Consider the following 45,562-nt stretch of genomic DNA (forward strand, 5'->3'; position numbering starts at 1 on the left):
TCCGCTGCCCGATCGTTATGCTCAAGTTCCGCTCAGATGTAATGACGCTGGTCGCGGCCCATGCCTATGGTCCTTCCCAACCGAGGAGGACGGAGCAATAAGCCGATGAGCGGAGTGTCAGTGACCAAGGGCACCGAGGACGCCGTGCCGGCGGCGGGCGACCTGGTCGTACTGAGCAACGTCAACAAGCACTTCGGCGCGCTGCATGTGCTCCAGGACATCGATCTGACCATCGCCCGTGGCGAGGTCGTGGTCGTCATCGGTCCCTCCGGGTCCGGTAAGTCCACACTGTGCCGCACCATCAACCGCCTGGAGACGATCGATTCAGGTTCGATCACGGTCGACGGCAAGCCGCTGCCGGCCGAAGGCAGGGAGCTCGCCCGGCTGCGGGCCGATGTCGGCATGGTCTTCCAGTCGTTCAACCTTTTCGCGCACAAGACCGTGCTGGAGAACGTCACGCTGGGCCAGACGAAGGTCCGCAAGCTCGGCAAGCGGGAGGCGGAGGAGAAGGCGCACACCCTCCTCGACCGGGTCGGCGTGGGCTCGCAGGCCGACAAGTACCCGGCTCAGCTCTCCGGCGGACAGCAGCAACGGGTGGCCATCGCACGGGCGTTGGCGATGGACCCCAAGGTCATGCTCTTCGACGAACCGACCTCCGCACTCGACCCCGAGATGATCAACGAGGTCCTTGAGGTCATGCAGCAACTGGCGCGCGAGGGAATGACGATGGTCGTCGTCACCCACGAGATGGGCTTCGCGCGCTCGGCGGCGAACAGGGTCGTCTTCATGGCGGACGGAAAGATCGTCGAGGAGACCACCCCGGACGAGTTCTTCAACAACCCGCGCAGTGACCGTGCCAAGGACTTCCTTTCGAAGATCCTGCACCACTGACCTGCCTGTTCCACGAGCTGTCTGTTCTACGAGCTGTCTGCTCCACCCTGTCTCTTCCACGTCTCACCCGAGGGAAGTTCAACGATGAAGCTCCACAAGGCAAGCGCGGCAGCGGCTGCCGTACTCGTCCTCTCGCTGACGGCCACCGCGTGCGGCGGCGACAGCGACGACAGCGGCAGCGGCAGCGGCAGCGACGGCGGCGGCAAGATCGCCATCGGGATCAAGTACGACCAGCCGGGTCTCGGTCTGAAGACGCCGGACGGCACCTTCGCGGGATTCGACGTCGACGTCGCCACGTACGTCGCCAAGGAACTGGGCTACGACGCCAAGGACATCGAGTGGAAGGAGTCGCCGAGCGCCGAGCGCGAGAACCTCATCGCCAACGGCGACGTGAAGCTCGTCGTCGCCAGCTACTCGATCACCGACGAGCGCAAGCAGCGCGTGGACTTCGCGGGCCCGTACCTGCTGGCCCACCAGGACCTGCTGGTGCGCGCGGACGACAGCTCGATCACCAAGGCCGCTGACCTCAACTCCAAGAAGCTCTGCTCCGTGACCGGTTCGACGTCGGCGCAGAACATCCAGAAGGAACTCGCTCCCAAGGCCGACCTCCAGCAGCTCGGCGGCTACTCCGAGTGCCTGAGCGGCCTGGAGAACAAGGCCGTTGACGCGCTGACCACGGACGACTCCATCCTCGCCGGCTACGCCGCGCAGAAGGAGCACCAGGGCAAGTTCAAGCTCGCCGGGCTCAAGCTCAGCGACGAGAACTACGGCATCGGCCTCAAGAAGGGCGACACGGACCTGCTGAACAAGGTCAACGCCGCCCTCAAGAAGATGGAGTCGGACGGTTCCTGGGAGAAGGCCGTGAAGAAGAACTTCGGCCCCGCCAACTACAAGAACGAGCCCGCCCCGCAGATCGCCGCCGGCTGACACACGCCGGCCGAAGAGAAGCGGTGACGCGCCGCCGGCCCGGCCGGCGGCGCGTACCGACCAGCCAACCAGGGGAGAGCGCGGGGCATCGTGTTCGACTTTCTTGATTCCGGGCAGTACGACCTGCTCGGCGCCTTCTGGGTGACGGTGCAGCTCACCCTCTTCTCGGCAGTCGGTTCCCTCATCTGGGGAACGCTGCTGGCCGGGATGCGCGTCAGTCCCGTACCGCTGATGCGAATATTCGGTACCGCCTACATCAACATCGTCCGCAACACGCCGCTGACCGTGGTCATCGTCGCGTGTTCCCTCGGGCTCAACCAGACGCTCCTGATCAAGCTCGGCGGCGAGAACTTCAAGGAGATCGGCTTCCGGCTGGCCATCCTCGGACTGACCGCCTACACCTCCACCTTCGTCTGTGAGGCCCTGCGCTCCGGCATCAACACGGTGCCCGTCGGGCAGGCGGAAGCGGCCCGCGCGCTGGGGCTGAGCTTCTTCCAGGTGCTGCGGCTGATCGTGCTCCCCCAGGCGTTCCGGTCGGTCGTCGCCCCGCTCGCCAACGTACTGATCGCCCTCACCAAGAACACCACGGTGGCGGCGGCGATCAGCGTCGCCGAGGCGGCGGCGCTGATGAAGACCATGGTCGAGAACGAAAGCGACTCGCTCTTCGCCGTCTTCGCGGTCTTCGCGTTCGGCTTCATCGTTCTCACCCTCCCGGTCGGCCTGCTGCTGGGCTGGGTGGCCAAGCGAGTGGCGGTGAAGCGATGAGCAACCAGTCCGTGCTGTACGACGCGCCCGGTATCCGTGCCAAGCGGCGCAACATTCTCTACACGATCGTGTTCCTGATCCTCTTCGCGCTGGCCATCTGGTGGGTCATATCCGCCCTGCTCGACCAGGATCAGCTCACCTCGGCCAAGTGGAGTCCGTTCGTCACGGACCCGAAGGTCTGGACGACCTATCTGCTGCCGGGGCTCGGCGAAACCCTGAAAGCGGCGGCACTGTCCATCGTGATCGCCCTGCCGGTGGGCGCCCTGCTCGGCATCGGCCGGCTGTCGGACCACCGCTGGGTCAGGATCCCGGCCGGCATCGTGGTCGAGTTCTTCCGCTCGATCCCGGTACTGCTGATGATGATCTTCGCCCTTCAGTTGTACGTGCAGTTCGCCGACCTCTCGTCCGACATCCGCCCGCTGTACGCGGTCGTGACCGGCCTGGTGCTCTACAACTCCTCGGTCATGGCGGAGATCGTGCGGGCCGGCATCCTCTCGCTGCCCAGCGGCCAGACCGACGCCGCCAAGGCGATCGGGATGCGCAAGGGCCGGGTCATGTCGTCCGTGCTGCTGCCGCAGGCGGTGACGGCCATGCTGCCCGCCCTGGTCAGCCAGCTCGTCGTGATCGTGAAGGACACCGCGCTCGGCGGCGCCCTACTCGGCCTGCCCGAGCTGCTCTCGCAGAACCGCACGATCACGGCGAACTACGGTGCCAATGTCATCGCGGCCTTCACCGTCATCGCCCTGATCTACATCGTGCTGAACTTCGCGCTCACCACCTTCGCCGGCTGGCTGGAGCGCAAGCTCCGCAAGGCGCGCAAGAGCACGGGCGCGGTCCTCGGGGCCGGCGACGCCGAGGAAGTGGTCGTCATCGGGGGTGGAAACACCCGCTGAGGCGCATGTGGCACACGGTGTACGCGCCGCCGCGGGCGTCACTTGACGGGGGCACCCCCAATAGGTTGCATACGTTCTGTGATCACGCATCGGGCTCCCAGGGCCTGTCCGACAGGCTCAAGCGCCACTGACAGCACGACCGTACGGGCCGGAGAGGGCGCGCCGTGGACCCGGTGATCGTGGTCGGCGCCGGCCCTGTCGGGCTGGCGCTGTCCCTCGCCCTCGCCGCGCAGGACGTCCCTGTCGTCCTGCTGGACGAAGGCAGCGGCACGGACGACCCCCGCCCGGCCCGCACGGTCGTGCTGCGCCCCGACACCGCCGCGCTGGTGGCCCGGATCGGCTGCACCACCCTCGCCGACGAGGCCGTCCACTGGCAGGGCTGGCGCTCGATGCGGCGCAAGCAGCTCATGCGGCAGGTGCCGCTCGGCGAGGACGGCGGGCCCGCCCCGCTGCACATCCCGCAGCACGCCCTGGCGCGCGGGCTGCGCGAGGCCATCGCCGGGCAGAAGCTGATCCAGGTGGCGACCGGCAGCCGGCTGGACTCGCTGGAGCAGGACGCGCACGGCGTCACCGTGCACACCCGCGGGCCCGAGGCGACCTGGTGGCGCGCCAGCTACCTGGTGGGCTGCGACGGCGCCAGGTCGACCGTACGCAAACTGCTCGGCGTGCGGTTCCCCGGCCGTACGGCGGTGGAGCGGCACGCCGTGGCCGCGCTGCGCGCCGAACTGCCCTGGCCCGGCGAGGCGGTGCTGCACCGTCAGCCGCCGTGGCGCGGCGGCGGCGACGAGATCTCGGCGAGGCCGCTGCCGGACGACGTGTGGCGGCTGGACTGGCTGCTGCCCGCCCGGGGCGAACTGGTCACGCCCGACGCACTGGTGGCGCGGCTGCGGGACACGCTGGCCGGCTGGTGCGGCGAGACACCCCCGTACGAACTGCTCGACACCGGCGTCTACACGCTGCACCACCGGCTGGCCAGGCGGTGGCGGGTGGGCCGCGCCTTCCTCGCGGGGGACGCCGCCCATCTGCTCGGCGCCGTGGGCACCCAGGGGCTCGACGAGGGGCTGCGGGACGCCGACAACCTCGCCTGGAAGCTGGCGCAGACCTGGCACCACGGCGCGTCGCCCGCGCTGCTGGACAGCTACCAGGCGGAGCGGCGCACCGCGGTCGCCGGCCGGCTGCGCGCCGCCGACCAGTCCCTGCCGATACTGCGCGGCGGCGGCGGGCTGCGGACGTACCTGCCGGGCGCCGCGAGCGGTCACGACACGCTGCTCGCCGACGGGCATCTGGGGTACGGGCCGCTGGGCGCGCCCCCCTCGTACCCGCACTCCCCTCTCGCGCCTCCGCACGCCGAGGGGCGTACGACGGTCGGCACCGCCCCCGGCGGTCCGGTCGCCGATGTACGGGTGACGGCGCCGGACGGCACGTCGGCGCGGCTCAGGGACCGGCTCGGCCGCGGCCGGCTGCTGGTGGTGCTGGTCGCTCCGGGGACCGGGGTGTGGGACCGGCGGCACTGGCTGACCGCCGGGGTGATGCCGCGGCTCGCCGCAGCCGTGACCGCCCTGCCGGTGCGGGCCGAGCTGCTGGTCACCGAGGCGTATCCGGGGGCTTCGGCGCACAACGTACTGCTCGTACGGCCCGACGGGCATCTCGTCGACGCCTTCGGCGGGGTGCGTCCCGCCGATCTCTACGCGGCGGCGGACGCGGCGCGCGGCGGCTCCCCCTCGGCGGCCGAAGCGGATGCGGAACGGGGCGACCGCATTGTGAACATCAATTGACCGCACTCGACCCCTCATGGTGTAGTACAGAGCGTGACTGACACCGATGTGCGCCTGTGGCGGAGGGTTCATGTGGACCTGCTCCGTTACGCGGGCTGCGTGTGTCGCCCGTCCTGCTGATTCGCCTTTTTTCCGCGCGCGTGCCGCGTGAACACCGCGGCAGCGCATTTTCGCGAACTTCTTCAGGACGGTCATGATGTCTACTCCCGTATCGCTCCCTGCCTCCGCCGCTGTCGCCGCCACGCCTGCCGCTCCGGTGCCGTCGCCGGCCGCCGGGGCGGGCCCCACCGCGACCGAGCTGCTCGACTTCGTCCGCAGGACAGCGGCCGACAAGGCCCTGATCGACTCGCTCCCCCTGGACCCCGAGGGCCGCACGTGGATCCGGCTCGAAGGCCCGGCCGGCAGTGAGGCCTGGCTGATCGGCTGGCCGCCCGGCACGGGCACCGGCTGGCACGACCACGGCGGCTCGCACGGCGCCTTCGCGACGGCGGCCGGTGTGCTCCAGGAGGACTCCCTCGCGGCCCGGCTGCCCACCGAGGGGTGGAAGACCCTGGAGCTGGCCGAAGGCGTCGACCGGCACCGGGAGTTGGCGGCGGGTGACGGCAAGGCGTTCGGTGAGCACCATGTCCACGAGGTGCGCAACGAGTCGGCGGGCGAGCACGCGGTCTCCGTGCACGCGTACTACCCCCCGCTGCCGCTGATGCGGCGCTACAGCCGCACCGGCTTCGTCCTCCGCCTCGAACAGGTCGAGGTTCCCGAGGAGTGGCAGTGACCGACCCGGTCGGCATCGACGAACTGCTGGAGCGGGTCCGCGAGGATCTGGACCGGGTCAGCGCCAAGGAGGCCTTCGCCGAGGCCGCGCACGGAGCACTGCTGGTCGACATCCGCTACCAGGAGCTGCGCGAGCGCGACGGGCTGATCCCGGGTGCCCTGGTCGTGGAGCGCAACGAGCTGGAGTGGCGGCTCGACCCGCAGGGCAGCCACCGCGCCGCCGAGGCCACCAGCCATGACCTGCGGGTGGTGGTGGTCTGCAACGAGGGGTACGCGTCGAGTCTCGCCGCCGTGTCCCTGCGCCAGCTCGGACTGCACCGCGCGACGGACCTGATCGGCGGCTTCCAGGCGTGGCAGGCCGAAGGACTCCCGGTCGCGCGCTGACCGCCGTCGTACGTCCCTGCGGTCCGGTGACCGCCGTCGTACGTCCTCGCGGTGCGGCGACCGCTGCCGTACGCCCTGCGGCGCCGCTCACTGGCGGATCGAGCCGCCCCCGCGACAGCGGGGCACGTCAGTCGAAGTGCAGCCCCTCGTCGAGCCCTTCGGTGTCCTCGCCCTCTTCCTCCAGCGCCTGTTTGACCACGCGCAGGGCCATGCCCTGGGAGTAGCCCTTGCGCGCCAGCATGCCGACGAGCCTGCGCAGCCGTTTGTCGCGCTCCATACCGCGCGTGGTGCGGAGCTTGCGGGCGACCAGGTCGCGGGCGGTCGCCTCCTCCTGCTCCGGGTCGAGCCGGCCGACCGCCTCGTCGACCAGGGTCGAGTCCACGCCCTTGGTGCGCAGTTCGCGGGCGAGGGCGCGGCGGGCCAGGCCCCGGCCGTGGTGCCGGGACTCCACCCAGGCGCCGGCGAACGCCGCGTCGTCGATCAGCCCCACGTCCACGAAACGGGACAGCACCTCCTCGGCGACATCCTCGGGGATGTCGCGTTTGGCCAGGGCTTCCGCCAGTTGTCTACGGGTGCGCGGCATGCCGGTGAGCAGGCGCAGGCAGATCGCCCGCGCCCGCTCGGCCGGGTCCTGGGGCGGCAGTTCCCGCTCGGCCCTCGACGAGCCCGAACTGCCGCCCTGCTCTTCCGCGCGCCGCCTCTTCGCATAAGGCACGGGCGCTGACTAGCTCTTGGCCGCTGCCGCCTTGGCCGACTTGGCCTTGGCTGCAGGGGCCGGCACCGACTTCGCCGCTTCGTCGGCCGGGGAACCGGCCGGGGCCGGGCCGCCCGCCGCGTCGGCGCCGGGCTCGGCCGGCGTCTCGGGCCGTACCCCGATGCCCAGCTTCTCCAGGATCTTCTTCTCGATCTCGTTGGCGAGATCGGGGTTGTCCTTGAGGAAGTTGCGGGCGTTCTCCTTGCCCTGGCCGAGCTGGTCGCCCTCGTACGTGTACCAGGCGCCGGCCTTCCGCACGAAGCCCTCGTCCACGCCCATGTCGATCAGACCGCCCTCGCGGCTGATGCCATGGCCGTAGAGGATGTCGAACTCGGCCTGCTTGAAGGGCGGTGCGACCTTGTTCTTGACGACCTTGACGCGGGTGCGGTTGCCGACGGCGTCGGTCCCGTCCTTCAGGGTCTCGATCCGGCGGATGTCGAGCCGGACCGAGGCGTAGAACTTGAGCGCACGGCCACCGGTGGTGGTCTCCGGCGAGCCGAACATCACACCGATCTTCTCGCGGAGCTGGTTGATGAAGATGGCGGTGGTCTTGGACTGGTTGAGCGCGCTGGTGATCTTCCGGAGTGCCTGGCTCATCAGCCTCGCCTGCAGGCCGACGTGCGAGTCGCCCATCTCGCCCTCGATCTCCGCGCGCGGCACCAGGGCGGCGACGGAGTCGATGACGATCAGGTCGAGCGCGCCCGAGCGGACCAGCATGTCCACGATTTCGAGCGCCTGCTCGCCGTTGTCCGGCTGGGAGAGCAGCAGGTTGTCGATGTCGACGCCGAGCTTCTGCGCGTACTCGGGGTCGAGTGCGTGCTCCGCGTCGACGAAGGCCACCGTGCCGCCGAGCCGCTGCGCGTTCGCCACCGCGTGCAGGGTCAGGGTCGTCTTACCGGAGGATTCCGGCCCGTACACCTCCACCACACGGCCGCGCGGCAGGCCGCCGACGCCGAGCGCGACGTCGAGCGCGGTCGACCCGGTGGGGATGACCTCGATGGGCTCGTTCGGCCGCTCGCCGAGGCGCATCACCGCGCCCTTGCCGAATTGCCGTTCAATTTGGGCGAGAGCGGCGTCCAACGCCTTCTCGCGGTCGGTTCCTGCCATGGGTTCCACCCGATTTGCTTGAGTCGATCGCTTCACGTCACTGACGCTATCCCCTGCCACTGACAATGCGTCCTGACGTCCCGCCCGGCGCCCTCCGGCGGCGCCCGGCGACCGGCCCTCAATCAGAATGGATGTTCGATTTTCCTGTCAAGCGCACCACGCCGACCAGGGACTTCCCCGGCCGGCCGCGGGCGTCAGCGGCTGCGCGCCGCGAGGAACTCGTCCCAGGTGACCCGGCCGTCGCTGTCGGTGTCGGCGCCGTCGAGGAGCGACTTCGCCTGCTCCTCGGAGATGGCTCCCGCGCCCAGCTCCGCCAGCACGCCGCGCAGTTCGGCCGCGGTGATCGCGCCGTCCTTGTCCGTGTCGAACTGGTCGAATGCCGCCCTGAGTGCCGCTGTGTCCGCCATGAGGGTCCCTCCCGGGTGTGTGACCGATGACGGCGGACCACTCTGTCAGAAGACGCGGATCGCGATCTCGGCCGGGTCGGCGAGCAGTTCGGCGATCTCGTCGTCCAGCCTGACCAGCGTGACGGAGGCGCCGGCCATGTCGAGCGAGGTGCAGTACTCCCCCACGTAACTGCGGCTGATCTCGATCCCGCGCTCGGTGACCTGCCGGTGCGCCAGCCCGTACGCCAGATACAGCTCGCCGATCGGCGTACCGCCGAGGCCGTTGAGCATCAGCGCCACCTTGTCGCCGGAGGCGAACGGCAGATCGTCCACGACGGTGGTGACGAGTTCCGCCACCATCTCGTTGGCCGGGCGCAGCTTCTCCCGCCGCCGGCCGGGCTCGCCGTGGATGCCCACGCCCATCTCGATCTCGTCGTCGGGCAGGTCGAAGAGGGGGGAGCCCTTGGCAGGCGGGGTGCAGGCGGTGAGCGCCATGCCCATCGTGCGGGTGACGGAGTTGACCTTCTCGCCGATCCGGTACAGCTCGTCGAGGTCGGCGCCCCGCTCGGCCGCCGCGCCGACGGCCTTCATCACGAAGAAGTTGCCGGCCACACCGCGCCTGCCGACGGTGTACGTCGAGTCCTGTACGGAGACGTCGTCGTCGATGAACAGCGTGCGGACGGTGACGCCGTCGGCGGCCGACAGCTCCTCCGCCATCTCGAAGGCCATCCGGTCACCGGTGTAGTTGTTGACCAGCAGCAGGACGCCCTTGGGCGACGCGACGAGTTTGACCGTCTCGTACACGTAGTCGGTGGGCGGCGCGGAGAAGATGTCGCCAGGACAGGCGGCGTCGAGCATCCCCTTGCCGACGGCCATGACATGGGACGGCTCGTGGCCCGACCCCGACCCCTGGACGATGGAGACCTTGTCGGCCCGCGGGGCGTCGGCGCGCATGATCAGGTTGTACTCGGGGACGTACCGGAGGGTGTCGGGGTTGGCCAGGGCCAGCCCTTCCAGCATCTCCGGAACGAAATTCTTCGGATCGTTCACGAACTTCTTCATGTGCGCTCGCTCCTAGCTCTCGTCCGTGCGGGAGTTCCATTCGGCCGCGACCCGCTCCGCCATGACGGCCACCGCGACGGCGCCCGGGTCGGGCGAGCCGATGCTGCGCTCCCCCGTGTAGCTCTGGCGGCCCCGCATGGCCTGCATCGGGGTGGTCGCGTCGGCGGCCTTGCGGGCGGTCGACGCCGCGATCCCGGCCAGTGCGGCCGGTCCGCCTGCACCGCCGGACCGCAGTGCCTCGTCCAGCGCGTCGGTCATCGGCACCAGCGCGTCCAGCAGCGTCTTGTCCCCGACGTCGGACCTGCCGCGCGCCTTGATGCCCTCGGTCGCCGCCCGCAGCATCGCGACCGCGTCGTCCCCGCTCACCTCGGTGCGTTCGCCCAGGGCCGCGGCCGCGCGGAGGAACGCGGTGCCCCACAGCGGGCCCGAAGTCCCGCCCACCCGCTTGGAGATCACCATGGCCACCTTCTTCAGGAAGGTGGCGGGCGACGCGCGGTCGAAGGTGTCCCAGTCGGCGAGGACGATCTCGAAGCCGCGGGCGAGCGAGTAGCCGAAGTCGCCGTCGCCCGCCACGGCGTCCAGGTCCGAGAACGCCCGCTCGTTGTCGACGGCGGTACGCGCGACCGTCCTGACGACGAACTCCAGATCATCGGCTGTTGTCGTTGGCATGGCTCTCCTGACTGGCTGCGAGCAGGAACTGGAGGTCAGCGAGCCGCACACAGGGCTCCGGGTGCACGCCGTGCGGGTCGGCCAGCACCCGTGTGGCGGTCCCGTCCGGCGGCGGGTCGCCGAGGGACGTCACCACGAGCGCGGCTCCGGTGAAGTCCTCCTGGCCGGTGTAGGCGCTGGTGGTGACGGCGCAGACGAGCCCCGCGCCGAGCGCGGCGCGCAGTCCGTTGTGGCTGTCCTCGATCACCACGACCCGCGCCGGGTCGAGCCCGAGCCCGGCCACGGCGTACTCGTAGATGTCGGGAGCGGGCTTCTTGTGCGGCACGATGTCCCCGGCGAAGACACCGAAGCGGGCGGCCAGTTCGGGGCCGACGGCGAGTTCGAGCACACTGCGCACGGACGGTTCGGCCGAGGTGGAGGCGACCGCCAGGGTCCAGCCCGCCGCTGCCGCCTCCTCGGCGATCCGCCGCACGCCGGGCCGGGGCGGCACGGCTCCGCTCGCGATGATCCCCTGGTAGATCTCGGTCTTGCGCCGGTGCCAGCGCGCGACCTGCTCGTCGAGCGCGTCGGGGTCGCTGGGCAGCCCCGTCTCGGCGAGGAACTCGGGAGTGAGGAGCGTCTTCATCCGCTCCTTGCCGCCGCCGACCGTGACCTTCCGCGCGTACTCGGCGTCGCTCCAGCGCGCGGGGAGGCCGAACTCCTCGAAGGTCTGGTTGAAGGCGGGCAGATGCCCGTGGCGCTCGGTGTCGGCGAGTACGCCGTCGCAGTCGAAGACGAGCGCGTCGGAGGTCGAAGGGGTCGAAGGGACGGCCGGCACGGCGGTCACCTCGCCCGGCCCGCGCTGCCGAACAGCGTCATCAGCGAGCCGGTCATCTCCATCACGTCGCCCCGTACGGAGCGGAACAGCGACGGCGGGTCCCACTTCTGCCGCTCGGCCGCCGTTTCGAGGAAGGTGAGGCTCGACTTCATGAACTTCTCCTTGAGCGCGGTCGAGATGTTGACCTTCGCGCACCCCCGGGAGATCAGGTCGTGGAACTGCTCGTCGGAGAGCCCGCTGCCGCCGTGCAGCGCGATCGGCAGCGGGTGGGCCGCGACGATGTCGCTGACCCGCTGGGCGTCCAGCACCGGGGCCTGTTTGTACGATCCGTGGGCGTTGCCGATCGCCGGTGCGAACACGTCGACCTGGGTCGTGCGCAGGAAGCGCAGCGCGACGTCCAGGTCCTGTCGCTCGGCCTCGGTGTCGCTGCCGACCCCGTCCTCGACGCCGGTGATCGACTCGATCTCGCCCTCGACCTGCGCGCCGAAGCTCCGGGCCTCGGCGACGACCTCGACGGTCTGGCGCATGTTCTCCTCGACCGGCAGCCGCGACGCGTCGAAGAGCACGGAGTTCCAGCCCTGCCGCAGGCATTCGCTGATCACGTCGCGCTCGGGGCAGTGGTCCAGATGGAGCGTGACGGGCACCTCGATGCCCGCCGTCATCGCCGTCCACATCTGGTACAGCACGTCGCTGCCGATCGACTTCACCGTCTTCACCGACGTCTGCACGATCAGCGGGGACGCGTGCTCCACGGCGGCGGCCAGCACGGCTTCCAGCGTCAGATCGTTGAAGATGTTGATGGCCGGCACGCCGTACCGCTCTTGGAACGCGTCGGAGAGGATCTCGGTCAGCGGCACGACAGGCACGTTGCCTCCAGAGTTCGGACTCCCGCCCCATCCATTCGACGCCAGCCGCTCCGGCTCCGCCACTCGACAGGGATCCGCCCGCTCTCCGCCCGCTCTCCGGGGGCTACCGCTGCGGCGGTAGCCCGTCCACGCGCCTGCGCAGCACGCCGCGTATCCGGCTCGGGAGCGGCGGTCCGTCGCCGGACCTGCGGCCGTGCACGCGCGGGTCGTCCATCACCGCGTAGCGCTTCACGTACGCGCCGAGGAAGGCCTGGAGCGTCGCGATGGCCGGGATGGCGATCAGCGCGCCGACGGCGCCGAGCAGCGCCGTACCGGCGATGACGGAGCCGAAGGCCATGGCGGGGTGGATGTCGACGGTCTTCGACGTGAGCTTGGGCTGCAGGACGTAGTTCTCGAACTGCTGGTAGACCACGACGAACCCGAGCACCCACACCGCGTACCAGGGGGCCACGGTGAAGGCGATCAGCATGGGCAGCGCGCCCGCCAGATACGTGCCGATGGTGGGGATGAACTGGGAGACGAGCCCCACCCAGACGCCGAGCACCGGGGCGTACGGCACGCCGAGGATCTCCAGCAGGATGTAGTGCGCGAAGCCGGAGATCAGCGCCATCAGGCCGCGCGAGTATATGTAGCCACCGGTCTTGTCGACCGCGATCTCCCATGCGCGCAGCACCTCGGCCTGCTTGGCCGGGGGCAGCACCGAGCACAGCGCGCGCCGCAGCCGGGGGCCGTCGGCGGCGAAGTAGAACGAGAACAGGAAGATCGTCAGCAGCCGGAAGAGACCGCCGAGCACCGTCGTGGACACGTCCAGCACACCGCTCGCGCTGTTCTGGACGTACTTCTGCAACCAGTCGGAGTGCAGCAGGCTGTCCTGGACGTCGAACCGGGAGACCTTCGTGTGGAAGGTGGTGTTGATCCAGTTGATCAGGGAGTCCAGGTACTTCGGGAAGTCCTCGACGAGATGGACGATCTGCCCGGCCAGCATGGAACCCAGCAGCACGACGAATCCGGCGGCCGCGATCAGCACGGCGAAGAAGACCAGGAAAGTGGCGAGTCCTCGCCGCATCCCCCGGGCGGCCATCCGGCTCACGGCCGGTTCGACGGCGAGCGCCAGGAAGAACGCGATCAGTACGTTCGTGAGCAGCCCGATGAGCTGATGGAACGCCCAATTGCCCAGTTGGAAGGCTCCGAAGAGCAGCAGGGCCAGCACGAGGGCGCGCGGCAGCCAGCGGGGCATGCGGGCCCGGCCGTCGCCCTCGGCCGCCTCGGGAGGCGGTGTGACCGGGGGTGCGGTCGCTGCTGGTGCGTCCGGAGCTGTGCCGGTCACGGTCTCGTCAGTCGGTGCCACAGGGTCAGTCTCGCCTACCGGTACGACATCTCGTCCCGCGGCTGCCGTGAGCGCCCCGCTGGGTACGGTCCGTCACCGTTTGTCGGCCGGGACGTCCATGACCGCGCACACCGCGCGCCAGACGTCCCTGGCCTCCCAGCCCGCGTCCAGCGCCTCGTTGACCGTACGGCCGCCCAGTTCGGTCATCACGTGGTCGCGGGCGAACGAGTCGGCGTACCCGGCGCCGAAGTGGTCGTTCATCCGCTCCCAGAAAATCGTCAACCGCATGACATCAGTATCCCGCTCCTGAGAGTGCAGCGGCGCCGGTCCACCCCCGCCCGCGCGGGCCGCGCCCTACGGTCGGTGCATGGCCGGAACCGGAGCATCCACCGCGTCACCTCTCGCCCGCGCCGAGCACTTCGTGTGGCTGACGGCCCGCGTGCTCGAACAGCGGCGGTTCGCCTACCACTTCCTGCGGGGCGCCGAAGCGGACGCCGGTTCCGAGAGCCGTTCCGACGGCCGTTCCGACAGCCGTTCTGGTAGCCGTTCCGACAGCCGGGGTGCGGCCGTCGAGACCGCGCTCGCCGCCTACCGCAACGAGGACGGCGGCTACGGCCATGCCCTGGAGCCCGATCTGCGCGGTCCGGTCAGCCAGCCGCTGCACACGGCGCACGCGCTGCGGGTCCTGGACGCCGTCCGCCGCTGCCAGGGACCGGGGATCGAGCGGGTCTGCCGCTATCTGACGTCGGTCTCGACGCCGGAGGGCGCGCTGCCCGCGCTCCATCCCTCGCTGCGCGGCTACCCGTACGCGCCGTTCCTGCCGGTCGTGGACGATCCGGCGGGCGAGCTGCTGGCGACAGGGCCGGTGGCCGGGCTGCTGCACCGCAACGGCGTCTGGCACGCGTGGCTGTTCCGGGCGACGGACTTCTGCTGGGCCGCCGTCGAGGCGCTGGGCGAGACCAGGCAGTCGCATCCTTACGAGGTCGTCGCCGCCGTCGCCTTCCTGGACGGCGTTCCCGACCGGGCGAGAGCCGATGCAGCCGCCGACCGGCTCGGCCGGCTGGTGCGCGACAACCGCATGGCGGTGCTGGACCCGCCGCGCCGCGCCGAGTACCCGGTCCCGGCCGGCTACGCACCGGACGAGCACCACTTCCCGCACGACTACGCGCGCGTGCCCGATTCGCTGGCCCGCCGCTGGTTCACCGACGCGGAGATGGCGCGGTCCCTCGACTTCCTCGCCGCCGAACAGGACGAGGACGGCGGCTGGCCGATCAGTTGGCGCGCGTGGGCGCCCGGTACGGCGCTGGAGTGGCGGCCGATCGTCACCATCGAGGCGCTGCGGACACTGCGGGCGCACGGCCGCGCCATCGACTGACGGCCCTCTGTCCCGCCGTCTCCGGTCGCCCTCCCCGGTCGCCCTCCCAGGTCAGCCGCCGAGTGCCCGTACGCCCGCCGTGACGACGACGGCAGCCGCCACGACCACCAGGAAGGGGGAGCGCAGGATCAGCGCGACCGCCGCGGCGGCGACCCCTGCGGCGCGGGCGTCCACGACGAGGGAACCACCGGTGCTGAAGGTCTGCTGCGCGGTCAGCGCGGCGAGCAGGGCGACCGGCAGCAGCGCCGACAGCCGCTGCACGAGAGGGCGCTCCAGCACCCCGGCCGGTACGAGCAGTCCCAGCAGTTTGACGAGGTAGCAGCCGACGGCGGTGGCGCCGATCGCGATCCAGATGTTCAACGGTCCGTTCCTTTCCGGCGCTCGGCCGCCCTGCGGCCCTGGAGGAAGAGCACCGCAGGCGCCGCGAGCCCGGCGACCAGGACCGGAACGCCTGCCGGCAGCACCGGCAGGAGGCCGAGCCCGAGAACGACGGCGACGCCCGCCACGGCGCGCTCGGTCGTCGTACGGAGCATGGGCGCGAGCAGCGCGAGGAAGACGGCGGGCCCTGCGGCGTCGAGACCCCAGCGGTCGGTGTCGCCGAGGGCCTCGGCGCCGAGTGCCCCGCCGAGGGTGGTGAGGTTCCACAGCACGTAGAGGGTGAGCCCGGTGACCGTGAAGCCGAGCCTGGCGCCGCGCTGGTCGCGCTGGGCCAGGGCGACCGCGGTGGTCTCGTCGATGACCCAGTGGGCCGCGAAGGGCCGTACCGGCCCTGGCACGCGCAGCAGTTGGGACAGCCGCAGTCCGTAGAAGCTGTTGCGTACGCCGAGGAAGAACGCGCCGGCCGCCGCGGTGAGCGGGTTGCCGCCCCCGGCCAGCGCGCCGACCAGGGCGAACTGCGAGGCACCGGTGAAGACCAGCAGGCTGAGCGTGCAGGTCTGCAGGACGGTGAGTCCGGCGCCGGACGAGGTGACGCCGAACGCGAAGCCGGACAGGCCGACCGCGATGCCGACGCCCAGCGCGTCGCGTACGACGGCGGAGTCGGGCCGTGCGGGGTCCGGCGGTATGTCCTTGCCGGGGATGTCCTTGCCGGGGATGTCCTTGCCGGGGCCGGCTGGTGCTGTCTCTGTCACGTCGGGGACGTTACGCGGCGGCGCGCGGCGATGTCGCGTCCGTTTCGCGCTGCCGCGCCGGGCCGGGGCTTCCCGTGGGCGGGCGCCCGTTTCCCCAGGTCCGGGCGTTTGTCAGTGGTCGGGTGCACGATGGGATGCATGGCACGGACTGCGCTCGACTCGTTCTCTCCCGCGACCCGCGGCTGGTTCACGGGAGCCTTCTCCGCGCCCACGGCCGCGCAGGAGGGGGCCTGGCGGGCCATCGAGCAGGGGTCGGACGTGCTGGTCGTGGCGCCGACCGGCTCGGGCAAGACGCTCGCGGCCTTCCTCGCGGCGCTGGACCAGCTCGCCTCGACGCCGCCCCCTGCCGACGCGAAGAAGCGCTGCCGGGTGCTGTACGTGTCGCCGCTGAAGGCCCTCGCGGTCGATGTGGAGCGCAATCTGCGCAGCCCGCTCACCGGCATCAGGCAGGAGTCGGTCCGGCTCGGCCGGCCCGAGCCCGAGGTGCGGGTCGGTATCCGCTCCGGTGACACCCCGGCGGCCGAGCGCCGCTCGCTGGCGACGAAACCGCCGGACATCCTGATCACCACCCCCGAGTCGCTGTTCCTGATGCTGACGTCCGCCACGCGCGACGCGCTCGCGGGGATCGAGACGGTGATCCTGGACGAGGTGCATGCCGTCGCGGGGACGAAGCGCGGCGCGCATCTCGCCGTCTCGCTGGAGCGCCTTGACGAGCTGCTGCCGCGCCCCGCCCGCCGCATCGGCCTTTCGGCGACGGTCCGCCCGGTGGAGGAAGTGGCGCGCTACCTGTCGCCGCAGCGCCGCGTGGAGATCGTCCAGCCGCCGTCGGGGAAGGAGTTCGATCTCTCCGTCGTCGTCCCGGTCGAGGATCTCGGCGAGCTGGGCGGCTCGCCCGCCTCGGAGACCGACAGCGGCGAGAAGCCGTCGATCTGGCCGCATGTGGAGGAGCGCATCGCCGATCTCGTCCAGGCGCACCGCTCCACGATCGTCTTCGCCAACTCCCGCAGACTCGCGGAGCGGCTGTGCAACCGGCTCAACGAGATCGCGTACGAGCGCGCGACGGGCGAGCCGATGCCGGAGGAGCACTCACCCGCCGAGGTGATGGCCCAGTCCGGCGCCGCCGCGGGGGCGCCGCCGCTGCTCGCCCGCGCCCACCACGGCTCGGTCTCCAAGGAGCAGCGCGCGCAGGTCGAGGAGGATCTGAAGGCCGGCCGGCTGCCGGCCGTCGTGGCGACGTCGAGTCTGGAGCTGGGCATCGACATGGGGGCGGTGGATCTGGTCATCCAGGTCGAGTCGCCGCCGTCGGTGGCTTCCGGGCTTCAGCGGGTCGGCCGCGCCGGACACCAGGTCGGCGCGGTCTCCACGGGGGTCGTCTTCCCGAAGTACCGCGGCGATCTGGTGCAGGCGGCCGTCGTCACCGAGCGGATGCGCACCGGCTCCATCGAGGCGCTGCGCGTCCCCGCCAATCCGCTGGACGTGCTGGCCCAGCAGTTGGTCGCGATGGTCGCCCTGGACAGCAGGCAGGCCGACGATCTGCTCGCGCTGGCCCGCCGCGCGGCGCCGTTCGCCTCCCTGCCCGACTCGGCCTTCAACGGCGTGCTGGACATGCTCGCCGGGCGGTATCCGTCGGACGCGTTCGCCGAGTTGCGCCCCCGGGTGGTGTGGGACCGCGTCGCCGGCACGGTCACCGGCCGGCCCGGCGCGCAGCGGCTGGCCGTCACGTCCGGCGGGACCATCCCCGACCGCGGCCTGTTCGGGGTGTTCCTGGCGGGATCCGACCCCAAGAAGGGCGGCGGCCGGGTCGGTGAGCTGGACGAGGAGATGGTCTACGAGTCCCGGGTCGGCGATGTCTTCACCCTCGGTACGACGTCCTGGCGGATCGAGGACATCACCCGTGACCAGGTCCTGGTCACTCCGGCCCCCGGCACTCCGGGGCGGCTGCCGTTCTGGAAGGGCGACCAGCTCGGCCGCCCGTTGGAGCTGGGCCGCGCGGTGGGGGCGTTCCTGCGCGAGGTGGGCGCCCTCTCGCCCGAGGACGCCCGGCTGCGGCTGCTGGCCGCCGGCCTCGACGCGTGGGCCGCGGAGAACGTGATCTCGTACCTGGACGAGCAGCGCAAGGCCTGCGGCCATGTCCCCGACGACCGCACGATCCTGGTCGAGCGCTTCCGCGACGAGCTGGGCGACTGGCGCGTCGTGATCCACTCCCCGTTCGGGGCCCAGGTGCACGCCCCGTGGGCGCTGGCCCTCGGCGCGCGGCTCGCCGAGCGGTACGGGATGGACGCCCAGGTCATGCACGCGGACGACGGCATCGTGCTGCGGCTGCCCGACGCCGATCTGATGGGGCTCGATCTCCTCGACGAGGAGTCGACCCGCCTCGACACCTCGCTCGACACGACCTTCGACAGCGAGCAGGCGCCCGTCGGGGCGGGTGATGTCGCCTTCGACCGGGGCGAGATCGCCGGGATCGTCACGGACCAGGTGGGCGGCTCGGCGCTGTTCGCCGCCCGGTTCCGCGAGTGCGCGGCGCGCGCCCTGCTGCTGCCGCGCCGCAGCCCCGGCAAGCGCACCCCGCTCTGGCAGCAGCGCCAGCGCGCCGCCCAACTGCTCCAGGTGGCCAGCGAGTTCGGTTCGTTCCCGATCGTGCTGGAAGCGGTCAGGGAATGCCTCCAGGACGTGTTCGACGTGCCGGGCCTGACGGATCTGATGGGTGACATCGAGTCCCGGCGCGTGCGGCTGGTGGAGGTCACCACGACCGAACCCTCCCCGTTCGCCCGCTCCCTGCTGTTCGGGTACGTCGCGCAGTTCCTCTACGAGGGCGACTCACCGCTGGCGGAGCGGCGCGCTGCGGCCCTCTCGCTGGACTCGCGGCTGCTCGCCGAACTGCTCGGCCAGGCCGAGCTGCGCGAGCTGCTCGACCCCGAGGTCCTCACCGAACTGGAGCAGGAGCTCCAGTGGCTCGTGGAGGACCGGCGGATCAAGGACGTCGAAGGCGTCGCCGACCTGCTGCGCGTCCTCGGACCGCTCACCGACGCGGAGCTGGCGGAGCGCGGCGCGCAACCGCCCTGGGCCGAGGAGCTGGCCGCCGCCCGGCGCGCCATCAAGGTGCGCGTCGGTGGCACCGACCACTGGGCGGCGATCGAGGACGCGGGCCGGCTGCGGGACGCGCTGGGCACGGCGCTGCCGGTCGGCATCCCCGAGGCGTTCATGGAGCCCGTCAAGGACCCGCTGGGCGACCTCCTCGCCCGCTACGCCCGTACGCACGGCCCGTTCACCTCGTCGGCCGCCGCCGAGCGGTTCGGACTGGGCGCAGCCGTTACGGACGGCGCGCTGCAACGGCTCGCCACGACGGGCCGCGTCGTCCAGGGCGAGTTCCATCCGTCCGGCATCGGCCAGGAGTGGTGCGACGCCACGGTGCTGCGCAGACTGCGCCGCCGCTCGCTCGCCGCGCTGCGCCAGGAACTGGAGCCCGTCGCCCCGGCCGCGCTCGCCGCGTTCCTCCCCCAGTGGCAGCATCTGGGCGCCAGCAGTCTGCGCGGCATCGACGGACTCGCCCGCGCGATCGAGCAGTTGCAGGGCGCTTCGGTGCCGGCGTCGGCGCTGGAGCGGCTGGTCCTGCCGTCCCGGGTCTCCGGCTACACGCCCGCCATGCTGGACGAGCTGACCACCACGGGCGAGGTGGTGTGGGCCGGGGCAGGGGCGCTGCCCGGCAAGGACGGCTGGGTGTCGCTCTATCTCGCCGACAACGCGCCGCTGCTGCTGCCCGAGCCGCATCCGCTGGAGCTGACGGCGGTGCACGAGTCGGTGCTGACCGCGCTCGCCGGCGGTTACGGCCTGTTCTTCCGGCAGATCGCCGACCAGGTCCGGGCCACCACCCACCCCGATGCGACCGACTCCCACCTGGCCGACGCGGTCTGGGACCTGGCCTGGTCGGGCCGGCTCACCAACGACACCCTCGCACCGCTGCGCTCGCTGCTCGGCTCGGGCAGAACCGCCGGGTCCACGGCGCACCGCGCCCGCCGTCCGGTGCCGCGCGGCCGGTACGGCACGCTCACGGCGGCGGCGAGGCCCGCGTCCCGTACGGGGCCGCCGACGGTCAGTGGCCGCTGGTCGCTGGTCCCCGGCCGCGAGCAGGACGCCACGCACCGCGCGCACGCCCTGGCCCGTACCCTCCTGGACCGGCACGGCGTCGTGACCAGGGGCGCGGTCGGGGCCGAGGGGGTGAGCGGCGGCTTCTCCGCCGTCTATCGCGTGCTCTCCGCCTTCGAGGATAGCGGCCAGGCGCGGCGCGGCTATGTCGTGGAGGGCCTGGGCGCCGCCCAGTTCGCCATGGACGGCGCGGTCGACCGGCTGCGCGCCGCCTCCACCGCCCGGGACCGCGCCGAGGCCCATCCGTCGCCGCGCGCCGTGGTCCTGGCGGCGGCCGACCCGGCCAACGCGTACGGGGCAGCGCTGTCCTGGCCGGAGCCCCCGGCGGGCGCGGGACACAAGCCCGGCCGCAAGGCGGGCTCGCTGGTCGTCCTCGTCGACGGCGAGCTGACGCTCTACCTGGAGCGCGGCGGCAAGACGCTGCTGGCCTGGCCGACCGACCCGCAGGACCCGGCGCTCCAGGCGGCGGCCGAGGCGCTGGCGAACGCGGCGCGGGCCGGTGCGCTCGGCAGCCTCACGGTGGAGCGGGCCAACGGCAGCCCGGCCCTGACGTCGCCGCTGGGCGGCGCGCTGGAGAAGGCGGGCTTCAACGCCACCCCGAGGGGCCTGCGGCTGCGCCCCTGACCGCCGAGGCGCCGCCCGCGCGCGTGGGTACTCCCCGCGTTCGCGTCCCACCTCACGCATGATGGATGACATGCCCGAAGGAGACACCGTCTGGCAGACCGCCCGACGTCTGCACACCGCCCTCGCCGGGCACCTGCTCACCCACTCCGACCTGCGCGTGCCCCGCTTCGCCACGGCCGATCTCACCGGCCGCGCCGTCCTCGACGTCACACCGCGCGGAAAGCACCTGCTCACCCGGGTCGAGGGCGGGCTGACCCTGCACTCGCATCTGCGGATGGAGGGCGCCTGGAAGCTGTACCGGCCGGGCGAACGCTGGCGCGGCGGCCCGGGACACCAGATCAGGGCGGTCCTCGGCACGGCCGAGCGCACGGCGGTCGGCTACCGCCTCCAGGTCCTGGAGCTGCTGCGTACCGCCGACGAGGAGCGGGTGGTGGGCCATCTCGGTCCCGATCTCCTCGGACCGGACTGGGACCCGGACACCGCGCTGCGCAACCTGCTGACCGATCCGGCGCGCCCCGTCGGCGAGGCCCTGCTGGACCAGCGCAATCTCGCGGGTGTCGGCAACATCTTCAAGTCCGAGACCTGTTTCCTCGCCCGGGTCACGCCCTGGCTCCCCGTCGGCCAGGTCCCCTCGCCCGAGCGCCTGGTGACTGCGGCGAAGAAGCTCCTGGAGGCGAACAGGGAACGCCCCGGCAGCGACCGCCGGATCTACCTCTACGGCAGAGTGGGCCGCCCCTGCGCGCGCTGCGGCACAACCATCCGCAAGGCCGACCAGGCCGACCGCCCGACGTACTGGTGCCCGAACTGCCAGAAGGGCCCGACGGCGTGATCGCGCGGACCTGACCCCCGGCCTGACTCTCCCCCTGAGAACTACGAATGTTCCACGCCGCCGGATATTCGGGCCGCCTTCTCGGCCGCCTCCGCCTGCATCGCGGCCCGCGAAGCCACATGCACCGGCAGCAAACTCAACCCCCACCCGCCGACCACCACGGCCCCCTCGAAGGCCCCGGCCTGCCCGGGTATCAGCGCCAGCCGCAACGCGGCCCACCACCACAGGCCGCCAAGAGCGAGCGCGGGAAGCAGCACTATTCGCTTCGCCATGGCCACCTCCTAGGACCGACGTAGCACACCGTCCTCCGCAGTCTCCCCCGCCCAGCCCCACCCCGCATCCAGAGCACGGGGGCTCACCCCCGCACCCGCCCGCGGATCGCCGCTGCTCAGGCACTACTGCGTCCACTCGTACGCGTGATCGGAGACGAATTCGGCAAAGGCGCGCGGCGGACGGCCGGTCAGTTCGAGCACCGCGGTGCTGACCTGGTTCTCGCGTCCCTCCTTGATTCCGCGCTCGACGGCGGCAAGGGGGTCAGCGAACTCCGTCGCCATTCCGGAGGCACGGTAGGCGGCAGCCTGCTCCTTCTCCGCAATACGCTCCACCCGAACCTGTCTGCCGGTCTGCGCGGTGATGATCTGCGCGGCCTGTGGATAGCTCATCCCGTGCGGCCCGGTGATCAGGTAGTCGCTTCGAGCGTCCACCCCCAGGTCGGCCAAGAGCGCGGCAGCACTGGCCGCGATGTCCCGCGCATCGACCCGCCCCAGACGGCCGTCACCGGCCGCGGTGCGGATCTCACCGAGTCGATGGATGTGCTCGGCCAGCGGGTGCGGGCGCAGGAAGTTCTGCATGAAGCCGGACGCGCGGAGCACGACACCTCCGGGCTGAGCCTGGACCTGAGCGGCCATCTCCACAGCGCTGGGCGCGTTCGGCAGCACAATGGCGGAGCCGAGCATAACGAGGCGCCGGATACCGGCCCGCCGCGCTTGGCGCAGGAAGGGCTCGACCAGCGGCAGCGGGTCCACACTCTCCACCGGTGCAAGCAGGAAGACCCGGTCCATCCCGTCGAGCGCGGGCCCATAGGTGGTCGGGTCATTCCAGTCGAAGCGGATCGCATCAGGATCGACTGCGCCCGGGTTCCGGCCGGCGACCCGAGCCCGCACACCAGCAGCGCGGAGCACGCGCACCAGCATCTTGCCGGTCTTGCCGGTCCCTCCGGTCACGAGCACTCCGGACATCAGGCGTCCTTCCTTTCGAGCGAGTCGATCAGCCCGGCGAGCCCCCCGGCAGCGGCGGCTGCCGACAGCGGGCTCCAGTAATCCCGAAACAGAGCGATCTGCCCGTCGCGGACCGTGAGAACCACGATGTAGTCCAGGCGGTAGGGCTGGGAGGTGGCCACGGTGCGGCCGGTGGCCGTCCACTCCACCACGACGGTGTCCATTTGATCCGTGGGCCGCACGGTAAGCGCGGCCACCTCCCGCATATCCATCAGCTCCGGATAGTGAGCGAGGTAGGCGCGTACCTCCTCACGTCCGCGGAGAACGCGAGCGGAGTTCCCGGCCGCGAAAGGGAATTCTGAAATCCCGTCAGGCGCCCACAGATCTGCCACGGCATTCATGTCTTTGGCCAGCATCAGGTCGATCAGGCGGCGAAATATTTCCTCAGGCGTGCTGGACATCGTTTCTCCTCGTGGTCAACAAACCGACCGGAACACCATGCACAGCAGATTTGTGGGTGCGGAACGGACAGCTAAGCCCCGGACCGACAGTGCGAGGCTCAGCGGTCCCTCCTGTGACAGCGTGGAAGGGTGAGCAGCCAGCAGCTCGCAGACTTTCTCCGCCGCCGCCGCGAAGACCTGCGACCAAAAGACGTGCCGGCCGAAGCGACGCTTCCACCAGGCCGGCGCGCCCGTCGCACACCCGGACTGCGCCGCGAAGAGGTGGCCGCCCTGGCACAGGTGTCGGTGAGCTACTACGAACGACTGGAACAGGCACGGGCCCCCCGGCCCTCGCCGCAGGTGCTGTCCGCGCTGGCGACGGCTCTCCGGCTCACCGAAGCGGAGCGCGACCATCTGGCCCGCTTGGCCGGACAAGCGCTGCCGGCAGACAACGACGGCACGCCGGAGCACGTACCCGAGGATGCCCAGCAGCTACTCGGCAGACTTGACGGCATCCCCGCCTACATCGTCAACGACCGGCAGGACATCGTCGCCTGGAACGCGGCGGCCGCAGCTCTGATTACAGACTTCTCCCGTCTCACCCCTGACGAACGCAATCTCACGCGCATCTCGACGAGATTCCGCGACACCCTCTGCACCGGCGCGCCGGGTTCGGAGCCGGATTTCTCACGGCAGGCAGCCGCCCAATTGCGCGCAGCCAGCGTTCGGTATCCCACGGATAACGTGCTGGCAGAACTCATCAACGAGTTCGCGTCTCACGATCCAGATTTTGCGAGTAGCTGGCGCAATCACGCTGTGCGCCCCATTCCCAGCGTGCGGAAAATCCTGCGTCACCCCACACTGGGCGAGCTGGAAATCGACCGGCACTCCCTCAGCCTGCCCGGCTCAGGTTTCTCCTTGGTGATGTACACGACAGAACCCGGCAGCCCCAGCGCCACTGCGATGAAGAGCCTCTGACCGCCGCCACTACGGAAGCCACCGCGTCCGCCAAGGTCGGGCCGCAGGGAGGTGTACGGAGCGGAAGCGAGGGCTCGGCGAGCGCCGTAGGACTGTGAGGGCTCCGGACTGCTGCTACATCTCGGCCCGATAGAAGATCTTTCCATCGCGGCGCTCGGCACCGAGCATCGCGTAGAACGCCAGGGCCGGCGGGTTGTCGGCGTCGGCGGTCCACTCGATCCGGGTGCAGCCTGCCTCGGCTGCGGCTGCCTTGAGCGCCGTCATGAACGTCCGCGCGACACCGCGGCGACGCGCACCCTCGCGGACATAAAGCTCCTTGAGATACAGCGAGGTGTCGGCGCCGGCGGCTGGCCAGAGACGCGAGTAGGAGGCGAGGCCCAGGACCTCGTCGCCGTCGCGAGCCAAGAGCACAGTGGCCACGGGCCGGGCGGAGAAGAGTGCGGCACGGATCTGCGTCATGTCCCCGGGGGTCGGCCGGCCGCCGTAGTACTCCTCGATCTCGCCGAGGATTTCTGAGATGACTTCAGCGTCTGCCTCGGTCGCCGGGCGGATCTCCACCACTGCTGTCCCTCTCGCCGGGGGGCAGCGCGAGAATCTCGCGCAGCACCCGCACCTCTGACACCGCACGTGCCTCCGGCACCGTAGCCGCCACTTCGTGAGCGCGGTAGACGATCAGTGAGGATCGGTGCCAGGGCGGCAGGGCGACGATGGCTGCCGTGGCGTGCTGAGCGGCGGCCGCCGGGTCGCCAACAAGAGCAAGGCACATGGCCTGGTCGAGGGCGATGAGCGTGCGGTCGGTGCGATCAGTCGCCGGGTACAACTCCAGGGCTCGGGCGTGCTGGTCGCGCGCCCCCGGGACGTCTTCGAGATGTGTGAACGCGTTCCCACTGTGGAACCGGAACTGGGACTCTGAGTAGCCGAACGCTGACTCCGTCCGGCTTTCCAGGGGCAGGCGCCCGAGTGCTACCTCGGCTTCGGCGAGTGCCCTGCGTGTGTCGTCAGCTTGGCCGATACGGGCGTGGGCTCGCGCTTCCAGAGGTGCCGCCAGGGCGGGCCCGACGCAGGGCAGTCCGCCGGCGAGATGCTGGGCTCGTACAGCCAGCTCGACCGCGCCCCGCAAGTCGCCCTCGTAGTAGAGCTGGTACGCCTCCTGCGCGTATACCCAGCTCTGCGTCGCCCGGTCGTCCGCCGCTGCTGCGGCCGCTCGGCCGGTGCGCCACCATCCTCGCGCCCTGTCGTCTCCGAGCTTCAGCAAAGTAAGTGCCGTGAGTCCCGCCATCTGGGCTGTGGCCATCAGCAACTGTTTCCGGACCGACGCCGAGTGCCGGTGTGTCAGGAGGAGGCGGAGGTCGATGAAGTCGCCGAGCAGTTCCGGCAAGGAAGTCGGCCTCCGCTCGGTACCGCGTGGCCCGACCGTGCCTCGCGACGGTGTACTCCCACTCCTCAAGGCCGGCTTCGGACATGGGGCCTGCGACAAAAGCCTCGTGGAGGCCGCGCTGGAGGGCGTCCGCTTGCTCAAGCGGTGACTGCCCAGGGGGGACGTCCGCGAGGGCGATCAGCTCGCCGTCGGCGTCCAGGGCGTGGTCAATGGCGGCCGCGATCTGCGAGGTGGGCTTTCGCCGACTGTTCTCAAGGTCAGAAACGTAGCTCTTGCTGACGCTCGCGAGCTGCGCGACGTCCCGGACCGATCGATGTCCGCGGTGACGGCGAAGTGCCTGGGCGAAGGTCTCGTGCATGGATGCATTCCCCTGCTGTCCGCAGTGTCCGCAACGGTGCGGACACCTGCGGACACTCAGCTCCTGTGCATGACGGTCTGTGTCCGAAACGCTACTCGTGTGTGCCGGAGGCAGTCAGCTACAGGGAGAAGCCCGTGTCCACGAAAGCGCGAGTGACCGAGACAGCCGTCTTCCGCTGGCTGGCCTCGTCCCTCAGTGATCCCTCATCCGCCCTCCAGGATGCGTAGGACGCTGCTCTTCGTAGCCCGCCGACGATGGCCTCGTCGGCACCGACGCCGTTGAGCATGAGGATCGGCCGACGCAACACCCCACTGATTCTCGTCTCGGCCGCCCCACCCTGGACGGTCGACGGCCGAGACGGGGCCAGCCCTCACCTGAGGGAACGTCCACCAGAGAGGAATCGCATGACCACCGCGTTAGAGCATCCCGTGGGCACCACCGACCCGTCCACCCTCGTCAGCCCCTCGGTGATGGAACGGCTCGCTGCCCACATCACCAAGGACCACCCCGAAACGGACGCCCCGACCGCTCGCCGGATCATCGGCCAGACCGCGGCGTTCCTCGCCGCGGGAGCCCAGCTTCCCGGCTCGGCACTGGTACCGAGCAAGGCCGTCGACGTCGGCTGGCACACCTGGATCCTCCACACCGTCGACTACGCCGCATTCTGCGAGCGCATCGCCGGCCGGTTCATCCACCACGTGCCGACGCCGGACGGCGAAACCGTGACCGGCGGACATGAGGCTGCGCGAGGGCGCACACTCGCCGCCATCGCGGCCGCTGGGTACACGATCGACCTGGAGCTGTGGCCCGAGGCCGCAGTCGGCGGCAGTTGTTCGCAGTGCCATGCCGGGTGCACAGACAGCCCCAACGGCTGCAAGAAGAAGGGGTGACAGAACCGCCCCACCTGTACGACACTCCAGCCGTCCGGCTTCACCGCTGGGCGGCTGGCCCGATCGAGCGGAAAGAAACACGTGGCAGACACGGCCTGGGACACCTACGCACGGCAGAAGCCCGACCGGCGCCCTCTGAACGCGGCGGGCGCCGCGACTTGGTTCAACTGGACGCAGTACCCGGATCACGGGCCCGGCGCGGAAGCTCTCGGAATCGGCGCGGGCGACAGCGTGCTGGATCTCGGGTGTGGCAAGGGCGGAAATCTCGCTCACGTTGTCGAGGTCGGCGCCCGCGCGGTTGGCGTCGACGTGTCTCTCGCCCAACTGAAGGCGGCGGAGGCCCGGTGGGCCGACACCGGCATGACGCTTCACCGCGGTAATGCGGCCGAGTTTCTCGCTGACGGCGACGAGTCCTTCGACGCGATCTACTCGGTGTTCGGCGCCGTCTGGTTCAGCGACCCGGCTGTGCTGCTGCCGGCGATCCGGAAACGCCTTCACCCGGGCGGCGTGCTCGCCTTCTCCCAGCGTCCTCCGGTTGAGGGCTGCTACGGCTGCCAGGCGTCCTACATCACCCGGTCCGAGGACGAAGACCCACTCGTCGTGAAGCGCTGGGACTACGAGCCGGAGCAGTGGCTGGAGATTTTGCGGGAGCATGGATTCGCCGCGGCGGCGGCCCGGGTCCTGCCCGCACCGCCGGGGCCGAGGAAGATCGGCACGCTGATCGTCACAGCCCGTCGGTAGGAGCCGTACTGACCGGGCCGTCTTCGCGCTTGCGCACGAAGAAGAGGTTCCCGCCCTGGTCAGAGGCCCCGCAAGGCCCCGACCTGCTCAGGCGCTCTCCGCCTGGAACATCCACGCGTGCTTCTCCAGGTCCGCCGTCACCTGGATCAGGATGTCCTGCGTCACCGGGTCCGGTTCGTCCGTCGACTGGACCCTCTCGCGCATGCGGGTGATCACCGCGCCGAGGCCGTCCACCAAGGTGCGTACCGCGTCCTCGTCCTTGATCCAGCCGTCCGCTACCGGGGCGATGGCGCTCTGGGACGCTACCGTCGCGGCCCTGCCGTCCGGGGTTACGCCTATTGCCGCCGCTCGTTCGGCGACCGTGTCGGAGTGGCCGCGGGCCGTTGTCACCACCTCGTCGAGCTGGAGGTGTACGGAGCGGAAGCGGGGGCCCACGATGTTCCAGTGGACCTGTTTGGCGATCAGGGAGAGGTCGATCAGGTCCACAAGGGCACCCTGGAGCGCCTCCCCGACCAGCTTGAGGTCTTCCTCGGGCAGCGCGCTCTTCACCACAGACATGTGGTCCTCCTGGTCACGTGGATTACGGCGGCGATCGGATCGCACGCCTTCTCCACCATGACACAATGCCCTAAATCGGGCATTCAGGGACGAAGAAAGCCCCGGCCGGTACCTCGTACCGACCAGGGCCTCTCCCAAACCTCTCGGGACGGCTCGCCGCCATCAGGCCGCGGCGACGCCCACCGCCTCTTTCGGCGTCTTGATCGTCACCCGCTCCGTCGGCACCCCGGCCACCGACGTCACAGGGACAGAATTGAGCATTGGGCGTACTGGCGCAGGCACCGGCTCGTTCGCCGCTGCCGACGCTGCCAGCTCGGCCAACGACAGTTCGTCGCTCACTTCTCGCATGAGCTCGGACATCCGTACGTCAAGCGCGTCGCAGATCGCGGAGAGCAGTTCGGAGGATGCCTCCTTCTGCCCCCGCTCCACCTCGGAGAGATAGCCGAGTGAGACCCGGGCGGACGAGGAGACTTCGCGCAGAGTACGGCCCTGGCGCTGGCGCTGCCGACGCAGCACGTCACCCAGCAGGCGACGGAGCAGAATCATCGGTGGCTCCCTCCTCGGACCGCGTAGCCGCATCCTTCACGCCCCACCGTACCGCCTCGCGCCGCGGCCGTGCGGGGAGCGATGTCGTGTTCACTCAGGGCTGCAAACATCAATTCCCCCCGTTCTGTTCCGTATCCTGTGCCCGCCCGTTCCCCATGGGTTCGTCGGCGAGCAGTGCGAGAACGCTCCGTACACTCTCCTTACGGATTTCCGTCCGGCTGCCGTTCAACCGCAATGCGGCCACTTTCCCGTCGCCCTCCGGGCCCACGACCGCCACGTAAACGGTCCCCACGGGCTGACCGTCCTGCGGATCCGGTCCCGCGACCCCGGTGGTCGCCGCTCCCCAGTCCGCCCGCAGTGCGCCGCGTACCCCGGCCGCCATCTGCCGGGCCACCTCGGGGTCCACAGCTCCGCGCTCGTCCAGAAGGGTCCCGTCCACGCCCAGGACGTCCCGCTTCAGATCCGTCGCATAGGCCGTCACGGACCCGCGGAAGGTCCGGGAGGCTCCGGGGACCGATGTCAGCTCCGCGGCCAGCAGACCGCCCGTGAGGGACTCGGCGACCGCCAGCGTGCCGCCGCGCCCGTCCAGCAGCGCCAGCACCCGCGCCGCCCCGGTCAGCTCCCCGGCGGTGCTCATTGCTTCGTTTCCGGCGTCCTGGTGGGCTCCACGGTGCCGGCCGAGGCCGCCGCACGCTCCCTCGCCAGCCCCTGGCGCCGCAGCACCACCGCCTGGCGCACATAGTCCAGCCCGGTCACCACGGTCAGCACGACAGCGATCACCATCACCCAGAACCGCAGCGTCGCCAGCGGCCCGGTCAGCGCCAGTACGTACATCCCGACGGCCGTCCCCTGGGCCAGCGTCTTCATCTTGCCGCCCCGGCTCGCCGGGATCACCGCGTGTCTGATCACCCAGAACCGCATCAGCGTGATACCCAGCTCGCGGAAGAGGATGACACCCGTCACCCACCACGGCAGATCACCCAGCGACGACAGGCACACCAGCGCCGCGCCCATGATCGCCTTGTCCGCGATCGGGTCGGCGATCTTGCCGAAGTCCGTGACGAGGTTGTACGTACGGGCCAGATGACCGTCGAAGATGTCGGTGATCATGGCGACGGCGAACGCCGCCCACGCCCAGGCCCGCCAGACCGGGTCGTACCCGCCGTCCTGGAGCATCAGCACCACGAAGCCCGGCACGAGCAGCAGCCGCACCATGGTCAGGATGTTCGCGATGTTCCACAGGCTTGCCTGGACGAGCGCCGGAGCACCCCGCTTGGCGTCGGGCGCCGGCTTCGCGCCGGTACCGCCCGCCGCGGACGCCGGGACTCCGGTCATCTGGCCGCCTCCTCACCCGGGGTCCGGAGGACTTCCTCCGGAAGGTCGTCGTAGTCGGCCACGTACTCCGCCACCAGGTCGACGCCCTCGGTGCCGACCACCTTCGCCTCGACCATACGGCCGGGACGCAGACCTTCGCGTGACGTGAACAGCACCTGGCCGTCCGTCTCCGGGGCCTGGTGCGCCGCCCTGCCGACCGCCACAGCCTCCTCGCCGTCCTCGGAGTACGCCGACGAGTACGCCGACGAGCCCTCCGAGGAGTCGTCAGCGCCCGTGGACTCGACGAGCACCACCAGGGCCTCGCCCAGCCGCTCCTCGGCCCGCTGCGAGGTCAGCTCCTCCGCCAGCCGCGACAGGTGCGACAGCCGCTCGGCGACGAGGTCGGGGTCGAGCTTGTTCTCGTACGTCGCCGCTTCCGTACCGTCCTCGTCCGAGTAGCCGAAGACGCCGATCGCGTCGAGCCGCGCGTGGGTGAGGAAGCGTTCCAGCTCGGCGAAGTCGGCCTCGCTCTCGCCCGGGAAGCCGACGATGAAGTTGGAGCGCACCCCGGCCTGCGGCGCCTTGCCCCTGATGGTCGCCAGCAGGTCCAGGAAGCGGTCGGTGTCGCCGAAGCGCCGCATGGAGCGCAGCACCGAAGCCGACGAGTGCTGGAACGACAGGTCGAAGTACGGCGCCACCTTCGGCGTCGACGTGAGGACGTCGATCAGCCCCGGGCGCATCTCGGCGGGCTGCAGATAGCTGACCCGGATCCGCTCGATGCCGTCGACGGCCGCCAGCTCGGGCAGCAGCGTCTCCAGCAGCCGGATGTCGCCGAGGTCCTTGCCGTACGAGGTGTTGTTCTCGGAGACGAGCATGACCTCCTTGACGCCCTGCTCGGCGAGCCAGCGGGTCTCGGTCAGCACGTCGCTGGGCCGGCGGGAGATGAAGGACCCGCGGAACGAGGGGATGGCGCAGAAGGTGCAGCGGCGGTCGCAGCCCGAGGCGAGCTTCACCGAGGCGACGGGGCTGCGGTCCAGCCGGCGGCGCAGCGGCGCACGCGGTCCTGAGGCGGGGGCGACGCCGTCCGGCAGATCGGCGGGGGCGACGGTCTCCAACCGGTCGGCCAGGAGGTCGCCGTGGCCCGGGAGGGCGACGCCGCCCGCGTCCTGCCGCTGCGCCGGGCTGAGCGGCAGCAGCTTGCGGCGGTCGCGGGGGGTGTGCGAGGCGTGGATGCCGCCGTTCAGGATGGTCTGCAGCCGGTCGGAGATGTCGGCGTAGTCGTCGAAGCCGAGCACGCCGTCCGCCTCGGGCAGCGATTCGGCGAGTTCCTTGCCGTACCGCTCGGCCATGCAGCCGACGGCGACGACGGCCTGGGTTCTGCCGTGATCCTTGAGATCGTTGGCTTCCAGCAGGGCGTCGACGGAGTCCTTCTTGGCGGCCTCGACGAATCCACAGGTGTTGACGACGGCGACGTCCGCGTCGGAGGCGTCCTGGACGAGCTCCCAGCCGTCCGCTGCCAAGCGGCCTGCAAGCTCCTCCGAGTCCACCTCGTTACGGGCGCAGCCAAGAGTGACAAGGGCGACGGTACGGCGTTCGGGCATGGGCGCAAGACTACTTTGTCCTGGCCCTGCCCTTGCCGTGCAGGGTTGCCCGGGTGGCCGGGCGGTGGCCGGGGCCGCCGCGCGGCCCGGTCTCCGTCAGCCCGCCTCGGGGTCGCCCTGCGTGTACGAGAGCCGCTCGACCTGGCCGGACTCGAACTCGTCCGAGACCTTCTTGCCGTTGACGAACAGCTCTATGGCGCCGGCGTTCCCGAGGATGAGATTGACCTTCTCGTCGTCCTGGAAGGTCTTGGACTCACCCTTGGGGAGGATGCCGTCGAACAGCAGCTTGCCGTTGTGCGCCTTGGCCGAGATCCAGCTCTTGGCGTCGACGGCGGTCAGTTTCACCGTGACCTTGTCGCGCGGGGCTGCCGCGATGGCGCTGTCCGAAGGGGCGGGCTTGGGGTCGGCCGTCTTCGTCGGGCTGGCCTTGACCGACGACTTGTCGGGCTTGGGTCCCTCGGCCGCTGACTTCGAAGCGTCGCTGTCGTCGGAGCCGTTGAACGCGGTGAATCCGACGAAGCCGACCACGGCGACGATCGCCGCGACCATGGCCGCCGTCCAGTTCGGCCGGCGCCGCTCGGGGCGGATGCGCTCCGCCTCGAACATCGGCGCCGCCGGTGTGGGCGCGGGACGACCGCCGTGTTCGGCGTCGAACCGCTCGATGAGCGGATCGGGGTCGATCCCCGCCTGCTGGGCGAGCATCCGGATGTGGCCGCGCGCGTAGACGTCGCCGCCGCTGCGCGAGAAGTCGTCCTGCTCGATCGCGTGCACGATGGGGATGCGCACCCGGGTGGAGGCACTGACCTCGTCGACCGTCAGATTCGCTGCGACGCGCGCCTGCTGGAGGGTCTGGCCGATGGAGGGCCGGTTGTCTTCGGTCGAAGGCGGTTCTTCTGTCGAAGGCGTTTCTTCTTCTGGGGATTTGCCGTCGGGTGATTTGCCGATGGACACGGGGGCGCCTTTCGAGCGTGTAGCCACCTGCTGGACGTTCAGTCTATGGGTGGTACGAAAGGGTGGGGCAAGCGGAGCATCAGGTTTGTACGCCATCAGAATGGCCGGACGGCTCGGCGGAGGGTCAGGACATGATCCCTCTGTCCAACTTGACGCCCGACCAAGGGAAACGGTTGCCCGCGGAGGGTAGTCCGGTCCCCTCTTATTCAGCCTTCCCCCGGATCACGTCGAGCACCCCGTCCAATTCATCCGCCTTCACCAGGACATCGCGGGCTTTGGATCCCTCGCTCGGCCCGACGATGTTCCGCGACTCCATCAGGTCCATCAGCCGGCCGGCCTTCGCGAAGCCGACGCGCAGCTTGCGCTGGAGCATCGAGGTGGAGCCGAACTGGGTGGAGACGACCAGTTCGGCCGCCTGGCAGAGCAGGTCGAGGTCGTCGCCGATGTCCTCGTCGATCTCCTTCTTCTTGGCCGTGCCGACCACCACGTCCTCGCGGAAGACGGGCGCCATCTGGTCCTTGCAGTGCTGGACGACGGCCGCGACCTCGGCCTCGGTGACGAAGGCGCCCTGCATCCGGACGGGTTTGTTGGCGCCCATCGGCAGGAACAGTCCGTCACCCTTTCCGATGAGCTTTTCGGCGCCCGGCTGGTCGAGGATGACCCGGCTGTCGGCGAGCGAGGAGGTGGCGAAGGCGAGCCGTGAGGGCACGTTCGCCTTGATCAGTCCGGTCACGACGTCGACCGAGGGGCGCTGGGTGGCGAGCACCAGATGGATACCGGCGGCGCGGGCCAACTGGGTGATACGGACGATGGAGTCCTCGACGTCGCGCGGCGCGACCATCATCAGGTCGGCCAGCTCGTCCACGATCACCAGCAGGTACGGGTACGGCGACAGCTCGCGCTCGCTGCCCTCGGGCAGCTTGATCTTGCCCTGCCGGACGGCCTGGTTGAAGTCGTCGATGTGGCGGTAGCCGTACGCGGCGAGGTCGTCGTAGCGCAGGTCCATCTCGCGTACGACCCATTGCAGCGCCTCGGCCGCCCGCTTGGGGTTGGTGATGATCGGTGTGATCAGGTGCGGGATGCCCTCGTACGCGGTCAGCTCCACGCGCTTGGGGTCGACCAGCACCATCCGGACGTCCTCCGGGGTCGCCCTTATCATCACGGACGTGATCAGGCAGTTGATGCAGGACGACTTGCCGGAGCCGGTCGCGCCGGCCACCAGGACGTGCGGCATCTTGGCGAGGTTGGCCATCTCGTAGCCGCCTTCGACGTTCTTGCCGAGGGCGACGAGCATCGGGTGGTCGTCCTCGGCCGCCGCCGCGAGCCGCAGCACGTCGCCCAGGTTGACCATCTCGCGGTCGGAGTTGGGGATCTCGATGCCGACGGCCGACTTGCCGGGGATCGGCGAGATGATCCGCACGTCGGGGCTGGCCACGGCGTACGCGATGTTCTTGGCGAGCGCGGTGATGCGCTCGACCTTCACGGCGGGGCCGAGCTGGACCTCGTAGCGGGTGACCGTCGGGCCGCGGGTGAAGCCGGTGACCTTCGCGTCGACCTTGAACTCGCGGAAGACGTTGGTCAGCGAGTCGACGACCGCGTCGTTGGCGGCGCTGCGGGTCTTGCCGGGGCCGCCGCGCTCCAGGAGGTCGAGCGACGGCAGGGAGTAGGTGATGTCTCCCGCGAGCTGCAACTGCTCGGCCCTGGGCGGCAGCGGCCGGTCCTCCTCGGGGGGCGTGGGCTTCGTCAGATCGGCCACGGCCCCCGCGGGGGTGCCCCGCCGCTCAGACTCGCGCCCCGAGTCCCGCCCCGACTCCCGCCCCGACTCGCGCGCGGAGGGCACCGGTACGGAGTGCTCGCGCGACGTCTCGTCGCCGCTCTCATCGGAGGCCGGGTCCGCCTGGTCGTCGGGCTGCTTGCGCATCCGGTCGACGCCCTGGGTGAGTCCGGCGACGACAGGCGAGGGCGGCAGCCCGTTGAGTACGGCGCCGTCCAGCGCAGCGGCGGCGGCGGCCGCCACGTCCACGGCGTCCATGGGCCGGCCGAAGCCGGCCTGCGCCGCGGGTCTGCGCGGCGGCCTGCGCCGGTGGGAGAGCGCCTCGGCCTCGGCCTGTTCGCGCTCGTCCTCGGGGTCGAACCGCTCGGCGCGTGGTGCCCGGCGGCGGCCCGCAGGGCGCCGCTCGTCGTCGGGCAGCGCCTCGCGCCACTGGTCCTCGTACCGTTCGTCGTCGCTGTCGTGGTCCGCCAGGTCGGCGGGGGGCTCGATGAGCCGCAGCTTGGACGCGAGGAGCCGCAGCCGCTGCGGGATGGCGTTGACGGGGGTGGCGGTGACGACGAGCAGTCCGAAGGCGGTGACGAGCAGCAGCAGCGGTACGGCGAGGACGTCGCCCACGGTGAAGATCAGCGGCTTGGAGACGCCCCAGCCGATGAGGCCGCCCGCGTCCTGCATGGCCTCGGTCCCCTGCCCGCGCCCTGGGGCGCCGCAGGCGATGTGGACGAGCCCGAGCACTCCGAGGACCAGCGCCGAGAGGCCGATGACGATGCGTCCGTTGGCCTCGGGCTTCTCGGGATACAGGATCAGCCGTACGGCGACGGCGCCCAGCAGTATCGGTACGAGCAGGTCGAGCCGGCCGAAGGCGCCGGTGATGAGCATCTCGACCAGGTCGCCGACGGGGCCCTGCAGATTCGACCAGGTGCCGGCCGCGACGACCAGCGCGATTCCCAGCAGCAACAGGGCGACGCCGTCCTTGCGGTGGGCCGGGTCGAGGCCCTTCGCGCCGCGCCCTATGCCCCGGAACATCGCGCCCACGCCGTGCGCGGCACCGAGCCATACGGCGCGGACGAGCCGGTACACGCCGTTCGTCGGCGACGGGGCGGGCCTGGGCGCCGGTTTGGCCGCTGCCTTCTTCGCCGGCGCCTTGCCCGCGGAGGCTTTGCCCGCCGGCGCCTTCTTCGCGGGCGCGGATTTGCCCGGCGCCGCCTTCTTGCCGGGAGCCGCCTTCTGCGGGGCGCCAGTTGTACGCCCGGCGCGCGGCTTCGCGGTGCCCTGGGAACCCTTGCCGGACGTACGTGAGGCCATGATGCTGAGGTTACCGGTGTGGGCGGTCGCGGACACGTGTGCGCCCCGCTTCACCCGTTCGTGTCGCCCCCGTCCGGCCGGGATCTGACGGTCCGGCCGGGAACTGACGGTCAGTTCTGGGAGGGAAGCGACGCCGGGCCGCCACCGCTGCCGGGTTCCAGGGCGTCAAGCGCCCGGCGCAGCCCGGTGAGTTTGCGCTCCAGATGGGCGGCGGTCGCCACCGCCGACGCGTCCGCAGAATCGTCGTCGAGCTGCTTGGACAGGGCCTCGGCCTGCTCCTCAACTGCCGCGAGCCGCGCGGACAGTTCGGCCAGCAGCCCGGCGGGCTCCTTCGCCTCGCCCGCTCCGGCCAGTTGCAGCCTGAGCAGTTCGGCCTGCTCCTTGAGCTGGCAGTTCTTCATGTACAGCTCGACGAAGACCGAGACCTTGGCGCGCAGTACCCACGGGTCGAACGGCTTCGAGATGTAGTCCACCGCACCCGCCGCGTATCCCCGGAAGGTGTGGTGCGGGCCGTGGTTGATGGCCGTGAGAAAGATGATGGGGATGTCGCGCGTACGCTCCCGGCGCTTGATGTGCGCCGCCGTCTCGAAGCCGTCCATTCCCGGCATCTGGACATCCAGCAGAATGACCGCGAAGTCGTCCGTCAGAAGCGCTTTGAGCGCCTCTTCCCCTGACGATGCCCGCACCAGCGTCTGATCGAGCGCAGAGAGGATCGCCTCCAGCGCCAGCAGATTCTCCGGCCGGTCATCGACCAGGAGGATCTTGGCCTTCTGCACCATGGCCACCCGCCCTCCTCGCCCCGGCATGGGGCGTCCCCTGTCGGCAGTACCCCTGCTGTTGCCGGGCGTCGCCCCTGGAGACGGCTCCCTTACGCCGTCCGTCCTTGTGCCGGTCATGGTAGCCGCACCCCGCCTGTCGCCACACCCTGTCACCGTGATGTCACTGTGCACGAAGCAAAAACGTAGCGGGGGACCAGAACGTTCCCCGCACACGCCGCCTCACACCCGGCCGACCGCAGCCAACCGGCCCGTCACGATGAATCGTGCACCCTGCGGCTACTTCCCCCGCATCCACCCCTCCATCACCGACAGCAGATAGTCGGGATCGACCGGCTTCGTCACGTAATCGGAGGCTCCCGCCTCCAGTGCTTTCTCCCGGTCGCCCTTCATCGCCTTCGCGGTGAGCGCGATGATCGGCAGCTCGGCGAACTGCGGCATCCTGCGGATCGCCGACGTCGTCGCGTACCCGTCCATTTCCGGCATCATGATGTCCATCAGTACGACCGTCACATCGTCGTGCTGCTCCAGGACTTCGATGCCCTCGCGGCCGTTCTCCGCGTACAGCACGGAGAGGCCGTGCTGCTCCAGCACGCTCGTCAGCGCGAAGACGTTCCGCACGTCGTCGTCGACGATCAGCACCTTCTCCGCCGAGAACGAGTACGTACGACGCTCCTGCGGCGCCTCCTGGGAGCCCTGATCACCTTCCCCGTTGACCCAGCTCGCCGGTGCGCCCCCGGAGCCGTCAGCGACCACCGAGGACGGCTGGGCGGCCTGCTCCGGCGCGGGACCCTGCTCGACCGCGGCCGAACTCTTACGCCGGCGCCGGAACAGCGCGGCGGGACCCGGCGGCAGCTCGGCCGGCGTCGACGCCTGGAGCTGCGCGTGCCCGCCCATCTCCGCGTCGGAGGCGCGCACCTGCGGATCGACCAGACCGCCCGGCGAGAGCTGCGGATAGCCCTGCGGCGGCAGCTCGCTGGGGTGCAGCGGCAGGTACAGCGTGAACGTCGAGCCGCGGCCCGGCTCGCTCGCCGCGTGGATCTCCCCGCCGAGCAGCCGCGCGATCTCGCGGCTGATCGACAGGCCGAGCCCCGTACCGCCGTACTTGCGGCTCGTCGTGCCGTCCGCCTGCTTGAACGCCTCGAAGATCACCCGCATCTTGCTCGCCGCGATACCGATCCCGGTGTCCGTGACCGAGAAGGCGATCAGATCGCCGTCCGCCTCGCGCAGCGACCGCGCTTCGAGCATCTGCTCCCTGATCGCGTTCGGCACGTCGGCGCCCGCCGGCCTGATCACCAGCTCCACCGCGCCGCCGTCGGTGAACTTCACCGCGTTCGACAGGAGGTTGCGCAGCACCTGGAGCAGCCGCTGCTCGTCGGTGTGCAGCGTGGCGGGCAGCTCCGGCGACACCCGTACGGAGAAGTCGAGCCCCTTCTCCGCGGTCAGCGGCCGGAAGGTCGCCTCCACGTAGTCGACGAGCTGGACCAGCGCGATACGGGTCGGACTGACGTCCATCTTGCCCGCCTCGACCTTCGACAGGTCCAGGATGTCGTTGATGAGCTGGAGCAGATCGGAGCCCGCGCCGTGGATCGTCTCGGCGAACTCCACCTGCTTCGGGGAGAGATTCGACTCGGCGTTGTCAGCGAGCAGCTTCGCCAGGATCAGCAGCGAGTTGAGCGGCGTCCGCAGCTCGTGCGACATGTTCGCCAGGAACTCCGACTTGTACCGCATCGAGACGGCCAACTGCTCGGCGCGCTCCTCCAGGACCTGCCTGGCCTCCTCGATCTCGGTGTTCTTCACCTCGATGTCGCGGTTCTGCCTGGCCAGCAGCTCGGCCTTCTCCTCCAGTTCGGCGTTGGACGCCTGGAGGGCCTTCTGCCGGTTCTCCAACTCGGCCGACCGCTCGCGGAGTTGCTCCGTCAGCTCCTGCGACTGCTTCAGCAGCACCTCCGTCTTGGAGTTGACGCTGATGGTGTTGACGCTCGTCGCGATCATCTCGGCGATCTGGCTCAGGAAGTCCCGCTGGATCTGCGTGAACGGCTGGAAAGAGGCCAGCTCGATCACACCGAGGACCTTGCCCTCGAACAGCACCGGCAGCACGATCACATGCGCCGGCGACGCCTCGCCGAGCCCGGACGAGATCTTCAGATAGCCCGGCGGCACATTGAGCTGGATCGTCCGCTTCTCCTCGGCCGCCGTCCCGATCAGGGTCTCGCCCGGCCGGAAGGACGTCGGCATCGAACCGGCCGAGTAGCCGTAACTCCCGCGCATGCACAGCTCGTACGAACCGTCCCTGCTGACCTCCCTGCCCAGCTCGGGCAGGGTGCCCGTCTGCATGGCGAGGAAGAAGGCGCCGTGCTGCGCCGAGACGACCGGGGTCAGCTCGCTCATGATGAGCGACGCCACGTCGTCGAGGTCGCGGCGGCCCTGCATCAGCCCGGAGATACGGGCGAGGTTGCCCTTGAGCCAGTCCTGCTCCTCGTTGGCGAGGGTGGTGTCGCGGAGGTTGGCGATCATCGTGTTGATGTTGTCCTGGAGGACCTGGATCTCGCCCGCCGCGTCCACGTCGATCTTGAGATTCAGATCGCCGCGGGTCACCGCCGTGGCGACGGCCGCGATGGCGCGGACCTGCCGGGTCAGGTTCCCGGCCATCTCGTTCACCGACTCGGTGAGGTCACGCCACGTGCCGTCGACGTCCCGCACCCGGGCCTGGCCGCCCAGCATTCCGTCGGTGCCCACCTCGCGGGCCACCCGGGTCACCTGGTCGGCGAACGACGAGAGCTGGTCGACCATGGTGTTGATGGTGTTCTTCAGTTCCAGGATCTCGCCGCGGGCGTCGATGTCGATCTTCTTGGTGAGATCGCCCTTGGCGATGGCGGTGGTGACCGTGGCGATCTGCCGCACCTGCCCGGTCAGGTTGGACGCCATCGAGTTCACCGACTCGGTCAGGTCCTTCCACGTACCGGAGACGCCCGGCACCCGGGCCTGACCGCCCAGTTCGCCCTCGGTGCCCACCTCGCGGGCCACCCGGGTCACCTCGTCGGCGAACGACGACAGCGTCGTCACCATGATGTTGACCGTGTCGGCGAGTTCGGCGACCTCACCGCGCGCCTCGACCGTCACCTTCTTCGTCAGATCACCGTTGGCGACCGCCGAGGAGACCCGCGAGATGTTCCGCACCTGACTGGTCAGGTTGTTGGCCATCGTGTTGACGTTGTCGCTGAGGTCCTTCCAGATACCGGTGACCCCGCGCACCCGCGCCTGACCGCCGAGGATGCCTTCCGTACCCACCTCGCGGGCGACGCGCGTCACCTCGTCGGCGAAGTTGGACAGTTGGTCCACCATCGTGTTGACGGTGGTCACCAGGTCGAGGATCTCGCCCTTGGCATCGACGGTGATCTTCTTCGACAGATCGCCCTTGGCGACGGCCGTCGTGACCTCCGCGATATTGCGGACCTGCGACGTCAGGTTGTTCGCCATGAAGTTGACGGACTGGGTGAGGTCCTTCCACGTACCGGACACGCCCTGCACCTCGGCCTGGCCGCCCAGCATCCCCTCGGTGCCCACCTCCCGGGCCACCCGGGTCACCTGCTCGGCGAAGTTGGACAGTTGGTCCACCATCGTGTTGAGCGTGTTCTTCAGCTCCAGGATCTCGCCCCGGGCGTCCACGTCGATCTTCTGCGACAGATCACCCCGCGCGACCGCCGTCGCGACCTGCGCGATGTTGCGGACCTGCGAGGTCAGATTCCCCGCCATCCCGTTCACCGAGTCGGTCAGATCGCGCCAGACACCGGCGACACCCGGCACCTGCGCCTGACCGCCCAGCCGGCCGTCCGTACCGACCTCGCGGGCCACCCGTGTGACCTGGTCGGCGAAGGCGGAGAGCTGGTCGACCATCGTGTTGATGGTGTTCTTCAGCTCCAGGATCTCGCCCCGGGCGTCCACATCGATCTTCTGCGACAGATCACCCCGCGCGACCGCCGTCGTCACCTGCGCGATCTGCCGCACCTGGTCCGTGAGGTTCCCCGCCATGAAGTTGACGGAGTCGGTCAGCTCCTTCCAGGTGCCGGAGACGCCGTCCACCCGCGCCTGACCGCCCAGCATGCCCTCGGTGCCCACCTCGCGGGCCATCCGGGTCACCTGCTCGGCGAACGACGAGAGCTGCGCCACCATCGTGTTGACGGTGTTCTTCAGCTCCAGCATCTCGCCGGCCACATTGACCGTGACCTTCTGCGACAGATCGCCGTTCGCGACCGCCGTCGTCACCTGCGCGATGTCCCGCACCTGGCCGGTGAGGTTACGGAACGCCGTGTTCACCGAGTCGGTGAGGTCCTTCCACGTACCCGCGGCGCCCGGCACCTCGGCCTGGCCGCCGAGCTGCCCCTCGACGCCGACCTCCCGCGCCACGCGCGTGACCTCGGAACCGAACGAGTTGAGCTGGCCCACCATCGTGTTGACGGTGTTCTTCAGCTCCAGCATCTCGCCCGCGACATCGACGGTGACCTTCTGCGACAGGTCGCCGTTGGCGACCGCCGTCGTCACCTGCGCGATGTCCCGCACCTGATTGGTCAGATTGCCGAAGACCGTGTTGACCGAGTCCGTCAGGTCCTTCCACGTCCCCGCAGCGCCCGGCACCTGCGCCTGGCCGCCCAGCACACCCTCGGCCCCGACCTCGTTCGCCACGCGCGTCACCTCGTCGGCGAACGTACGGAGCGTCTCGGTCATCTGGTTGATCGTCTCGGCGAGCTGCGCCACCTCACCGCGCGCGCTCACCGTCACCTTCTGCGACAGATCGCCGTTCGCGACCGCCGTCGTGACCTCGGCGATGCCGCGCACCTGGTTGGTCAGGTTGCCGGCCATCGTGTTCACCGAGTCGGTGAGGTCCTTCCAGACCCCGGCCACCCCCGGCACGGTCGCCTGGCCGCCCAGCTCCCCCTCGGTGCCCACCTCGCGGGCGACCCGGGTCACCTCCGACGAGAACGACGAGAGCTGGTCCACCATCGTGTTGACGGTGTTCTTGAGCTGCAGCATCTCGCCGGCCACATGGACCGTGACCTTGCGCGACAGATCACCCTTGGCGACGGCCGTCGTGACGAGAGCAATGTCACGCACCTGGGCCGTCAGCCGGTACGCCATCGTGTTGACCGAATCCGTGAGGTCCTTCCACGAACCGGACATACCACGCACCTTGGCCTGGCCGCCGAGTTTGCCCTCGGTACCGACCTCCAGCGCCACCCGGGTGACCTCGTCGGTGAACGCCGACAACTGGTCGACCAGGTTGTTGACGGTACGGGCCACCTTCAGGAACTCGCCCCGCAGCGGCCGCTCCGCACCCTCGGCCGAATGCGAACGCAGCTCCATCCGCTGCTCCAGATCGCCCTCGGCGACCGCGGAGAGCACCCGGCCCACCTCGGACACGGGCCGCGCCAGATCGTCCACCAACGCGTTCGACGCGTCGATGGCGGTGGCCCAGGACCCCTCGCAGGCCCCCGTCTCCAGCCGCTCGGTGAGCTTTCCCTCCCGGCCCACCATGCGACGCACCCGGGCCAGCTCGCCGGTGAGATGAAGATTACGATCGGCTACCTCGTTGAAGACGGCGGCGATCTCCGCCATCACGTCGTCGCCCGACACGGTCAGCCGCTTGCGGAAATTGCCGTCCCGCATCGCCACCAGGGCCGTCAGCAGTCTGTTCAGGGCAGCGGCATCCACCTCGGCCGTCCCATTGTTCCGGGACCGTCCGCCTTTCGTACGCGTGTGACCGCCACGCGTCTCCACGCCAGACTCCACCGTGTCCCTCCCGCAGGGGTTGACCGTACTGCCCGGACTCTCTCCGGAAGCCTGCCCAGTGTTTCACCCTGGCCGAACCAGGCGATAACAGTTCGGCAGCTTCGCATAGCGTCCCCACCCCAATAGGGCGGAAACAGTGCTGACCGGCATCCGCCAGGACAGCGAAGGTAAGTAACCTGGCATCCGGCTGTCCAAACCGTCCCGGTCCGCCCGGCGGGGACGGAGCGGCAAAGGTACTACCGACGGGCATGTGAAGGGGCGGGGCCGATTCATGGCAGAGCCGGGTGTCGAAACGCGTACGAGGAGTTCTGTGATCACCGCGCGGGCCGCCGCCACGTTCGACCCCGAAGGGCGCTCCGTCGCGACTGCCCGCGCCTTCGTCCGGGACACCCTCCAGGGCTGGGGCTACTCCGACGTCGTCGACGACGCCGTGGTCCTGACCAGCGAACTCGTCACCAATGCCGTCATCCATGCCGGAACCTCCGCCGACGTGCTCTGCCTGCGTACCGAGGACGGCGTCCGCGTCGAGGTCGCCGACCGCTACCCCGAGCGCGAGATCCCCATCCAGGGGACCGGCCGCCAGTTCGGCAATCCCGACAGCGAGAACGGCCGCGGACTGCTGCTCTGCGCCGCCCTCGCCTCACGCTGGGGCGTGGAGTACACCCCCACCAAGAAGCAGGTGTGGTTCCAGCTCGACATGCCCGACCGCCCGGTCGGCACGCGCTCGGCGGGACCCGCCCTCCCCACCAGTCTGCTCCCCGTCGCCGACGAACGGGTCCGCGTCGCCGTCGTCCAGGTCGACCCGGCGGGCGCCGTGGCGAACTGGAACGACGACGCCGCACACCTCTTCGGGTACGCGACCGACCAGGTCACCGGCAAACCCTTCACCGACTTCGCGGCCTGGCCGCACACCCCCGGCATCGGCATGGGCATCGCCGAAGCCCTCCAGCTCTCCCGCTGGGAAGGCAGCTACGGCATCCGCTGCGCCGACGGCCGCGTCATCCCCGTCTACGCCGCCCACCTGCGCGTACGCGACACCGAAGGCGAGCCGTCCACGGTGTGCCTGCTGGTACGCGACTACGAGCGCGCCGTCATCCAGACCCCGCCGCGCGCCCCCTCCACCGACGGCGCGGAGCACCGGGCCGCCGACCCCTTCGAGGTCTTCATCGGCTCCCCCGCCCCCGAAGACCTCGACGGCCTCCTCCAGCGGACCGTGGAACGCGCCCGCGACATGCTCGACGGCGACTCCGCCTTCCTGCTGCTCGCCACGGACGACGAGACCGAACTCGAAGTGCGCGCCACGACAGGACTGCCCTCCGCCCGTCAGCGCTTCGCACGCGTCCCCGTGGAGGCCAGTACGGGACGCTACGGCTCGGCGCGCATGCCGGCCGTCCACGACGACCTCACGGCCGTCCCCGGCGCCGTACCGCTCCTGAGTGAGACCGGCATGCGCTCCGTCGTCACCGTCCCGCTCAAGGTCGAAGGCCGGCTCACCGGCTCCCTCGGGGTCGCGGCCGAAGGCTCGGCACGCTTCTCCAACGAAGCCGCACTGCGCCTGCAGTTCGCCGCCGACCGCATCGCCCTGGCCGTCGAATCGGCCCGCCTCGGCGAACTGGAACGCCTGCGCCGAGGCTCCCTGTCCTTCCTCGTCGAAGCATCCGACCTGCTCGCCGGCACCCTGGACCGCAACCAGACCCTGGCCCTGATGGCACAGATGACGGTCCCGACCCTGGCCACCTGGTGCGCGGTCTACACGATCGCCGACCAGTCGTCGGACCCCACCCTCTCCTTCGTGCTGCACGAGGACGAGGAGCGCATCGACGGCCTCAAGGCCCTGCTGTCGAAGATCAGCCCACCCGAACCCGTCCCCACCCCCGGCGCCCGCATCTGGACGGCGCCCTCCGACGCCGCACACCAGTCGGCGCTGCGGACCTCCATGCGGGAGCTGGGCGGCGACGCGGCCCTCACCGGCTCGGGCATCGGCCCGTCGCTGGCCACGGCCGCGGCGGTGGGCGGCGAGACCGTGGTACTGCCCCTGGTCGCCCGCAACCGCGTCATCGGCCTGCTCACCCTGGGCAAGCCCTCCGACGACCACTTCCGCCAGGAGATCCTGGAACTCGCCGAAGACCTCTCCCGCCGTGCGGCGCTCGCCCTCGACAACGCCCGCCTCTACTCGGAGCGCACGGCCATCAGCCAGTCCTTGCAGCGCAGCCTGCTGCCGCCGGGGCTCCCGCAGATCCCGGGCGTCGAGGTCGAGGTCATCTACCGCGCGGCCGGCGAAGGCAACGAGGTCGGCGGCGACTTCTACGACCTGTTCCCGATCAGGGACGGCGCCTACGGCTTCGCCATCGGCGACGTCTGCGGTACGGGCCCGGAGGCGGCGGCCGTCACCGGCCTCGCCCGGCACGCCCTGCGCCTGCTGGCGAGGGAGGGCTTCAGCGGCCCCGCTGTACTGGAGCGCCTGAACGCGGCGATCCTCGACGAAGGCGACCGCAGCCGCTTCCTCACCCTGCTCTACGGCGAGTTGTGGCCGCAGGAGGACGGCAGCGCCAACCTGAAGGTGGTCTGCGCCGGCCACCCGCTCCCCCTGCGGCTCCGTCAGGACGGCACGGTCGAAGCGGCAGCCGAACCGCAGCCGCTGCTCGGCGTGATGGAAGACCTGGAGCTGTACGAGCAGATGATCACGCTCGACCCAGGAGACGTCCTGCTGTGCGTCACTGACGGCGTGACAGAACGCAGGGAAGGCACGCGCATGCTCGGCGACGACGGCCTGGCGGACGTCCTGACGACCTGTACGGGACTGACGGCGGGCGCGGTCGCCTCCCGCATCCTGCGCGCGGTGGAACGGTTCGCCGCGGAACCGGCGTCGGACGACATGGCCATCCTGACGATGCGTATCCCGGAGCCGCAGCCCAACTAGCAGGCCCAACCAGCAGAAAGGCCCCCGCCGATGGCGGGGGCCTTTCTGCTGAGCTGAGCCCCAATGCGGAATCGAACCGCAGACCTTCTCCTTACCATGGAGACGCTCTACCGACTGAGCTATTGGGGCGCGACAACAGGCAGAAGCATACCTGATGTTGGGCGGGCTCAGAAACCCCACGGGCCTGCCTTGAACGGCCGGTGAACGCAGAAAAGCCCCCGCACCGTGAGGTGCAGGGGCTTCCCTGTTCTTACCAAAGATTGTTCGGCGGCGTCCTACTCTCCCACAGGGTCCCCCCTGCAGTACCATCGGCGCAATGAGGCTTAGCTTCCGGGTTCGGAATGTAACCGGGCGTTTCCCTCACGCAATGACCACCGAAACACTATGAAGTTGAACCCAAACCGGATATGGACACGGCTGTTCGTTACTTCAGAACTAACACAGTGGACGCGAGCAACTGAGGACAAGCCCTCGGCCTATTAGTACCAGTCAGCTCCAACCGTTACCGGTCTTCCACATCTGGCCTATCAACC

General features: G+C 70.1%; 40 protein-coding genes, 1 tRNA gene, 2 rRNA genes and 1 pseudogene. 15 read left to right on the forward strand and 29 right to left on the reverse strand.

All coding sequences use genetic code 11. The annotated features are described in order from the left end of the window. Nucleotides 1-105 precede the first annotated feature (105 nt). The 8 genes from ACZ63I_RS13430 to ACZ63I_RS13465 all read left to right on the forward strand — a co-directional run bounded on the left by ACZ63I_RS13430 (nucleotide 106) and on the right by ACZ63I_RS13465 (nucleotide 6,406). Nucleotides 106-891, forward strand: coding sequence for an amino acid ABC transporter ATP-binding protein (locus tag ACZ63I_RS13430; RefSeq protein ID WP_469338257.1), 786 nt, complete (start codon nucleotides 106-108; stop codon nucleotides 889-891). Between the two features lie 84 nt (nucleotides 892-975). Further along, entirely contained in the window at nucleotides 976-1,818 is an 843-nt protein-coding gene (locus ACZ63I_RS13435; RefSeq protein WP_469338258.1) for a glutamate ABC transporter substrate-binding protein, read from the forward strand. 90 nt (nucleotides 1,819-1,908) lie between these two features. Further along, entirely contained in the window at nucleotides 1,909-2,583 is a 675-nt protein-coding gene (locus ACZ63I_RS13440; RefSeq protein ID WP_469338260.1) for an amino acid ABC transporter permease, read from the forward strand. Continuing rightward, a complete protein-coding gene (locus ACZ63I_RS13445; RefSeq protein WP_469338262.1) occupies nucleotides 2,580-3,476 on the forward strand; it encodes an amino acid ABC transporter permease in 897 nt (298 codons plus the stop codon). The genes ACZ63I_RS13440 and ACZ63I_RS13445 overlap by 4 nt, the downstream gene beginning before the upstream one ends. 164 nt (nucleotides 3,477-3,640) lie before the next feature. Then, nucleotides 3,641-5,251, forward strand: a complete 1,611-nt coding sequence (locus tag ACZ63I_RS13450; RefSeq protein ID WP_469338264.1) for an FAD-dependent monooxygenase — start codon at nucleotides 3,641-3,643, stop codon at nucleotides 5,249-5,251. A 72-nt stretch (nucleotides 5,252-5,323) separates the two neighbouring features. Continuing rightward, a complete protein-coding gene (locus ACZ63I_RS13455; RefSeq protein WP_311314449.1) occupies nucleotides 5,324-5,371 on the forward strand; it encodes a hypothetical protein in 48 nt (15 codons plus the stop codon). 76 nt (nucleotides 5,372-5,447) lie between these two features. Then, complete coding sequence (locus ACZ63I_RS13460; protein WP_469338266.1) at nucleotides 5,448-6,023, forward strand: cupin domain-containing protein; 576 nt, start codon at nucleotides 5,448-5,450, stop codon at nucleotides 6,021-6,023. Next, nucleotides 6,020-6,406, forward strand: coding sequence for a rhodanese-like domain-containing protein (locus ACZ63I_RS13465; RefSeq protein WP_469338267.1), 387 nt, complete (start codon nucleotides 6,020-6,022; stop codon nucleotides 6,404-6,406). Before ACZ63I_RS13460 ends, ACZ63I_RS13465 begins: the two co-directional genes overlap by 4 nt. 127 nt (nucleotides 6,407-6,533) lie before the next feature. Here the strand turns inward: ACZ63I_RS13465 and recX are convergent, their stop codons facing one another. The 9 genes from recX to ACZ63I_RS13510 form a co-directional block, all read right to left on the reverse strand. Then, the gene (gene recX, locus ACZ63I_RS13470; protein ID WP_469338268.1) at nucleotides 6,534-7,121 is read right to left on the reverse strand and encodes a recombination regulator RecX; all 588 of its coding nucleotides are present in this window, start codon (nucleotides 7,119-7,121) and stop codon (nucleotides 6,534-6,536) included. 9 nt (nucleotides 7,122-7,130) lie between these two features. Further along, complete coding sequence (gene recA, locus ACZ63I_RS13475) at nucleotides 7,131-8,267, reverse strand: recombinase RecA (RefSeq protein ID WP_469338270.1); 1,137 nt, start codon at nucleotides 8,265-8,267, stop codon at nucleotides 7,131-7,133. A 194-nt stretch (nucleotides 8,268-8,461) separates the two neighbouring features. Then, on the reverse strand, nucleotides 8,462-8,674 hold the full coding sequence (locus ACZ63I_RS13480; RefSeq protein ID WP_469338271.1) for an EF-hand domain-containing protein: 213 nt from the start codon (nucleotides 8,672-8,674) through the stop codon (nucleotides 8,462-8,464). Nucleotides 8,675-8,719: 45 nt separating this feature from the next. Continuing rightward, complete coding sequence (dhaK, locus tag ACZ63I_RS13485; protein WP_469338273.1) at nucleotides 8,720-9,715, reverse strand: dihydroxyacetone kinase subunit DhaK; 996 nt, start codon at nucleotides 9,713-9,715, stop codon at nucleotides 8,720-8,722. 12 nt (nucleotides 9,716-9,727) lie between these two features. Beyond that, a complete protein-coding gene (gene dhaL / locus ACZ63I_RS13490; protein WP_469338275.1) occupies nucleotides 9,728-10,384 on the reverse strand; it encodes a dihydroxyacetone kinase subunit DhaL in 657 nt (218 codons plus the stop codon). Next, nucleotides 10,362-11,201, reverse strand: coding sequence for an HAD-IA family hydrolase (locus ACZ63I_RS13495; protein ID WP_469338276.1), 840 nt, complete (start codon nucleotides 11,199-11,201; stop codon nucleotides 10,362-10,364). The genes dhaL and ACZ63I_RS13495 overlap by 23 nt, the downstream gene beginning before the upstream one ends. Nucleotides 11,202-11,206: 5 nt before the next feature. After that, on the reverse strand, nucleotides 11,207-12,067 hold the full coding sequence (locus ACZ63I_RS13500) for a class II fructose-bisphosphate aldolase (protein ID WP_469338277.1): 861 nt from the start codon (nucleotides 12,065-12,067) through the stop codon (nucleotides 11,207-11,209). A 103-nt stretch (nucleotides 12,068-12,170) separates the two neighbouring features. Further along, nucleotides 12,171-13,415: an AI-2E family transporter gene (locus ACZ63I_RS13505; RefSeq protein WP_469338278.1), complete on the reverse strand. Its 1,245-nt coding sequence runs from the start codon at nucleotides 13,413-13,415 to the stop codon at nucleotides 12,171-12,173. Nucleotides 13,416-13,487: 72 nt separating this feature from the next. After that, the gene (locus ACZ63I_RS13510; protein ID WP_469338280.1) at nucleotides 13,488-13,682 is read right to left on the reverse strand and encodes a DUF3046 domain-containing protein; all 195 of its coding nucleotides are present in this window, start codon (nucleotides 13,680-13,682) and stop codon (nucleotides 13,488-13,490) included. Between the two features lie 79 nt (nucleotides 13,683-13,761). On the opposite strand from ACZ63I_RS13510, the gene ACZ63I_RS13515 reads away from it, so the two are divergent. Then, entirely contained in the window at nucleotides 13,762-14,769 is a 1,008-nt protein-coding gene (locus ACZ63I_RS13515; protein WP_469338282.1) for a hypothetical protein, read from the forward strand. A 51-nt stretch (nucleotides 14,770-14,820) separates the two neighbouring features. Here ACZ63I_RS13515 and ACZ63I_RS13520 read toward each other — a convergent pair whose 3' ends face one another. Both ACZ63I_RS13520 and ACZ63I_RS13525 read right to left on the reverse strand, forming a co-directional pair. Further along, nucleotides 14,821-15,129 (reverse strand): AzlD domain-containing protein, encoded by a 309-nt coding sequence (locus ACZ63I_RS13520; protein WP_469338283.1) that lies wholly within the window; start codon nucleotides 15,127-15,129, stop codon nucleotides 14,821-14,823. Next, nucleotides 15,126-15,863: an AzlC family ABC transporter permease gene (locus ACZ63I_RS13525; RefSeq protein ID WP_469338390.1), complete on the reverse strand. Its 738-nt coding sequence runs from the start codon at nucleotides 15,861-15,863 to the stop codon at nucleotides 15,126-15,128. The genes ACZ63I_RS13520 and ACZ63I_RS13525 overlap by 4 nt, the downstream gene beginning before the upstream one ends. Before the next feature lie 174 nt (nucleotides 15,864-16,037). On the opposite strand from ACZ63I_RS13525, the gene ACZ63I_RS13530 reads away from it, so the two are divergent. Both ACZ63I_RS13530 and ACZ63I_RS13535 read left to right on the forward strand, forming a co-directional pair. Further along, nucleotides 16,038-20,669, forward strand: coding sequence for an ATP-dependent helicase (locus ACZ63I_RS13530; protein ID WP_469338284.1), 4,632 nt, complete (start codon nucleotides 16,038-16,040; stop codon nucleotides 20,667-20,669). Nucleotides 20,670-20,739: 70 nt separating this feature from the next. Next, nucleotides 20,740-21,498, forward strand: coding sequence for an Fpg/Nei family DNA glycosylase (locus ACZ63I_RS13535; protein ID WP_469338286.1), 759 nt, complete (start codon nucleotides 20,740-20,742; stop codon nucleotides 21,496-21,498). A 41-nt stretch (nucleotides 21,499-21,539) separates the two neighbouring features. Here ACZ63I_RS13535 and ACZ63I_RS13540 read toward each other — a convergent pair whose 3' ends face one another. From ACZ63I_RS13540 to ACZ63I_RS13550, 3 genes are all read right to left on the reverse strand, one after another. Next, on the reverse strand, nucleotides 21,540-21,770 hold the full coding sequence (locus ACZ63I_RS13540) for a hypothetical protein (protein ID WP_469338287.1): 231 nt from the start codon (nucleotides 21,768-21,770) through the stop codon (nucleotides 21,540-21,542). Nucleotides 21,771-21,893: 123 nt separating this feature from the next. Beyond that, nucleotides 21,894-22,736, reverse strand: coding sequence for an NAD(P)H-binding protein (locus ACZ63I_RS13545; protein WP_469338289.1), 843 nt, complete (start codon nucleotides 22,734-22,736; stop codon nucleotides 21,894-21,896). Then, complete coding sequence (locus ACZ63I_RS13550) at nucleotides 22,736-23,176, reverse strand: nuclear transport factor 2 family protein (RefSeq protein ID WP_469338290.1); 441 nt, start codon at nucleotides 23,174-23,176, stop codon at nucleotides 22,736-22,738. Before ACZ63I_RS13550 ends, ACZ63I_RS13545 begins: the two co-directional genes overlap by 1 nt. 129 nt (nucleotides 23,177-23,305) lie before the next feature. On the opposite strand from ACZ63I_RS13550, the gene ACZ63I_RS13555 reads away from it, so the two are divergent. Further along, a complete protein-coding gene (locus tag ACZ63I_RS13555) occupies nucleotides 23,306-24,133 on the forward strand; it encodes a helix-turn-helix transcriptional regulator (RefSeq protein WP_469338292.1) in 828 nt (275 codons plus the stop codon). A gap of 114 nt (nucleotides 24,134-24,247) precedes the next feature. Here the strand turns inward: ACZ63I_RS13555 and ACZ63I_RS13560 are convergent, their stop codons facing one another. From ACZ63I_RS13560 to ACZ63I_RS13570, 3 genes and pseudogenes are all read right to left on the reverse strand, one after another. Next, the gene (locus ACZ63I_RS13560) at nucleotides 24,248-24,691 is read right to left on the reverse strand and encodes a GNAT family N-acetyltransferase (protein ID WP_469338294.1); all 444 of its coding nucleotides are present in this window, start codon (nucleotides 24,689-24,691) and stop codon (nucleotides 24,248-24,250) included. Beyond that, entirely contained in the window at nucleotides 24,657-25,511 is an 855-nt protein-coding gene (locus ACZ63I_RS13565) for a hypothetical protein (RefSeq protein ID WP_469338398.1), read from the reverse strand. The genes ACZ63I_RS13560 and ACZ63I_RS13565 overlap by 35 nt, the downstream gene beginning before the upstream one ends. Before the next feature lie 232 nt (nucleotides 25,512-25,743). Further along, nucleotides 25,744-25,869: pseudogene (locus ACZ63I_RS13570) on the reverse strand (helix-turn-helix domain-containing protein); the annotation flags it as partial. Between the two features lie 404 nt (nucleotides 25,870-26,273). Between ACZ63I_RS13570 and ACZ63I_RS13575 the strand changes: the two are divergent. Beyond that, nucleotides 26,274-26,759 (forward strand): glycine-rich domain-containing protein, encoded by a 486-nt coding sequence (locus ACZ63I_RS13575; protein ID WP_469338295.1) that lies wholly within the window; start codon nucleotides 26,274-26,276, stop codon nucleotides 26,757-26,759. Nucleotides 26,760-26,840: 81 nt separating this feature from the next. Beyond that, entirely contained in the window at nucleotides 26,841-27,500 is a 660-nt protein-coding gene (locus ACZ63I_RS13580; protein WP_469338297.1) for a class I SAM-dependent methyltransferase, read from the forward strand. A gap of 87 nt (nucleotides 27,501-27,587) precedes the next feature. Here the strand turns inward: ACZ63I_RS13580 and ACZ63I_RS13585 are convergent, their stop codons facing one another. The 9 genes from ACZ63I_RS13585 to ACZ63I_RS13625 all read right to left on the reverse strand — a co-directional run bounded on the left by ACZ63I_RS13585 (nucleotide 27,588) and on the right by ACZ63I_RS13625 (nucleotide 42,109). Continuing rightward, nucleotides 27,588-28,058 carry a Dps family protein gene (locus ACZ63I_RS13585; protein WP_469338299.1) on the reverse strand — a complete coding sequence of 157 codons (471 nt, stop codon included), beginning with the start codon at nucleotides 28,056-28,058 and terminating at the stop codon, nucleotides 27,588-27,590. Between the two features lie 162 nt (nucleotides 28,059-28,220). Then, entirely contained in the window at nucleotides 28,221-28,604 is a 384-nt protein-coding gene (locus ACZ63I_RS13590; protein ID WP_041983699.1) for a helix-turn-helix domain-containing protein, read from the reverse strand. Between the two features lie 109 nt (nucleotides 28,605-28,713). Beyond that, nucleotides 28,714-29,223 carry a CinA family protein gene (locus ACZ63I_RS13595; protein WP_469338392.1) on the reverse strand — a complete coding sequence of 170 codons (510 nt, stop codon included), beginning with the start codon at nucleotides 29,221-29,223 and terminating at the stop codon, nucleotides 28,714-28,716. 14 nt (nucleotides 29,224-29,237) lie between these two features. After that, nucleotides 29,238-29,939 (reverse strand): CDP-diacylglycerol--glycerol-3-phosphate 3-phosphatidyltransferase, encoded by a 702-nt coding sequence (gene pgsA, locus ACZ63I_RS13600; protein WP_469338300.1) that lies wholly within the window; start codon nucleotides 29,937-29,939, stop codon nucleotides 29,238-29,240. Continuing rightward, nucleotides 29,936-31,519, reverse strand: coding sequence for a 30S ribosomal protein S12 methylthiotransferase RimO (gene rimO / locus ACZ63I_RS13605; protein ID WP_469338302.1), 1,584 nt, complete (start codon nucleotides 31,517-31,519; stop codon nucleotides 29,936-29,938). The genes pgsA and rimO overlap by 4 nt, the downstream gene beginning before the upstream one ends. A gap of 96 nt (nucleotides 31,520-31,615) precedes the next feature. Continuing rightward, nucleotides 31,616-32,470 carry a helix-turn-helix domain-containing protein gene (locus ACZ63I_RS13610; RefSeq protein ID WP_469338303.1) on the reverse strand — a complete coding sequence of 285 codons (855 nt, stop codon included), beginning with the start codon at nucleotides 32,468-32,470 and terminating at the stop codon, nucleotides 31,616-31,618. A gap of 202 nt (nucleotides 32,471-32,672) precedes the next feature. Further along, the gene (locus ACZ63I_RS13615) at nucleotides 32,673-35,546 is read right to left on the reverse strand and encodes an FtsK/SpoIIIE family DNA translocase (protein WP_469338304.1); all 2,874 of its coding nucleotides are present in this window, start codon (nucleotides 35,544-35,546) and stop codon (nucleotides 32,673-32,675) included. Nucleotides 35,547-35,656: 110 nt separating this feature from the next. Beyond that, the gene (locus ACZ63I_RS13620; protein ID WP_469338394.1) at nucleotides 35,657-36,325 is read right to left on the reverse strand and encodes a response regulator; all 669 of its coding nucleotides are present in this window, start codon (nucleotides 36,323-36,325) and stop codon (nucleotides 35,657-35,659) included. Nucleotides 36,326-36,601: 276 nt separating this feature from the next. Next, complete coding sequence (locus tag ACZ63I_RS13625) at nucleotides 36,602-42,109, reverse strand: HAMP domain-containing protein (RefSeq protein ID WP_469338306.1); 5,508 nt, start codon at nucleotides 42,107-42,109, stop codon at nucleotides 36,602-36,604. Nucleotides 42,110-42,380: 271 nt separating this feature from the next. Between ACZ63I_RS13625 and ACZ63I_RS13630 the strand changes: the two genes are divergently transcribed. After that, nucleotides 42,381-45,029 (forward strand): SpoIIE family protein phosphatase, encoded by a 2,649-nt coding sequence (locus ACZ63I_RS13630; protein ID WP_469338307.1) that lies wholly within the window; start codon nucleotides 42,381-42,383, stop codon nucleotides 45,027-45,029. A gap of 56 nt (nucleotides 45,030-45,085) precedes the next feature. Here ACZ63I_RS13630 and ACZ63I_RS13635 read toward each other — a convergent pair. The 3 genes from ACZ63I_RS13635 to ACZ63I_RS13645 form a co-directional block, all read right to left on the reverse strand. Continuing rightward, nucleotides 45,086-45,158, reverse strand: a tRNA-Thr gene (locus ACZ63I_RS13635). Between the two features lie 133 nt (nucleotides 45,159-45,291). Beyond that, nucleotides 45,292-45,408 (reverse strand): 5S ribosomal RNA (rrf, locus tag ACZ63I_RS13640). Nucleotides 45,409-45,488: 80 nt separating this feature from the next. Further along, nucleotides 45,489-45,562: ribosomal RNA gene (locus ACZ63I_RS13645) — 23S ribosomal RNA — on the reverse strand; the annotation flags it as partial.

This window comes from Streptomyces sp. NPDC087906 (genome assembly GCF_055584925.1).

Bases quoted from the DNA above. Each gene is read 5' to 3' on its own strand.
- dhaK (WP_469338273.1), bottom strand. From the start codon at position 9,715: ATGAAGAAGTTCGTGAACGATCCGAAGAATTTCGTTCCGGAGATGCTG.
- ACZ63I_RS13445 (WP_469338262.1), top strand. From the start codon at position 2,580: ATGAGCAACCAGTCCGTGCTGTACGACGCGCCCGGTATCCGTGCCAAG.
- ACZ63I_RS13620 (WP_469338394.1), bottom strand. From the start codon at position 36,325: ATGGTGCAGAAGGCCAAGATCCTCCTGGTCGATGACCGGCCGGAGAAT.
- ACZ63I_RS13585 (WP_469338299.1), bottom strand. From the start codon at position 28,058: ATGTCTGTGGTGAAGAGCGCGCTGCCCGAGGAAGACCTCAAGCTGGTC.
- ACZ63I_RS13530 (WP_469338284.1), top strand. From the start codon at position 16,038: ATGGCACGGACTGCGCTCGACTCGTTCTCTCCCGCGACCCGCGGCTGG.
- ACZ63I_RS13540 (WP_469338287.1), bottom strand. From the start codon at position 21,770: ATGGCGAAGCGAATAGTGCTGCTTCCCGCGCTCGCTCTTGGCGGCCTG.
- ACZ63I_RS13630 (WP_469338307.1), top strand. From the start codon at position 42,381: ATGGCAGAGCCGGGTGTCGAAACGCGTACGAGGAGTTCTGTGATCACC.
- ACZ63I_RS13460 (WP_469338266.1), top strand. From the start codon at position 5,448: ATGTCTACTCCCGTATCGCTCCCTGCCTCCGCCGCTGTCGCCGCCACG.
- ACZ63I_RS13480 (WP_469338271.1), bottom strand. From the start codon at position 8,674: ATGGCGGACACAGCGGCACTCAGGGCGGCATTCGACCAGTTCGACACG.
- recA (WP_469338270.1), bottom strand. From the start codon at position 8,267: ATGGCAGGAACCGACCGCGAGAAGGCGTTGGACGCCGCTCTCGCCCAA.
- ACZ63I_RS13430 (WP_469338257.1), top strand. From the start codon at position 106: ATGAGCGGAGTGTCAGTGACCAAGGGCACCGAGGACGCCGTGCCGGCG.
- ACZ63I_RS13515 (WP_469338282.1), top strand. From the start codon at position 13,762: ATGGCCGGAACCGGAGCATCCACCGCGTCACCTCTCGCCCGCGCCGAG.
- ACZ63I_RS13510 (WP_469338280.1), bottom strand. From the start codon at position 13,682: ATGCGGTTGACGATTTTCTGGGAGCGGATGAACGACCACTTCGGCGCC.
- ACZ63I_RS13435 (WP_469338258.1), top strand. From the start codon at position 976: ATGAAGCTCCACAAGGCAAGCGCGGCAGCGGCTGCCGTACTCGTCCTC.
- rimO (WP_469338302.1), bottom strand. From the start codon at position 31,519: ATGCCCGAACGCCGTACCGTCGCCCTTGTCACTCTTGGCTGCGCCCGT.
- pgsA (WP_469338300.1), bottom strand. From the start codon at position 29,939: ATGACCGGAGTCCCGGCGTCCGCGGCGGGCGGTACCGGCGCGAAGCCG.
- dhaL (WP_469338275.1), bottom strand. From the start codon at position 10,384: ATGCCAACGACAACAGCCGATGATCTGGAGTTCGTCGTCAGGACGGTC.
- ACZ63I_RS13550 (WP_469338290.1), bottom strand. From the start codon at position 23,176: ATGTCCAGCACGCCTGAGGAAATATTTCGCCGCCTGATCGACCTGATG.
- ACZ63I_RS13590 (WP_041983699.1), bottom strand. From the start codon at position 28,604: ATGATTCTGCTCCGTCGCCTGCTGGGTGACGTGCTGCGTCGGCAGCGC.
- ACZ63I_RS13545 (WP_469338289.1), bottom strand. From the start codon at position 22,736: ATGTCCGGAGTGCTCGTGACCGGAGGGACCGGCAAGACCGGCAAGATG.
- ACZ63I_RS13535 (WP_469338286.1), top strand. From the start codon at position 20,740: ATGCCCGAAGGAGACACCGTCTGGCAGACCGCCCGACGTCTGCACACC.
- ACZ63I_RS13575 (WP_469338295.1), top strand. From the start codon at position 26,274: ATGACCACCGCGTTAGAGCATCCCGTGGGCACCACCGACCCGTCCACC.
- ACZ63I_RS13615 (WP_469338304.1), bottom strand. From the start codon at position 35,546: ATGGCCTCACGTACGTCCGGCAAGGGTTCCCAGGGCACCGCGAAGCCG.